General features: G+C 63.2%; 54 protein-coding genes (1 of these 54 only partly in view). 46 read left to right on the forward strand and 8 right to left on the reverse strand.

Annotated features, from left to right (window positions below):
• The 9 genes from M4J40_RS01630 to M4J40_RS01670 all read left to right on the forward strand — a co-directional run.
• Positions 1–875: the 3' portion of an FGGY family carbohydrate kinase gene (locus M4J40_RS01630; protein ID WP_251751555.1), read on the forward strand. The gene continues 619 nt to the left of window position 1, outside the view; only the last 875 of its 1494 coding nucleotides appear in the window; the start codon falls outside the window, past its left edge; the stop codon is at positions 873–875.
• Positions 876–899: 24 nt separating this feature from the next.
• A complete protein-coding gene (locus M4J40_RS01635; protein ID WP_251751557.1) occupies positions 900–1778 on the forward strand; it encodes an L-ribulose-5-phosphate 3-epimerase in 879 nt (292 codons plus the stop codon).
• 67 nt (positions 1779–1845) lie between these two features.
• Positions 1846–2574: an SDR family oxidoreductase gene (locus M4J40_RS01640; protein ID WP_251751558.1), complete on the forward strand. Its 729-nt coding sequence runs from the start codon at positions 1846–1848 to the stop codon at positions 2572–2574.
• Positions 2575–2728: 154 nt separating this feature from the next.
• Positions 2729–3151, forward strand: a complete 423-nt coding sequence (locus tag M4J40_RS01645) for an OsmC family protein (RefSeq protein ID WP_251751559.1) — start codon at positions 2729–2731, stop codon at positions 3149–3151.
• 271 nt (positions 3152–3422) lie between these two features.
• The gene (locus M4J40_RS01650) at positions 3423–4862 is read left to right on the forward strand and encodes an ABC transporter substrate-binding protein (RefSeq protein ID WP_251751647.1); all 1440 of its coding nucleotides are present in this window, start codon (positions 3423–3425) and stop codon (positions 4860–4862) included.
• Between the two features lie 113 nt (positions 4863–4975).
• The gene (locus M4J40_RS01655) at positions 4976–5938 is read left to right on the forward strand and encodes an ABC transporter permease (RefSeq protein WP_311134050.1); all 963 of its coding nucleotides are present in this window, start codon (positions 4976–4978) and stop codon (positions 5936–5938) included.
• On the forward strand, positions 5935–6786 hold the full coding sequence (locus tag M4J40_RS01660; RefSeq protein ID WP_251751560.1) for an ABC transporter permease: 852 nt from the start codon (positions 5935–5937) through the stop codon (positions 6784–6786). Before M4J40_RS01655 ends, M4J40_RS01660 begins: the two co-directional genes overlap by 4 nt.
• Positions 6786–7595, forward strand: a complete 810-nt coding sequence (locus M4J40_RS01665; RefSeq protein ID WP_251751561.1) for an ABC transporter ATP-binding protein — start codon at positions 6786–6788, stop codon at positions 7593–7595. Before M4J40_RS01660 ends, M4J40_RS01665 begins: the two co-directional genes overlap by 1 nt.
• Positions 7592–8344 (forward strand): ABC transporter ATP-binding protein, encoded by a 753-nt coding sequence (locus tag M4J40_RS01670; RefSeq protein ID WP_251751562.1) that lies wholly within the window; start codon positions 7592–7594, stop codon positions 8342–8344. Before M4J40_RS01665 ends, M4J40_RS01670 begins: the two co-directional genes overlap by 4 nt.
• Before the next feature lie 7 nt (positions 8345–8351).
• On the opposite strand, the gene M4J40_RS01675 is transcribed toward M4J40_RS01670, so the two are convergent.
• The 3 genes from M4J40_RS01675 to M4J40_RS01685 form a co-directional block, all read right to left on the reverse strand.
• Entirely contained in the window at positions 8352–9713 is a 1362-nt protein-coding gene (locus M4J40_RS01675; protein ID WP_251751563.1) for a sigma-54 dependent transcriptional regulator, read from the reverse strand.
• The gene (locus M4J40_RS01680) at positions 9710–11602 is read right to left on the reverse strand and encodes an ATP-binding protein (protein WP_251751564.1); all 1893 of its coding nucleotides are present in this window, start codon (positions 11600–11602) and stop codon (positions 9710–9712) included. Before M4J40_RS01680 ends, M4J40_RS01675 begins: the two co-directional genes overlap by 4 nt.
• Before the next feature lie 95 nt (positions 11603–11697).
• Positions 11698–13029, reverse strand: a complete 1332-nt coding sequence (locus tag M4J40_RS01685) for a 2-hydroxycarboxylate transporter family protein (protein ID WP_251751565.1) — start codon at positions 13027–13029, stop codon at positions 11698–11700.
• A gap of 505 nt (positions 13030–13534) precedes the next feature.
• Between M4J40_RS01685 and M4J40_RS01690 the strand changes: the two genes are divergently transcribed.
• The 6 genes from M4J40_RS01690 to M4J40_RS01715 all read left to right on the forward strand — a co-directional run bounded on the left by M4J40_RS01690 (position 13535) and on the right by M4J40_RS01715 (position 20641).
• Positions 13535–14587 (forward strand): sugar phosphate isomerase/epimerase, encoded by a 1053-nt coding sequence (locus M4J40_RS01690; protein ID WP_251751568.1) that lies wholly within the window; start codon positions 13535–13537, stop codon positions 14585–14587.
• A gap of 9 nt (positions 14588–14596) precedes the next feature.
• Positions 14597–15727, forward strand: coding sequence for a Gfo/Idh/MocA family protein (locus M4J40_RS01695; protein WP_251751569.1), 1131 nt, complete (start codon positions 14597–14599; stop codon positions 15725–15727).
• 108 nt (positions 15728–15835) lie between these two features.
• The gene (locus M4J40_RS01700) at positions 15836–16807 is read left to right on the forward strand and encodes a nucleoside hydrolase (RefSeq protein ID WP_251751571.1); all 972 of its coding nucleotides are present in this window, start codon (positions 15836–15838) and stop codon (positions 16805–16807) included.
• A 10-nt stretch (positions 16808–16817) separates the two neighbouring features.
• Positions 16818–18080, forward strand: coding sequence for a glycerate kinase (locus M4J40_RS01705; protein WP_251751573.1), 1263 nt, complete (start codon positions 16818–16820; stop codon positions 18078–18080).
• Positions 18081–18237: 157 nt separating this feature from the next.
• Positions 18238–19560, forward strand: coding sequence for a pilus assembly protein TadG-related protein (locus tag M4J40_RS01710; protein WP_251751574.1), 1323 nt, complete (start codon positions 18238–18240; stop codon positions 19558–19560).
• Between the two features lie 142 nt (positions 19561–19702).
• Entirely contained in the window at positions 19703–20641 is a 939-nt protein-coding gene (locus tag M4J40_RS01715) for a DUF4037 domain-containing protein (RefSeq protein ID WP_251751576.1), read from the forward strand.
• 49 nt (positions 20642–20690) lie between these two features.
• On the opposite strand, the gene M4J40_RS01720 is transcribed toward M4J40_RS01715, so the two are convergent.
• Positions 20691–21563 carry a sigma-70 family RNA polymerase sigma factor gene (locus M4J40_RS01720; RefSeq protein ID WP_311134046.1) on the reverse strand — a complete coding sequence of 291 codons (873 nt, stop codon included), beginning with the start codon at positions 21561–21563 and terminating at the stop codon, positions 20691–20693.
• A gap of 17 nt (positions 21564–21580) precedes the next feature.
• A complete protein-coding gene (locus M4J40_RS01725; RefSeq protein ID WP_251751578.1) occupies positions 21581–21901 on the reverse strand; it encodes an antibiotic biosynthesis monooxygenase family protein in 321 nt (106 codons plus the stop codon).
• Positions 21902–22414: 513 nt separating this feature from the next.
• Between M4J40_RS01725 and M4J40_RS01730 the strand changes: the two genes are divergently transcribed.
• From M4J40_RS01730 to M4J40_RS01790, 13 genes are all read left to right on the forward strand, one after another.
• Positions 22415–23710 carry a flagellar hook protein FlgE gene (locus M4J40_RS01730; protein ID WP_251751579.1) on the forward strand — a complete coding sequence of 432 codons (1296 nt, stop codon included), beginning with the start codon at positions 22415–22417 and terminating at the stop codon, positions 23708–23710.
• 26 nt (positions 23711–23736) lie between these two features.
• Positions 23737–25182: a flagellar hook-associated protein FlgK gene (flgK, locus tag M4J40_RS01735; RefSeq protein ID WP_251751580.1), complete on the forward strand. Its 1446-nt coding sequence runs from the start codon at positions 23737–23739 to the stop codon at positions 25180–25182.
• A 14-nt stretch (positions 25183–25196) separates the two neighbouring features.
• The gene (locus tag M4J40_RS01740) at positions 25197–26252 is read left to right on the forward strand and encodes a flagellar hook-associated family protein (protein WP_251751582.1); all 1056 of its coding nucleotides are present in this window, start codon (positions 25197–25199) and stop codon (positions 26250–26252) included.
• A 53-nt stretch (positions 26253–26305) separates the two neighbouring features.
• A complete protein-coding gene (gene flaF, locus M4J40_RS01745) occupies positions 26306–26653 on the forward strand; it encodes a flagellar biosynthesis regulator FlaF (protein WP_251751583.1) in 348 nt (115 codons plus the stop codon).
• Positions 26650–27057 (forward strand): flagellar biosynthesis repressor FlbT, encoded by a 408-nt coding sequence (flbT, locus tag M4J40_RS01750; protein WP_251751585.1) that lies wholly within the window; start codon positions 26650–26652, stop codon positions 27055–27057. The genes flaF and flbT overlap by 4 nt, the downstream gene beginning before the upstream one ends.
• A gap of 14 nt (positions 27058–27071) precedes the next feature.
• On the forward strand, positions 27072–27473 hold the full coding sequence (gene flgD, locus M4J40_RS01755; protein ID WP_251751587.1) for a flagellar hook assembly protein FlgD: 402 nt from the start codon (positions 27072–27074) through the stop codon (positions 27471–27473).
• The gene (fliQ, locus tag M4J40_RS01760; protein ID WP_100079153.1) at positions 27473–27739 is read left to right on the forward strand and encodes a flagellar biosynthesis protein FliQ; all 267 of its coding nucleotides are present in this window, start codon (positions 27473–27475) and stop codon (positions 27737–27739) included. Before flgD ends, fliQ begins: the two co-directional genes overlap by 1 nt.
• A 69-nt stretch (positions 27740–27808) precedes the next feature.
• Positions 27809–29902 (forward strand): flagellar biosynthesis protein FlhA, encoded by a 2094-nt coding sequence (gene flhA / locus M4J40_RS01765; RefSeq protein WP_251751589.1) that lies wholly within the window; start codon positions 27809–27811, stop codon positions 29900–29902.
• Complete coding sequence (locus M4J40_RS01770; RefSeq protein WP_251751591.1) at positions 29899–30651, forward strand: flagellar biosynthetic protein FliR; 753 nt, start codon at positions 29899–29901, stop codon at positions 30649–30651. The genes flhA and M4J40_RS01770 overlap by 4 nt, the downstream gene beginning before the upstream one ends.
• Before the next feature lie 29 nt (positions 30652–30680).
• A complete protein-coding gene (locus M4J40_RS01775) occupies positions 30681–31061 on the forward strand; it encodes a hypothetical protein (protein WP_251751592.1) in 381 nt (126 codons plus the stop codon).
• Positions 31062–31106: 45 nt separating this feature from the next.
• On the forward strand, positions 31107–31688 hold the full coding sequence (locus tag M4J40_RS01780; protein ID WP_251751594.1) for a rod-binding protein: 582 nt from the start codon (positions 31107–31109) through the stop codon (positions 31686–31688).
• Positions 31689–31715: 27 nt separating this feature from the next.
• Positions 31716–32177 (forward strand): flagellar protein FlgN, encoded by a 462-nt coding sequence (locus M4J40_RS01785; protein ID WP_251751596.1) that lies wholly within the window; start codon positions 31716–31718, stop codon positions 32175–32177.
• Positions 32174–32629 carry a hypothetical protein gene (locus tag M4J40_RS01790; RefSeq protein WP_251751597.1) on the forward strand — a complete coding sequence of 152 codons (456 nt, stop codon included), beginning with the start codon at positions 32174–32176 and terminating at the stop codon, positions 32627–32629. Before M4J40_RS01785 ends, M4J40_RS01790 begins: the two co-directional genes overlap by 4 nt.
• Before the next feature lie 86 nt (positions 32630–32715).
• Here M4J40_RS01790 and fliI read toward each other — a convergent pair whose 3' ends face one another.
• The 3 genes from fliI to M4J40_RS01805 are packed head-to-tail and all read right to left on the reverse strand — an operon-like array spanning position 32716 to position 35917.
• Positions 32716–34050 carry a flagellar protein export ATPase FliI gene (gene fliI / locus M4J40_RS01795; RefSeq protein ID WP_251751653.1) on the reverse strand — a complete coding sequence of 445 codons (1335 nt, stop codon included), beginning with the start codon at positions 34048–34050 and terminating at the stop codon, positions 32716–32718.
• 14 nt (positions 34051–34064) lie between these two features.
• The gene (flgF, locus tag M4J40_RS01800) at positions 34065–34790 is read right to left on the reverse strand and encodes a flagellar basal-body rod protein FlgF (protein WP_251751598.1); all 726 of its coding nucleotides are present in this window, start codon (positions 34788–34790) and stop codon (positions 34065–34067) included.
• Between the two features lie 2 nt (positions 34791–34792).
• Positions 34793–35917, reverse strand: a complete 1125-nt coding sequence (locus M4J40_RS01805) for a DUF1217 domain-containing protein (RefSeq protein WP_251751600.1) — start codon at positions 35915–35917, stop codon at positions 34793–34795.
• Between the two features lie 131 nt (positions 35918–36048).
• On the opposite strand from M4J40_RS01805, the gene motA reads away from it, so the two are divergent.
• The 18 genes from motA (at position 36049) to M4J40_RS01895 (ending at position 48988) form a co-directional block, all read left to right on the forward strand.
• Positions 36049–36951: a flagellar motor stator protein MotA gene (gene motA, locus M4J40_RS01810; RefSeq protein WP_251751602.1), complete on the forward strand. Its 903-nt coding sequence runs from the start codon at positions 36049–36051 to the stop codon at positions 36949–36951.
• Positions 36951–37883 (forward strand): flagellar motor switch protein FliM, encoded by a 933-nt coding sequence (locus M4J40_RS01815; RefSeq protein WP_251751604.1) that lies wholly within the window; start codon positions 36951–36953, stop codon positions 37881–37883. The genes motA and M4J40_RS01815 overlap by 1 nt, the downstream gene beginning before the upstream one ends.
• Positions 37864–38178 carry a hypothetical protein gene (locus tag M4J40_RS01820; protein ID WP_251751606.1) on the forward strand — a complete coding sequence of 105 codons (315 nt, stop codon included), beginning with the start codon at positions 37864–37866 and terminating at the stop codon, positions 38176–38178. The genes M4J40_RS01815 and M4J40_RS01820 overlap by 20 nt, the downstream gene beginning before the upstream one ends.
• A 41-nt stretch (positions 38179–38219) precedes the next feature.
• Positions 38220–38666 carry a flagellar motor switch protein FliN gene (gene fliN / locus M4J40_RS01825; protein WP_311134047.1) on the forward strand — a complete coding sequence of 149 codons (447 nt, stop codon included), beginning with the start codon at positions 38220–38222 and terminating at the stop codon, positions 38664–38666.
• A gap of 17 nt (positions 38667–38683) precedes the next feature.
• Positions 38684–39715: a flagellar motor switch protein FliG gene (locus M4J40_RS01830; protein WP_251751608.1), complete on the forward strand. Its 1032-nt coding sequence runs from the start codon at positions 38684–38686 to the stop codon at positions 39713–39715.
• Positions 39716–39723: 8 nt separating this feature from the next.
• Positions 39724–40824, forward strand: coding sequence for a flagellar biosynthesis protein FlhB (gene flhB / locus M4J40_RS01835; protein ID WP_251751609.1), 1101 nt, complete (start codon positions 39724–39726; stop codon positions 40822–40824).
• A complete protein-coding gene (locus tag M4J40_RS01840; protein ID WP_251751611.1) occupies positions 40821–41252 on the forward strand; it encodes a hypothetical protein in 432 nt (143 codons plus the stop codon). The genes flhB and M4J40_RS01840 overlap by 4 nt, the downstream gene beginning before the upstream one ends.
• Before the next feature lie 81 nt (positions 41253–41333).
• Positions 41334–41714 (forward strand): flagellar basal body rod protein FlgB, encoded by a 381-nt coding sequence (gene flgB / locus M4J40_RS01845; RefSeq protein WP_251726234.1) that lies wholly within the window; start codon positions 41334–41336, stop codon positions 41712–41714.
• A 4-nt stretch (positions 41715–41718) separates the two neighbouring features.
• Complete coding sequence (flgC, locus tag M4J40_RS01850) at positions 41719–42135, forward strand: flagellar basal body rod protein FlgC (RefSeq protein WP_251751612.1); 417 nt, start codon at positions 41719–41721, stop codon at positions 42133–42135.
• Positions 42135–42470, forward strand: a complete 336-nt coding sequence (locus M4J40_RS01855) for a flagellar hook-basal body complex protein FliE (RefSeq protein WP_251751614.1) — start codon at positions 42135–42137, stop codon at positions 42468–42470. The genes flgC and M4J40_RS01855 overlap by 1 nt, the downstream gene beginning before the upstream one ends.
• A 10-nt stretch (positions 42471–42480) precedes the next feature.
• Entirely contained in the window at positions 42481–43269 is a 789-nt protein-coding gene (gene flgG, locus M4J40_RS01860; RefSeq protein WP_251751616.1) for a flagellar basal-body rod protein FlgG, read from the forward strand.
• Positions 43270–43288: 19 nt separating this feature from the next.
• On the forward strand, positions 43289–43759 hold the full coding sequence (flgA, locus tag M4J40_RS01865; protein ID WP_251751618.1) for a flagellar basal body P-ring formation chaperone FlgA: 471 nt from the start codon (positions 43289–43291) through the stop codon (positions 43757–43759).
• A gap of 272 nt (positions 43760–44031) precedes the next feature.
• The gene (gene flgI / locus M4J40_RS01870) at positions 44032–45096 is read left to right on the forward strand and encodes a flagellar basal body P-ring protein FlgI (protein ID WP_251751657.1); all 1065 of its coding nucleotides are present in this window, start codon (positions 44032–44034) and stop codon (positions 45094–45096) included.
• Positions 45097–45181: 85 nt separating this feature from the next.
• Positions 45182–45748, forward strand: a complete 567-nt coding sequence (locus M4J40_RS01875) for a MotE family protein (RefSeq protein WP_251751620.1) — start codon at positions 45182–45184, stop codon at positions 45746–45748.
• Positions 45745–46428, forward strand: coding sequence for a flagellar basal body L-ring protein FlgH (locus tag M4J40_RS01880; protein WP_251751622.1), 684 nt, complete (start codon positions 45745–45747; stop codon positions 46426–46428). The genes M4J40_RS01875 and M4J40_RS01880 overlap by 4 nt, the downstream gene beginning before the upstream one ends.
• Before the next feature lie 8 nt (positions 46429–46436).
• Positions 46437–46961, forward strand: coding sequence for a flagellar basal body-associated FliL family protein (locus M4J40_RS01885; RefSeq protein WP_251751624.1), 525 nt, complete (start codon positions 46437–46439; stop codon positions 46959–46961).
• Positions 46958–47716, forward strand: coding sequence for a flagellar type III secretion system pore protein FliP (fliP, locus tag M4J40_RS01890; protein WP_405030706.1), 759 nt, complete (start codon positions 46958–46960; stop codon positions 47714–47716). The genes M4J40_RS01885 and fliP overlap by 4 nt, the downstream gene beginning before the upstream one ends.
• Positions 47717–47980: 264 nt before the next feature.
• A complete protein-coding gene (locus tag M4J40_RS01895; protein ID WP_251751626.1) occupies positions 47981–48988 on the forward strand; it encodes a flagellin in 1008 nt (335 codons plus the stop codon).
• Positions 48989–49138: the final 150 nt, after the last annotated feature.

A 49138-nucleotide genomic window follows, 5' to 3' on the forward strand; every position in this document is an offset into this window, starting at 1 on the left:
TGCCTCCGGTCGTCGGGTCGGAGGAGTGTGTTGCCGGCCTGAGCGCCAAGGCAGCCGAAGAGACTGGCCTCAAGGTGGGGACGCCGGTGTTCGGCGGCTTCTTCGACGTCGTGTCGGCGGCGGTCTGCGCAGGCCTTTCCGACCCGAGCTTCATCAACGTGGTGATGGGCACCTGGACCATCGTCACCTGGACCACCGACGGCATTCTGAAGCCAGAAGGCAATGCCTGGCCCTATATCTGGGGGCGCTATTGCATGCCGGATCGCTACTTCGTCCACGAGGGTAGCCCGACCTCGGCCGGCAATCTCGAGTGGTTCGTCCGGACGTTCCTCGGCGGCATGCCCGATTGCTACCGGCAGGCCGACCTGATGATCTCGGCACTGCCGAAGGCCGGTACCGACATCCAGTTCCTGCCTTACCTCTTTGCCTCGAACCTTGGCGACGACCTTTCGGCCGGTATTCATGGCCTCGCCAATGCTCACGGCCTCGGTCAGGTTCTTCAGGCGGTTTACGAAGGCATCTGCTTCTCCCAGCACGTCCACCTGGAGCGGATCGTAAAGCTATCGGGCCGCGACAAGACGTTGCGCCTTACCGGCGGTCCGACCCGCTCCAAGCCCTGGATGCAGATGGTCGCCGACATCTCGGAGATGCCGGTCGAAGTGATGCACGTGGAGCAATCCGGCTGCCTCGGCGCGGCCATCGCTGCCGCGGTTGGATCCGGTGTTCACAAGGGTTTCAAGGAGGCCATGGCCGCCATGTGCCCGTCGGGGGCGCTGATCGAGCCTGACGCCAAGAGCTTCCCTGCCTATCGCGAGAAGTACGCGGCTTTCCGCCGCCTGGCCGAAACGCTGTCCACCCTTCCGGCGGGACGCTGAGAGCACCAAGATCTGGAGGACGTCGTGACCCGAGAGGCGTTACCCAACCCGCTGGGTATCTACGAGAAGGCGCTGCCGAAGGACCTCGACTGGCCGGCGCGACTGGCGCTCGCCAAGGCCTTGGACTTCGATTTCGTCGAAATGTCGATCGACGAGACCGACGAGCGTATGACGCGCCTCAGCTGGTCGAAGACCGAGCGTGCCGCGTTTTGCTCGTCCGTGCGGGAGCTCGACGTTGTCGTGCCGAGCGTCTGCCTGTCGGCGCATCGCCGGTTCCCTTTCGGCAGCCGCGATGCCGCGACCCGCGTCAAGGCGCGGGACATCATGCGCAGAGCGATCGACCTCTGTGTCGATCTGGGTATCCGCACCATCCAGGTGGCCGGCTACGACGTCTATTACGAGGAAGCCGACGTCGGCACCAAGGAGCGGTTCATCGAAGGGCTGCAGTGGTCGGTTCGCGAGGCGGCCAAGGCGCAGGTGATGCTGGCGGTCGAGATCATGGACACCGCCTTCATCAACTCGATCACCCGTTGGCGAGAGTACGACCAGCTGATCCATTCGCCCTACTTCTGCGTCTACCCCGACCTCGGCAATCTGACGGCCTGGGGCAACGATGTCGACGCCGAACTCAGGGCAGGCATCGACCGCATCGTCGCCATTCACCTCAAGGACACGCGCAAGGTCACGGGCGACTACCCTGGCCAGTTCCGCGACGTGCCCTTCGGAGATGGATGCGTCGACTTCAAGGCCTGCTTCGCCACGCTGGCCGACCTTGGCTATCGCGGCCCCTTCCTGATGGAAATGTGGACCGAAAAATCCGACGAGCCGGTTGTGGAGATCGCAACGGCCCGGCGCTGGATGATCGAGCAGATGCGCCTTGGCGGCCTCCTCCAGGCCGCATGAGACAACTTGAGGAAACGTCCAACAAACAAAGTGAATGTCCGTCGGAGACGGACGAAAGGAGACTGAAATGGCTGTGAGTATCGAAGGTCAGGTTGCCGCCGTCACCGGCGGTGCGTCCGGCATCGGCCTGGCGTGCGCCAAGGCCATGGCAGAGGCCGGCGCCCGTGTCGCCGTCGTCGATCGCGACGAGGAAGGTCTCGCCAAGGCCTGCGCCGAGATCGGCGCCAACGCTTTCCCGGTTCGCATCGACCTCCTGGATCCCAAGAGCGTCGCAACGATGCTGCCGCAGATCCTCGACAAGGCCGGCAAGCTCGACATTCTGCATGCCAACGCTGGCGCCTATATCGGCGGCGATGCCGCCACTGGCGATCCCGACGCCTGGGACCGCATGCTGAACCTCAACATCAACGCTGCCTTCCGCACCGTTCACGCCGTTCTGCCCTACATGATCGAGCGCAAGCACGGCGACATTCTGATGACCAGCTCGGTGGCTGGTGTGGTGCCGGTGATGGTCGAGCCGATCTACACCGCTTCCAAGCATGCCGTTCAGGCCTTCGTTCACACTGTGCGGCGCCAGGTCGCCAAGCATGACGTGCGCGTCGGCGCGGTGCAGCCGGGCCCGGTGATTACCGCCCTGCTCAAGGACTGGGTCCCCGAACGGCTTGCCGCCCTGAAGGCTGCCGGTGGCCTGATCGAGCCCGAGGAAGTCGCCGACGCCGTCATGTTCATGCTGACGCGCCCGCGCAACGTCATCGTCCGCGATCTGGTGATCCTGCCGGCTCAGTTCGACATCTGATCCTCCCCAAGAAAAGGCACCTCCCCCACAAACTGACGGCGGCGCACTGGCAACGGTTCGCCGCCGCTTCTTGTTGGAACGATCGTTTCTCGCCACCGTTCGGCAATGCGGTTATCTTGAAAGGTGGGCGAAGGCCCCAAGAAAGGAGATTTCCATGTCGCAGGTAAAGGTCCGCCCGATGGGCGCCACCGCCAGTCTCGATCGCAATGGCCGCGGCGGCGTCATCGCCCGCTCGGGTGCCAGTCTGACGCTGGCGGGATCGCCGTCGATGGAGGGCTTCAATCCGCTGGAACTGCTGGACGCGTCGCTCGCCGGTTGCCTGGCATTGAGCGTCCGCATCGCAGCGCGCAATCTAGGGCTCAACGATCGGCTGGGCTCGGTCTCGGTGGAAGTGATCGGCGCCAAGGCCGCCGAGCCGCCGTCGCGCATTGCCCGCCAGACCTGCCGTTTTTCCATCGAGGGCGACTTCAACGATGCCGAGCGTCGATCCCTGATCGAGGAGGCGCATAAAGTCTGTACCATCGGCAACAGCTATCATGCGTCGATCGACATCTCCGACGGCGAGCCGCTCTCGTGAAATCGCACGAGGGGACTCGCCTTGTCTATGGAAGGCTATACGAGTAAATTCGTCCGACTATCGCCCATTTTGCGCAAACCTGTTTCCAGGTTGCCGGCTACTAGAGACGATTCCGACATTCTCATTTCCCATGCCTCGGCTAGACTGGTCGCCAACAAGGTCGGCCAGTCGGCCGTCATCCGTGGAGAGAAACATGACCGCCTTGCCCGCCCGCGCCAATCGAACCTCGCGTTCGATCCTGAAAGCCACAACGGCTGCCGTGCTGCTCCTCATGGGCGTCGCGCCCGTACTATCCGCCGAAGGCGGCCCCGACGCCACCATCAGCATCGGCTCGCTCTACGAGCCGCAGAACCTCGACAATACCGCAGGCGCGGGCCAGGGCATCAATGAAGCCTTCAATGGCAATGTCTACGAGGCGCTGTTCCGCCTCAACGACGATGGCTCGGTGTCGCCCAGCCTCGTCAAGGACTACACGGTGTCCGACGACGGCCTCACCTACACCTTCACGCTCCAGCCGGGCGTGACCTTCCACTCCGGCGATCCCCTGACGTCTGCCGACGTCAAGTGGTCGATCGAGCGCGTCACGTCGCCGGACAGCAAGAGCTCGCGCAAGAACTCGCTGAAGCCGATTGCTTCCATCGAGACGCCCGACGATGCAACCGTGGTGATCAAGCTGTCCTCGCGCTCGATCTCCCTGCCCTACAATCTCTCCTATGTCTGGGTAATCAACGACGCCGCCAAGGACCTGCAAACGGCTGAGGATGGCACGGGGCCCTACGCCCTCGACGGCTGGCAGCGCGGCTCGCAGCTCGCCGTCAAGCGCTTCGACAAGTATTGGGGAGCGAAGCCGGAGAATGGCGAGGTCGTCTTCAAGTACTTCACCGAGGCGACCGCCCTCAACAATGCACTGCTGACCGGCGCCGTCGACGTCATCACCTCGGTGCAGAGCCCGGACTCGCTGGCCCAGTTCAAGGACAATCCCGACTTCACCGTCGCCGAGGGCAAGTCGACCACCAAGCTTCTCCTGGCCTACAACGACCGCGTCGCCCCGTTCGACAACGTCAAGGTACGCAAGGCTCTGGCCCGCGCCGTCGATGACAAGAAGCTGTTGGAGGCGGTATGGGGCGAGTACGGCACCCTGATCGGCTCCTTCGTGCCGCCGACCGACCCCTGGTATGTCGATCTCACCCAGGTCGATGCCTACGACCCGGAAAGCGCCAAGGCGCTTCTCGCCGAGGCTGGCTACCCCGATGGATTCACCTTCACCATCGACACGCCCAACTACGATCCGCATCCGCTCGCCGCGCAGTTCCTGCAAGGTGAGCTCGCCAAGATCGGCGTCAAGGTGAACATCAACGTCATCACGGCCAACGAGTGGTACACCAAGATCTACAAGGCGCATGATTTCCAGGCGACCCTGCAGGAGCATGTGAACCACCGGGACATCGTGTTCTACGGCAATCCCGACTTCTACTGGGGATACAACAACCCCAAGGTCGTCGACCTGATCAAGGCGTCCGAAGAGGCCAAGACCGTTGACGAGCAGACCGAGAAGCTGAAGGAGGCGAACGTCCAGATCGCCGAGGACGCCGCCAGCAACTGGCTCTACCTCTACCCGCAGATCGTCGTGTCGAAGAAGTCGGTCAGCGGCTACCCCCTCAACGGCCTCAACTCGCAGTTCTTTGCCTACGGCATCAAGAAAGCGGATTGAGCTCTTTCAGAACGCGCGGAGCCCGCTGACGCGGCTTCGCCCCACCGCTCGACACCCGGCGCCGCCCGACCTAATCTCGGGCGGCGCTTGATGCTTTCCCAAAAGGTGCCGCCATTCTTGCCTATCTCGTCCGTCGGACGGCGATCCTCCTGGTATCGGTGCTGATCGCCGCCGCTGTCCTGTTCTTGCTGCTGCGCCTTCTGCCGGGTGATCCGGCCAACGCACTTGTCTCTGTGGGAGCCGATCCCGAACAGATCGAAGCCGCCCGTCGCCAGGTCGGATCCGACCTGCCGATCGCCGCGCAGTTCGTCCGTTACCTGGGCCAGCTCGGACGGTTCGACCTCGGAGCGTCGTTTGTATCCGGCGTGCCGGTGCTTCAGGAGATCGGTCGTCGCCTGACGCTGACACTGCCATTGACCGCCCTTGCCTTCACCTGCGCCATACTTTTCGCTGTGCCGCTCGGCATCCTGGCCGCCGTCAAACGCGACCGCTGGTACGGCACTGTTATCTCGGTGATTTCACAACTTGGCGTTGCCATTCCGGTGTTCTGGATCGGAATTCTCCTGGTCACCGCGTTCGCCGTGAAGCTGCGGCTCTTTCCGTCGGGTGGCTTTCCCACATCCGGCTGGCGCGACCCGCTCACGGCCCTGCATCAGCTTGCCTTGCCCATCCTCACCATCGCCCTGGTGATGTCCGCATCACTGATCCGCTACGTTCGCTCGGCAACGCTCGACGTCATCGGCTCCGACTATCTTCGAACGGCCCGGGCGCTAGGCGCCGACTATGGTGAAGCGCTCATTCGTCATGGCATTCGCAACGGCGCGGTGCCTGTCATCTCCATCCTCGGCATTGAGCTCGCTTCGACGTTGCTCGGCGCGGTCGTGGTGGAGCGCGTCTTCTCGTTGCCCGGCCTCGGCTCCATGCTGCTCAGCGGCATCGAGCAGCGCGACTATCCGAGCGTTCAGGGCGTTCTGTTCATTTCGACGCTCCTGGTGTTGCTGGTTGGCTTCGCCGCCGACCTCGTGCAGCGCCTGATCGACCCCCGCCTTCGCGGGCCAAGTGGAGACCGGTCATGACCGACGCGACGCCCGCTCTCGCTCCGGCTACCTCAACGCGGGTAACGCCAGCGTTTCTGGTCGGGGCGACGTTGGTCGGCCTTCATGTTGTCGTCGGACTGCTGACGCTCATCTGGACGCCCTACGATCCGACGGCAATGACAGGCGGCCGTCTCGCCCCACCGTCTCTTGCCCATTGGGCCGGGACCGACCGACTTGGCCGCGATCTGTTCACGGAAATCATGGTCGGCGCACGCATCGCGCTCTCCGTCGGCATCGGGGCCGTAGCGATCGCCTCGGCCATCGGCGTCACGGTCGGACTGCTGGCCGCCTTCGCGTCCCGCACCGTCGATGACGTGCTGGCTGCGACGCTCGACATCCTGATCGCCTTTCCGACCCTGCTCCTGGCGATGCTGATCGTGGCGGCGAGCGACGGCGCCAGCCTGGGGACCGCTATCCTCGCCATCGGCATCGCATCCTCGTCCATCGTCGCCCGCCTGACCCGCATTCTGGCGCGGCGCGTACTGGCCATGGACTACATCACGGCGGCCCGCGTGTCGGGAACCGGCTGGCTCGGCATTGTTCGCATTCATGTGCTGCCAAACATCTGGCCGACGCTGATTGTCAATTTTGCCTTGCAGTTTGGTCTTGCCGTCATTGCCGAGGCGTCGCTGTCCTATCTCGGGCTTGGCGCGCCCCCGCCGAATGCCTCCTGGGGGCGGCTTCTGCAGGAGGCCCAGGCCACCGTCTACACCGCTCCGTTCGGCGCCGTCGCGCCGGGCATAGCACTGGTGTCGCTGGTGATCGGTCTCAACCTTTTCGCCGATGGTCTCCGCGACGTCGCCGACCCAACCCGTCGGAGGCGTTGATGGGCAATCTCCTCACCATCGAGAACATGTCTATCCGACACACCGGCCGGCTGCTCGTCTCGGGCGTGTCTCTTTCCGTCACCGCTGGCGAACGCGTCGGTCTGATCGGCGAGAGTGGGTCGGGCAAGTCCTTGACGGCGCTTGCGGCCATCGGGCTGCTTCCCGAGGGAATGACGGCCGAAGGCTCGGTTCTGCTCGCCGACCGCCAGGTCATTGGCGCTGCCGACCGCGACGTGGTTGGCCTGAGGGGGACCGCCGTCGCAACCATCTTCCAGGAGCCGCTGACCGCCCTTGATCCACTGATGCGGATTGGCGATCAGATTGCCGAGGTACTGCGCCGCCGTGCCCGCCGAGATGGACGATCGGTCTCCCGCGCCGACGTTGCCACCGAGGTATCGGCGCTGATGGCGCGCGTCGCCCTGCCCGATCCGGTGCGTCTTGCCCGCGCCTACCCGCATGAGATGTCGGGTGGTCAGCGTCAGCGGGCGGCCATCGCCATGGCGCTCGCCTGCCGACCCAGCCTTCTCATTGCCGACGAGCCGACAACGGCCCTCGATGTCACGACACAGGCCGAGGTGCTGAGGCTCCTCGAAACGCTTGTGCGCGAGGAAAACATGGGGCTCCTGTTCATCAGCCACGACCTGCCGGTGGTGGGCACAGCCGTCGATCGCGTGCTGGTCCTTCGGGCTGGCGAACTGGTCGAGGAAGGACCGGTCGCCGAAGTGTTCGGTCGACCGCGCCACCCCTATACCGTCGGCCTTGTCGAAGCGGCGCGTGCCTTCGACCAAGCCATAGGAGCGGCGCTATGAGCCTCGTCGACCTTACCGCCGTGTCCTTCGCCTATGGACGTGGCCGCACCGTGCTCGATGGCATCGATCTTCGCATCGAGGCCGGTCGAAACCTGGGCATCGTCGGCGAGAGCGGATCGGGCAAGACCACCATGCTCCGCCTGTTGCTCGGTCTGGCTCGCCCCTCCTCCGGTCAGGTGAGCTTTCGCGGCGCGCCGCTCGATCCGGGCGACCGTTCGTTCATGCGAGGCTTCCGCCGGGCCGTCCAGGCCGTATTCCAGGATCCCTATTCATCGCTCGATCCGCGCCAGAAGATCGCCGACATCATCGCCGAGCCCCTGCGGTCGTTGAAAATAGCCACCGATGTCGAAGCCGCTGTCACCGAGGCCCTCGCCTCGGTCGATCTGCCGCTCGACGCCGCCAGCCGCTATCCGCATGAGTTTTCCGGCGGCCAGCGTCAGCGCATCGCCATCGCTCGCGCCATCGTCTCGCAACCCGAGTTGGTGCTGGCCGACGAAGTTGTGAGCGCACTCGACCTCACGACGCGCATCCGCATTGTCGAGCTTCTGAAGGCCTTGTCGGCAAAGACGACGCTGGTGCTAGTCTCGCACGACATCGGCTTCGTGGCTCTCCTCTGCCAGGATCTCGTCATCCTGGAAAAGGGCCGCATCGTCGAACAGGGGGCGGCTCGCGACATCCTGTCGGCGCCACAGCATCCCTACACGCAACGCCTCCTCGAGAGCACGCCGCGCCTGCCCGAGTTCGCCTGACATTGGGCTATTGCGCGTCTCGGTCGCCATCGACGAGCCCGAGGCGCGTCATCTTGTCGTAGAGTGTCGACTTCGGAACTCGCAGCGCCTGGGCGGTCGGCCCGAGGCTGCCACCACTTCGGCCGAGCGCGTCGATGATCATCGCCCGCTCGAACGCCGCCACGGCCTCGTTCAAAGACAGCGGCTCCGTTGTGGGAGCCTCGGCAAACGGCGGGAATCCAGCTTCTATGCCAAGGACGCAGCGGTCGGCAACATTCCTGAGCTCACGCACATTACCCGGCCAGTCGTAGGCCATCAGCGTGCGTAGGCGAGTGTCGTCGAGTGCTGGCGCCGGCCGACCATGCACCACGCTGGCCTGTTCGGCGAAATGGGCGAACAGCAGCGGGATATCCTCGCGCCGATCCCGAAGTGCCGGCAGCGCAAGCGATGCCACGGCGAGCCGGTAGTAGAGGTCGGACCGGAAGCGCCCTTCGGTCGACATCTTGCCAAGGTCGCCCTTGACGGCCGCGACGATGCGGCAGTCGACGGGAACGGATGTGTTGGAACCAAGCCGTTCCAGCGTTCGCTCCTGCAGGACACGCAGGAGCTTGATCTGCACGCTGACTGGCGTGGTCTCGACCTCATCGAGAAACAGAGTGCCGCCGCTCGCATGCTCGATCTTGCCGATGCGGCGCTTGGTGGCTCCGGTGAAAGCGCCGGCCTCGTGGCCGAACAGCTCGCTTTCGACCAGATGCTCTGGCAAGCCACCGCAGTTGATCGCCACGAAATGGCCTTTACGGCGAGGACTCTCGTCATGCAGACAGCGCGCCACCAGTTCCTTGCCGGTGCCGGTGTCGCCGCTGATCAGCACCGAGGCATTGGTGCTGGCGATATCGGCGATAACCCGGCGCAGCTTCACCATTGCCGGAGAACGGCCGATGATACGCCCCTCCAGACGACCGCCGTCAGTGAGTTTGTGGCGGAGGCGGCGGACTTCAAGCGCCAGCGCCCTTTTCTCACGCGCCCGGCGGACCACGTCGACCAGATGCTCCGGAGAAAACGGCTTCTCTATGAAATCGTAGGCGCCCGAGCGCATCGCCTGAACGGCGAGCGAGACGTCTCCATGGCCGGTGATCAGAATGACGGGCAAGTCGACGTCGGCCGCCTGCATATCCTTGAGGAGCGACAGGCCATCACGGCCGGGTAGACGCACGTCGGAGACGATGACGCCCGGCCGCGCCTCGGCAATCCGCCGCAACGCCTCCTCGACCGATCCTGTGCCAATGGTCGCCATTCCGTCCAATTGAAGCGCCTGCTCGCAACCGAGCAGTACGTCGGGGTCATCCTCGACAATCAAAACCCGAAGGTCGTCGATCGTAGCCTTCGTCATGTCGCCTCCCTGGCGCCCATTGGAACGGTCATCGAGAACACGGCGCCCCGCCCCTCCGCGTTGGAGGCGACAAGCTCGCCGCCGAAATCGCGAATGATGCCCGCCGAGATCGTCAGGCCCAGACCGAGGCCAACACCGGGCGCCTTGGTGGTGAAGAAGGGCTCGAACATGTGGGCGAGCCGTTCGGGCGGCAGGCCCGGTCCGCTGTCGCGGATATCGATGCGGGCAAAGTCGCCCTCGCGACGGGCGGAGAGAACGATGCGCTGGTCCTCTTCGCCCTCCATCGCATCGACGGCATTGCCGATCAGGTTGAGCAACACCTGTTCGAAGCGGTTGGCGTCGCACCAGAGTTCGATATCGCCACCGTCGATATCCATCGTCACCGCCACGCCTCCGCGCGTCAGGCGATGATTGAGCAGGAACAGAACGTCGTCAATGAGCTTGCGCAAGCCGATGCGCTGCGGTTCGCCAGACGACTTGCGGGCAAACGTCTTGAGTTCGCCGGTCAAGTGGCCCATGCGCTCGACAAGTGGCCGGACGCGTTCGAGATTGCTGCGGACGGTGCCGAGCTCGCCACGCTCCAGGAACTTCACGGCATTTCCCGACAGCGTCACCAGGGCGGCAAGCGGCTGATTGAGCTCATGGGCGATGCCGGCCGAAAGCTGGCCTAGGCTTGCCAGCTTGCTGGCCTGCACGAGGCCAGACTGGGCATCGCGGAGTGTGCGCTCCGCGCGCTCGCGATCCTCTACCTCACGCCGCAGTTTTTCGTTGGTGGCCGACAGCGCCGCTGTCCGATCCGCCACCTCGCTTTCGAGGTGGTCATGGGCCTGTTGCAGCGCCGAACGCGCCGCCAGGATCTCGCGGAGGTGCCGCCGCCGTTGGCGGTAGACCGCAAGAAGGCCCAGACACAGAAGGCTTCCGAGACCGGCGAGCGCCGCCCAAAGACGAGCGAGATCGTCCATCTCAGAGAGATCGGTGAACACCGTCAACGTCCAGGGCGTCTCGGGCATTGCCCGGCTCTCGGCGAGAAAAAGCCCCTCCGTCGAGAAGCTGCTGTCCGATCTGCTCACACCCGGCAGGCGAACGATGCGGGTGCCACCGTCGAGATCGCGCAAGGTGGCGAGGCCGATCGGCGTGAGCGGCCGGTCGTTATACTGCTGGGCCTCGGCGATCTCCCGCCGGGCCTTGTCGTCGAGCGCCACCAGCGTTCCGTATTTCCAGGCGGGCACCGACGACAGCACGACGACCCCATGCTCGTCACTGAGAATGGCCGGGGACTCCGCCGAGGCCCAGGAACGTTCGAGCTGTTCGAGGCTGACCTTGGCAACGCTGAAGCCCAGCGTGTCCTTGCCTCGAGCAATCGCCGTCGCCAGGAAATAGCCGGGTTGTCGATTGGTGGTCCCAATGCCGTAAAAGCGCGTTACCCGGCCGACGTCGGCATTCTGATAGTACGGACGATAGGAAAGGTCGCGGCCGACGAAGCTGTCCCACTTGTTCCAGTTGCTGGAGGCGATCACGCGGCCTGTCTTGTCGAGCAGAAACACATCGAGCGTGCCGATGCGGTCGTTGAGCGCCTCGAGATAGCTGTCGGCGCGATAGCGCTGCATTGAATCCTTGGGATCGTCGAGCAGCGCGAGAATGGTGCCGTCGAGCGCCATCACATAAGGATAGCTTGCGTATTTGCCGATCTCCCGTTCGAAACTCGCCGCATAGAGATCGAGGCGGTGACCGGCGCTCGCGCGCGTCGCCGACAGCGACAACTCGAAGACGACGCGGTAGGCAACGAAAGCCACGATGGCCGCGATGGCAAGGGCGCCAGCCAACGGCAGGATCGCCGCGAGACGAAACTGCCGGCGTTTCGGCGCGATGCTGTCGGCTTCCTCGGCCAAGATGGCTCCTCCCGCCGGCTTTCCGTGTATCACCGATAGCGCATGGCCGTCCGGCGGGAAAGCCGGACGGCCAGCGCGTGTCGACAAGCCCTGGATCAGCCGAAGATCTTCAGGAGGAAGACCGCCAGAACCACCATGGCAGCGCCGCCGATGCGAGTGGAGATCTGGGCGAAGGGCATCAGGCCCATGCGGTTCGATGCCGAGAGGATGGCGACATCGCCGGTGCCGCCGAGGCCCGAATGACAGCAGGTAACGATGGCCGCCTCGACTTCGTACATCTTGAGCAGCTTGCCGATGAGCCAGCCCGACGACACCATGGCCAGGACCGTGGCGGCACAGATGGCGAAGTAGGCCGGCGTGAAGGCGGCGATCAGATCGTTCCAGGGAACGTAGAGGGTGCCAAGGCCGACCAGCAGCGGGAAGGTCATGTTGGTGGTCATGAACTTGTACATCTGGTGAGCGCCGGTCTCCATCCGCTCGGGAATGAGCTTGGACACCTTGAGCAGCGCCGCGCCGATGATCATCAGGATCGGGCCGGGAATGCCGGTGAACGGCGACAGGAAGGCGCCGAGGATGAACATGGTGCAGGCCAGAAGGAGGCCGGCGCCCATCAGCGGCAGCTCGATCTTCTTCTCCACGGCCATCTCCTTCAGGAGCTCGTTGTCGTCGCCGGTCCGGACCAGAAGGCCGTTGCCGGAATACTGCGACTTCTTCTCGCCGATGCGCTTGAGAATGCCGGAGGAGATGATGGCCACCACATTGCCGATCAGGGCGGCCGGGATCAGCGAGGCGATCAGTTCCGGCTGCGCCGTGCCTAGAATCTCGGAATAGGCAAGCGATAGCGGCAGGATGCCCTCGCCAATGCCACCGGCGATGATCGGCATGACGATGAAGAAGAAGGTGTGCTTGAACTCATAGCCGAAAGCCATGCCCACGAGACCGCCGACCACGACCGCGGCCATCGTACCGACGGCAAGCGGCACGAACATCTTGAGGAAGCCCTGGATCAGCACCTTGCGGTTCATGCCCAGCATCGAACCGGTCACCAGGCAGGCGATGTAGAGGTAGAGGAAGTTCGACGTCTTCATCACCGCCTTGATGGCGTCCGACGTCGCCGGGTTCATGACGTGATAGCCAAGCATGGCCGAAGGCACGAACAGGCAGAGAATGGCTGAGCCGCCGATGCTCTTCAGATAGGGAATGCGACCGCCGATTTCGCCGAGCAGGAAGCCCAGTACCATGATGGCGGCAAAGCCGCCGATCATGTCGGCCGGCAGCTTGCCGATCACCGAGGCGCCGAAGACGACGCCGGCAATGGCGAGATAGAGCGGAAGCGGCACCGGGCCGACCTTGTAGGCGGCGACGCGCGAGAAAAGGCTGCTGCCCGTCTCCGCCGCGATCGCGTCGTTCTGCGTGATGTCCGTCATGTTCGTTCCTCCTGCCCGGCGCACATCGGTGCGCCGCGGGCCTTTCTCTGGGACTGTCCGGCCATCCGGTATCTCCGGCGCCGAAGCGGCTTCGGTCCGAGACTTGCGACCTCCAAAGGCTCGCAATCGCCAACCGATATGCCCCGACCCTCCGTCCTCGTTCCCTCCTCGGAAGGCGGCCGTCGCATGCCGATTGAATGGCATCAGGCGTGCCAACCGGAGATGCTGGCTAAGCGGTTGTTTTATCGATTTAATTTTTCGAGGGAGCGAACGACTGGTCCGGGTTTCCGGACGCGGGCTTTCGGCAGCCGTCCGGAAATCCGCACGATCCGGAGGAGCTTTTGTAAGTGATAACACTGATTTTGTTGATGATTTTGCCGGGCTCTCCGTCGCGAAGTCGATCCGAGCCCGCTCAGGGGACTTACCTCGCCTTGAAACGATATGTAAGCTGGCTCAAACCGCCGGACGGACGGATCGGCTCCGTCTCGGAAACAAGGGAACCGCCATGAAGACGATCAAGGGACCGGGCATTTTCCTGGCGCAGTTCGTGGGTGGAGCACCGCCTTTCGATAGCCTCGACGCGTTGGCGCGCTGGGCAGCCGGACTCGGTTACGTCGGGTTGCAACTGCCGACCACCGCCGGCCTGTTCGACCTCGAGAAGGCCGCCACCTCGCAAACCTATGCTGACGAGTTGAAAGGCCGCCTTGCCGAGGCCGGTGTGGAGATAACGGAGCTCTCAACCCATATCCAGGGGCAGCTCATCGCGGTTCATCCTGCCTATGACGAGTTGTTCGACGGCTTTGCCTCGGAAGCGGTCAGAGGAAACCCCTCCGCCCGCACCGAGTGGGCGACGCGCGAAGTGATGCTGGCCGCCGAAGCATCGCGCCGGCTCGGCCTTGCAGCCCATGCCACCTTTTCAGGGGCGCTCGCCTGGCCCTTCATCTACCCCTGGCCGCAGCGGCCGGGCGGTCTCGTTGAGGAAGCGTTCGCGGAACTGGGGCGGCGCTGGAAGCCGATCCTCGATGCCTATGACGAGGCCGGAGTCGACGTCTGCTTCGAGCTGCACCCGGGAGAGGATCTTCATGACGGAGCGACCTTCGAGCGCTTCCTGTCGGAGGTCGGCCATCATCCTCGCGCCAACATCCTTTACGACCCCTCGCATTTCGTCTTGCAAGCGCTGGACTATCTCGCCTTCCTGGACATCTACCACGAGCGAGTCAGGGCCTTCCACGTCAAGGACGCCGAGCTCAATCCATCGGGGAGGTCGGGCGTCTATGGCGGCTATCAGTCCTGGATCGACCGACCAGGTCGCTTCCGTTCGCTGGGCGACGGTCAGGTCGATTTCAAAGCCATCTTCTCCAAGATGGCTCAATACGACTTTCCCGGCTGGGCGGTGCTCGAATGGGAATGCGCCCTGAAGCATCCCGAGGATGGCGCCTCCGAAGGGGCGCCCTTCATCAAGGATCACATCATTCGCGTCACCGAACATGCCTTCGATGATTTTGCCCAAAGTGGCGCCGACGCCGCGACAAACCGCAGGCTGCTTGGCATTGGTTGAGGACAGGACATGAGCAAGACCCGCATCAAACTCGGCATGGTCGGCGGTGGCGCCACCGCCTTCATCGGAGCGGTGCACCGCATCGCCATGCGCATGGACGACCGGTTCGAGCTGGTCGCCGGAGCCCTTGACGTCGATGTCGAGCGTGGTCGCGTCTTCGCCGAAACGCTTGGCATCGCGCCCGAACGTACCTACGCCACATATCAGGAGCTGATCGACAAGGAAGCGCGGCGTCCCGACCGCGTCGACGCGGTCGTGATCGTCACACCGAACTTCCTTCATTTCCCCATCGCCAAGGCGGCGCTGGAGGCCGGCTTCGACGTGATCTGCGAGAAGCCGATGACGACGACGCTGGCCGATGCGAAAGCCCTTGCAGCTCTGGTTCAATCTACCGGTCGTCGCTTCTTCCTGACCCACACCTACACCGGCTATCCGATGGTGCGACAGGCGCGAGAGATGATCGCCGCCGGGGAGATCGGCAAGCTTCGGCGTGTGGAGGTCGAGTATCTGCAGGACTGGCTGGCCGCGCCGGTCGAGAACACCGGCGCCGAGGGCGCCGTATGGCGGACCGACCCCAAGAAGGCCGGCGCCGGTGGCGCCATCGGCGATGTCGGCACCCACGCCTGGAACCTCGCCGCCTTCGTCTGCGGCGAAGAGCCGACCCATATTCTGGCCGAGCTCAGTACGCTGGTTGAGGGGCGCCGGGTCGATGACGACGCGGCCATTCTGATGCGCTACGCCTCGGGCGCCAAGGGCTCGATCCTGGCCAGCCAGGTGCTCCCCGGCAACGGCAACAACGTGTCGTTTCGCATTTACGGCGACAAGGCCGGCCTCGAATGGTGGCAGGAAAAGCCGGAGGAACTGTGGTTTACCCGGCTCGGCGAGCCGCGCCAGATGATCCGCCGCAACGGAGCCGGCGCAACAGGCGCAGCCATTGCCGGCAGCCGCGTGCCGGCCGCCCATCCGGAAGGCTACCTTGAGGCGTTCGCCAATCTCTACCGCGACGCCGCAGACCTCCTTTCCGGGGAAACGACCGCCACCATGGTGCCATCGGCCCGCGACGGCGTCAGCGGCTCGAAGTTCGTCGAAGCCTGCCTGAAATCCAATGCTGCCGGCAACATCTGGACAGAGGTCGACTGAACATCGTTGTCCAGTCAACTGTTGCGACATAAGCAGGGTCAGCCCGAGCGATCCTGTTGAGATCAACTTGATTGGCGGGCATTTGAGGTTGCGCCAAAAGGAACAGCAATGGCCGATACGGAGAAAAATCTCGTCATCTTCGACACGGATCCGGGGATCGACGACGCCATGGCGCTCTTGTTCCTGAAGGCTCAACCCAGTCTGAAGCTCGCCGCCGTCACCACTGTGTTCGGTAATGCCGAAACCGAGGTCACCACCCGTAACGCCCTCTACCTCACGCAGCGCTTCGGCATCGACGTGCCGGTCTACGCTGGAGCGACCCGCCCATTGACCATCGAGCGCGGGCCGGCACCGGCGTTCATTCACGGTGAGGATGGGCTTGGGGATGTCGGGGCAACCCAAAGCTTCGCGGTTCGACCGGCCGAGGGGCACGCGGCCGACCGGATGGTGGAGATCATCAAGGCCAATCCCGGACGGGTGACCATTCTGGCCGTTGCACCACTGACCAATCTCGCCCTCGCCCTTGACCGCGATCCCGGCATTGCTTCGCTGGTGAAGGACGTGGTGATCATGGGCGGCGCCTTCGCCTGGGGCGGCAGACGCGGTAATGCGACGCCTGTTGCCGAAGCCAACGTCCACAATGACCCGCATGCCGCCGACAGGGTGTTCACGGCGGATTGGCCCGTGACCGCCATTGGCCTTGATGTGACCAGCCACTGCGTGGCGACCCATGACGACGCGGCCCAGTTGGCGTCCGGCGGCGAGGCAGGCCGCTTCCTGTGGGACATCTCTCGCGGTTATGAGGACCTCTACCGCCGTCGTAATCAGGTGGATGGCTGTTGCCTGCACGACGTGGCCGCCGCCGCCTATCTGGTTGCGCCGGAACTGTTTGCGTTGCGCTCGGGAGCTGTGCGTGTCGTGACCGAGGGCATCGCCATCGGGCAGTCCATCCAGAAGCTCGACGGGCATATCTTCGGCCCCAGCGCTTGGGATGGGCATTCCTCGAAGCTGGTCGCCGGCGAGGCGGATTACGCAGGAATCGTCGAGGCTTACAAGACCGCCATCCGCTCGCTCGGTTGAGGAGATACCCATGACGCCGGATCCAAGCACCCTCCTCCGTTCCATGTTCGTCGCGGCTATCGCCGCCGCCCAACCGGATCGCTGCGTTCCTCCCTTCCTGCCGCCTCGCCCGAAGGGCCGGCTGATCGTTCTTGGGGCCGGCAAGGCATCGGCGGCCATGGCGCGCGCCGTGGAACAGAACTGGGATGGGCCGATCGAAGGATTGGTGGTGACGCGGTACGGCTATGCCGTTCCCACCGAGCGCATTGAGATCGTCGAGGCGGCCCACCCGGTTCCCGACGCCGCCGGCCTTGAGGCGGCTAGACGCATTCGCGACATTGCCGCAAGCGCCGGTCCGGACGACACGGTGCTCTGCCTGATCTCCGGGGGCGGATCCTCGCTGCTTGCATTGCCGCTTGACGGGATCAGCCTCGACGACAAGCAGGCGATCAACCGGGCTCTGCTTGCCTCCGGTGCCCCCATCTCGGAAATGAACTGCGTGCGACGTCATCTTTCGGCGGTGAAAGGGGGGCGTCTCGCCGCCCTCGCCCACCCGGCAAAGGTGGTGACGTTGCTGATTTCCGACGTACCCGGCGACAATCCCATCGACATCGCCTCCGGCCCGACCATCGGCGATCCGACGACCTCCGCCGACGCTCTCGCCATAGTCCGGCGCTATCGCATAGCCCTCCCCCCCGCAGCGGAGGCCTTGCTCGCGAGCGGTGGCAGCGAGACCGTAAAGCCGGATGATTCACGTCTTTCGGGCAACGAGACGCACATCGTCGCTGCGCCCCAGGCCTCATTGGAAGCGGCCGCCATCGTCGCTCGAGACGCCGGCTTTGCCGTGCATATCCTCAGCGACGCCATCGAAGGCGAGGCACGTGATGTCGGTGCGGTTCTGAGCGGGGTTGCCGCACAGGTCGCCCGTCGCGGCCAGCCTTTCACGGCGCCTTGCGTACTGCTGTCGGGCGGTGAAACGACCGTGACCCTGCGGGGCAAGGGACGCGGTGGTCGCAATGTGGAGTTCCTCCTTTCGCTCGGGCTGCATCTGCGCAATTGCCAGAACATCTGGGCGCTTGCCGGCGATACCGATGGCGTCGACGGCGTCGAGGAGATTGCAGGTGCAATCCTGACGCCCGACAGCCTTTCCCGGGCATGGGCTCTCGGCATGAATCCGCAAGCAGCCCTGGACAATAACGATGGTCATGGCTTTTTCGGTTCACTCGGCGACGCGGTCGTCACCGGTCCGACACTGACCAATGTCAACGATTTTCGTGCCATCTTGATCGCCTGAGGTGTTGGTCCACCTAATTTTGATTGTATGACCGGGGCTTTAGCGAAAATTTCATCTGCCTGAGCGCAAAGTGAAGAGCGGCGCGTGCAGGCGAACGGACTGCGCACCGCCGCCAACTGCCTGAGGGTTCGCCCTGCCGAAAGCGGAGTGTTCGGTAATGCGCTCGGATGAGATCGGCATCGCAGACAGACACGTACGGCGCGTTTTGAGACAAGCGCGGATCGACAGATCCGGAGCCGTCAGTGTTATCTTTGCCTTGGTTATCCTGCCCCTCATGATCGCGGTCGGTGCAGCGGTCGATTATGCGATCGCAGCCAGGACCAGGGATATGCTGCAGGCTGCCGCCGATGCCGCCGCAGTCGGAGCGATATCCATGAGTTCCAGCGCTGTGAAGCAAGTCATTGCAAGCGGTGCGTCGGGGGAAATCAAGGTGGCGGAGAGCGACGCGCTGAAGATTGCTCAAGCAAATTTCAGCGGATCGAAATTTTCAAATATCACCTCATCACAAATATCGGTACAATATACGAATAATACGTTCAACTCAGACGTAAGTCTGACATCGGAAGTTCCAACCTATTTTGTTCGTATTTTTGGTGTCGATACCGTAACGGTTTCCGTGCGAGCCACCGCGCAGAACAAACCAATCTATTACTACAATTTCTATGTTCTGATCGACAACAGCCCGTCCATGGGGCTCGGCGCCACGGCGGCCGATATTTCCGCCCTCGAGGCTGTGAACGGCGGATGTGCCTTCGCCTGCCACATCACAGGGGCAAGCTATGACACATATGCCTTGGCCCAAAAGCAGGGCATCACCTTGCGTTACAAGGTGGTGTCGAGAGCCGTACAGTCGATGATAACCAATGCCGCTGCAAGCCAGCTGGTATCGAACCAGTACAAGATGGCGGTCTATTCCCTTGGTGCGGATGCGAAGACCACCAAGCTGACGCAGGTCGCCGGCCTGTCGTCATCTCTCGCGTCCGTCGCCTCCGCGGCGGCCAACGTCGATCTTATGACGATCCCGTACCAGAACTACAACAACGATCAACAAACCGATCTTCTAGCCGCGCTGAACGGCATCAGAAGCATCATGGGCGTGAGTGGCAGCGGACTGTCGGCGAACGATCCGATCAAGGTGCTGTTTCTCATCAGCGATGGCGTGGAGGACGCGGAGCGTCCGAAGAACTGTCGGGAGAAGCTGAACGGCAATCGATGCCAGCAACCACTCGACACAACGCCCTGCGTCTCAATCAAGGCGAACGACGTCAGACTCGCCAGCCTCTACACCACCTATCAGAAGATCCCGAGCAACACTTGGTACACAACCTGGATCGCACCTTTCCAAACGAGGATCGCGACCAACATGAAGGCCTGCGCCTCCGATGGCCTTTATGCCGAAGTACCGCCGTCTGGCGACGTCAGCGCCGTTCTGACTCAGTTGTTCGCCAACGTGGTGAGCGAAACGCACCTTACTCATTGAGGCCCCGATGAAAGGCTTGGAGCTATCGAGATTGTTCTACCGGGAGGTTGTCCGCCCCTGGTTGGACGAGGCTTTTCCGAGCCTCAGGCATGATGCGGGCATGTTCGGATACGGCTCCGAGCTTCTTGGTTTCGATGATGATATGTCGCGCGATCACAACTGGGGGCCGCGCGTCCAGCTGGTGGTGACCGGGGCCGATTTCGCTTCTCATGCCGAGGCTATTGTCGACGGCTTCGACGCGGTCAAGCCCGCGAGCTTTCTCGGCGAACCCATTGGTTACCGCTCGCGTCCCCACCCGCCCATTGTGGCGAACGACGCTCTTGGCCGTCCGGAGCACGGCGTCGAGGTCTTCACGGCCGGAGGAATACTGAGAACGCGGCTGGCTCTGGATCCGACTGTTCCACTCGACGCCCTGATCTGGCTGTCCATGCCCGAGCAACGGCTGCTGGAACTGACGGCCGGAGAGATTTTTCACGATGGTCTCGGGGACCTCTCACGCCTGCGGCAAACCTTTTCCGACTGTCCGCGCGACGTCAGTCTCTACAAACTGGCTGCCCAGTGGCGCCGCATCGCCGACGAGCAGGCCTTTGTCGGACGAGCCGGCCATGTCGGCGACGATCTCGGCTCACGCGTCATCGCCTCGCGGCTCGCGCATGACGTCATGCGCATAGGATTCCTTCTGGAACGGCAATACTCGCCTTATCCTAAATGGTTTGGCTCGGCTTTCGCCCGCTTGTCCGCAGCCAAGGCGCTGACACCGCTGCTCAACGCGGCGATCGCGGCTGACACATGGGAGAGCCGGCAAGCCCATCTGGCGCAGGCCTATCTCGCCGTCGCCAAAATGCATGAACCGGCCGGTTTCCCACTCTCCGTCACGCCCAGGATCGGCCCTTACTTCAATCGTCCGTTCCTGACGATCAACGCCGAGGAGATCTGCGCCGGGCTGGCCGCCGCGATCTCAGACCCACTCCTGCACGGACGGGCAGTCATCGGTTCGATAGATCAGATTACCGACGCCACGCCGTTGATCGAAGCACCGGAGCGCGCGCAGCAGGTGATCTCGGTCCTGCATCGGACTTGACCGGCTTCAGCCGAAACAAGCCCTCCATGGCCAGAGGCGGCGTCATCCATCACTGGGGGCGGATATCTGACACATGCCGTAGTTTGTCGGGGTTACGGGTCACGTAGATGGCTGTAATCCGCTCTTCGACGACATTCAAAGCTGTCGTTTGCAAGGTGCTGCCCGCCTCGATCGTGACGAACCCGGGCAAGCCATCGATGATCGCATAGCGGACGATCTGTGATGGCTGGATGGCGAAGTCGCGAGCCATCTCGACATGCCGGGCCAGCACTGCTTCGAGGCCGACCAGAGGCGCAAGCGAAGCGACAATCCTGCCGCCACCATCGGCAATCGCCACCACGTCTTCGGCCAGAAGCGTGCGAAGAGCGGTCATGTCCCCACATCGCGACGCGGTGAAGAATGCCCGTGCCAACTCAAGCCCACGATCCTTGTCGACGGCAAAACGGGGACGGGCTTCCTGGATATGGGCTCGCGCCCGGCTCGCCAGCTTTCGGCAAGCCGAGACCTCGCGTCCGACGATGTCGGCCACCTGATCAAAGGGCATTCCGAAGATGTCGTGCAGTAGAAATGCCGCTCGCTCCAATGGCGAAAGCCGTTCCAAGGCGATCATCAAGGGCAAGGTGATATCGTCGGCCTGATCGTGGTCTTCCGGGTCGAAGATCGGTTCGGGCAACCAGGGGCCGACATAGGACTCGCGTCGACGCCGGGCCGATTGCAGCTCGTTCAAGCAGAGCCTCGTAACGATCCTGCGCAGAAAGGCCGCTGGCTCGCGCACCGTCTGGTGATCGGCGGCAAGCCAGCGAATAGCCGTCTCCTGAACGATGTCCTCCGCCTCGGCGACCGATCCCAGCATGCGATAGGCGATCCGGATCAGGCTGGGGCGCATGTTCGACAAGATGCGCTCGGGAGACTCGTCGTTCACGATGAAATCGCTCTTCTTCAACTGTCCGAGTGAACCGAATCCACCTTGTAGAGCGCGGGCGAGACGGACTTTGCCAGCGCGGAAAGCCGCATCAGGAGCTCTTTGGATTCAGGCTTCTTCATGAACGATTCAAAGTGTTCCTTCGAAGCCCATTGCGCGTAGTTTACCACCTTCGTTCCGTCGAGACTGCTGTGCACGCTGACCGATACGAACCCCGGTTCGTTTCGGATCGCACTTTCGGTGACCTCAGACAGCAGTCGGGCGAGACCTGCCTGATTTGCCGGTTCGACCTCGTAGAGGTTTATCAGTGTCACTCCTTGGGTCTCAGTGTCGATCATTGCGATTGTTCCGCAGGGCATCGTCATCTCCTGTGCGAGTGTTGCACATGTCATGACAGGGCAACCGAGCGGAATGTGACATTCCCCATCTCCGGAATGCCGAGTGCCAGGCTTTTCTTGGGTTCTGGTCCGGGGCTGCATCTTTCTTTCGTTTTCGACCTGAATCGAGCCGACTTTCAAATCAATCAAAGGTTGTAATTTACGTAGATATCCGGACGGACGAGAAATATGCGCCAGTTCGGTACACATTCGAGGCGGAATGATCACCAATACGGCCTCAGACGCCTTGGCTGACCCGAATGCCGTGAACGCCGCCTCAACGCCCTAGGTATATTTGACAGGCTCGACAGCGATCTCGAATATCGTGTTAACGCCAGCTATACTGGCAGAAGAGGCTGAAATAACGTTTAGTTTGATAGCGTTTTACTTCCAATTTTAGCTTTCAAACCACAAGCCTCGCGCAAGGGTGGCGGTGTTTCCTGCAAGCAATGACAGTGCTTCAGGAGATCAGCGATGAGTCTTTACGGTGTCTTGCGCAGCGGCGTTTCCGGAATGAACGCCCAGGGCGGCCGGTTGGCCACCACCGCCGACAACATCGCCAACGCCAATACCGTCGGCTACAAGCGCGCCTCTACTGAGTTCTCTTCAATGGTGATCGGCAACAGTCGCTCGGGCGCTTATCAGCCGGCCGGCGTCACCACCCAGACGCGCTATGCCATCGGTGAGGCCGGCTCTTATCTTTCGACGACAAGCGGCCTGGACCTCGCCGTGACGGGCTCCGGCTTCTTCGTCGTGCAGGATGCCGGCGGCACCCCCTACCTCACCCGCGCCGGCTCCTTCGTGAAGCAGACCGATGGCACACTGAAGAATACCGGCGGCTTCACTCTGCTTGGATACGATTTGTCGGCCGGCACCCCTTCCCCGTCAGCCAACAGCCTGACGGGGCTGGTTGAGGTCAACGTCAATGCACTTGGCATGACTGCCTCGCCGACGACCAGCGGCTATATCACCGCGACGCTCAACTCCAACGCTACCGACGTGACCACCACCACGCCACCGGGCGCGCCGGCCAGCGCCAATACAGCTGCCTCCGTCTATACCAACAAGACCTCGATGACGACCTACGACAACCTTGGCAACGAGGTGATGCTCGACGTCTATTTCACCAAGACAGGCTCCAACCAGTGGGAATACGCGGTCTTCGATCGAGCGGGCGCCACCTCCGGCGGCTTCCCTTATTCCGCCACGGGCACGCCAGCCGTCGGGCCGCTTCTCGACTCCGGCACCCTCACCTTCGATGCCACAAACGGCAAGCTGACGGCGCCGGTCATCGCGTCCTTCTCCGTTCCCAACAACGGCTCGTCGCAGACCATGACGCTCGACCTCTCAGGCATGACACAGCTCGGCACCGAGGAGTTCAATCCGACCGGCGACACCGACGGCAATGCGGCCCAGGCGGTCGAGAGCATCGAGATCAGCGACAAGGGCATCGTCTACGCCATCTTCGGTGACGGCACCCGCAAGGCCACCTTCCAGATCCCGCTTGCCAACGTGCCGAGCCCGGACAACCTGACGCCGATCGCTGGTAACGCCTATGCCATCTCGATGGACTCGGGCGATCCGAGCGTCGGCTTCGCCGGCTCATCGAGCTTCGGCGTCATCAAGTCCTGGTCGGTGGAGCAGTCCAACGCCGACATGGCCAGCGAGCTGACGTCCATGATCGAGGCGCAGCGCGGCTACACCGCCAACTCCAAGGTCTTCCAGACCGGCTCCGACCTGCTCGACGTTCTCGTCAACCTGAAGCGCTGACCTCCAACCACTGGCGGATTCCTCCAATGTCCCTCTCGATGGCCCTCAACGTCGCCAACTCCTCTCTGCAGACCTCCGGCGTGCAGACGGCGACGACGTCGCGCAACATCGCCGCCGGCAAGGAGGCGTCCTACTCCCGCAAGTCGACCATGGTCATCACCGGCGCCGGCGGGACAGTCCAGGTGGTATCGATCCAGCGCGCGACCGACGCCGCGCTCTACAAGACCATGCTGAAGGCCACCTCGGCCTCGGCAACGCAGGATGCACTGCTCGACGGCCTGACGAAGATGTCCCAGACCATCGGCGATCCGGAGCTCGACCAGAGCCCGGCCGCCAGGTTGGGAGACCTCAACAACAAGCTCCAGCAATATGCCGCCAACCCGAGCAACACCATTCTCGCCCAAGCGGTGCAGAGCTCGGCCACCACGCTGGTGAACACGCTCAATCAGGCGACGACGACGGTACAGGCCACCCGAGCCCTCGCCGACGCCGACATGGCGTCGTCCGTTCAGCGTATCAACGACCTGCTCGCCAAGATCGATACCCTCAACACAAGCATCGTCCACGGCACCGTGACGGGGGCTGACGTCACCGACAATCTCGACAGCCGCGACAACCTCATCTCCCAGCTCTCCGAAGAGATCGGCATTTCCGTGGTGGCGCGCGACAACAACGATGTCGCCATCTACACCGACGGCGGCGTTGCCCTGTTCGAGACCCATCCGCGCGAGGTCACCTTTCAGGCGACCAATGTTTTCAGCGCTTCCACCATCGGCAATGCGGTCTACGTTGACGGTGTGGCCGTGGTCGGTGGGCCGTCGTCGATGCCCAGCACAAGCGGTCGCCTTGCCGGCCTTGCCACCTTGCGCGACGATGTGGGCGTCACCTACCAGAGCCAACTCGACGAAATCGCCCGCGGCTTGATCGAAGCGTTCACGGAAAGCGACCCGGCTGGCATCGGGCCTGATGTTCCGGGACTGTTTACCTGGCCGGCTGGCTCCATACCGGCCAGCGCGACCATCGAGACCGGCCTTGCCGGACTCATCATGGTCAATCCGGCCATCGACCCGACCACAGGCGGAAGCCTCGATCTGATCCGGGATGGCATCACCTACGACTACAACACGACCGACGAAGCCGGTTTCACCGAGCGGCTGAACGCGATGGTCACCGAGTTTGGCGAGGCGCGTGTTTTCGATCCGAACTCCGGAGCCGATCCCACCAACACGCTCTCCGACTACGCAGCTTCCTCGGCGAGCTGGCTCGAGTTCAACCGGCAGCAAGTCGATACCTCCGCGACCTACCAGTCGACCATGCTGCAGCGCGCTTCCGAAGCGCTGTCCAACACCACCGGCGTCAATCTCGACGACGAGCTGTCCAAGCAGCTCGAGATCGAACGCACTTACGCGGCGTCCGCCAAGCTCATCGCGGCGGTCGACCAAATGCTTCAGGACCTGCTCAACGCCGTCTGAGAGAGGAGTGAGACATGAAAACCACCTACATCTCGACCCAGGCGGCGTCCACTGCGTCCCGCCTTTCCATCCTCAAGATGCAGACCGAACTTGCCAAGAACACCAAGGAGCTGAGCTCGGGCCGCTGGGCCGATGTCGGTCTGGAGCTTGGGAACAGGACTGGACGCACCATCTCGCTGCGCCAGGACTACCAACGGCTCGACGCCATCTGCGATACCAACGGCTTGGTTGCCTCACGTCTCGACACAAGTCAGGCGGCGCTCGACGGCGTGCTGAAGAACGCCCAGGATTTCGCGGCCTCGCTGATCGCCGTTCGTTCCGGCAAGGTGGGCGCTGAGGTGGTTGCCGACGATGCCAAGAACAATCTGCAGTCGCTGATCGCCTCGCTCAACACGTCGATCAATGGCGAGTACCTGTTCGCCGGCATCAACACTGACGTTCGCCCGGTCACCGACTACTACGCGACGCCGACCTCCCCCACAAAGACCGCCTTCGATACCGCGCTTGCCACCTATTGCACCGGCGTCGGCGCCGCCAGTCCCGCCGATCTCACGGCCAGCGATCTGGAGACATTCATCGACGCCAATCTCACCGGCATGTTCGACGCCGCCAGCTGGTCGGCTCCGACCACCGGCTGGTCGTCCGCTTCCGGCCAGAACGTCAAGAGCCGGATCTCGACCTCCGAACTGATCGAGACCTCGGCCAACGCCAACGAGCCCGCCTTCCGCGAGCTGGCCATGGCCTACACGATGATCAGCGAACTCGCCGATGCCGGCCTTTCCGAGAAGACCTATCAGACCCTCATCGACAAGACCGCTCAAGTCATCGGCGAGGCTACGGTCGATCTGACTGTCGTCAAGGCTCGCCTCGGTACCGCACAGGAGCGGCTGAGCAATGCCAATGGCCGCATCAAGGCGCAGATGGATATCCTCAATCGCAACATCAACGATTTCGAACGGGTCGATCCGATCGAGGCGCAGACGCGCATTTCCGCGCTGGAAACCCAGCTCGACATGGCGTTCGCCCTGACCGGCCGCATGCAGCAGCTCAGCCTGCTCAATTATCTCTGATCCATCCCGGTCCACCGGGGCAGCTTGTCTCACGTCAACCCGCAGGGTGTTTCATGCATCAGTTTTCCTACGCCGACATTGTCGGCGACGCCGTCAACCTCGCGCGTCAGCACGAGGCCGAGGCCATGGACCATGCCGTCGAACTGCTCGAACGGGCCAAGCTCAAGGGCAGCCGATCGCGGGAAGCCACCGACGCCATCCTCTATCTCCGCCGTCTCTGGAGCTATCTCATCGAGGACCTGGCCAGCCCTGACAACGATCTGCCGGACAGACTGCGCGCCGACCTGATCTCGATCGGTCTGTGGATCATCAAGGAAGCGGAACAGATCCGCCGCAACGAGTCCGAGAACTTCGACGGACTGATCGAGATCAACGGCATCATCAGGGCGGGTCTCGCATGAGCAGTCGTTCGATGCACATCGGTCTCCGCGCCCGCGAGCGCCTCTACATCAACGGTGCGGTGATCCGAGTCGACCGCAAGGTATCCATCGAGCTTCTGAACGACGTTAGCTTCCTGCTCGAAGCCCACGTCATGCAGCCCGAGGAGACGACCACGCCGCTGCGTCAACTCTACTTCGCAGTTCAGATGATCATGATCGACGGAGCCGACAACCGCAGCGCTCGCTCGATCGCCGCCGGCCTGATCGCCTCGCTCGACCGGACGCTGATCAACCCGGACATTCGCATCGGCCTGCGGGCCGTGGAGGCTCAGCTCGCCGCCGAGCGTCCCTTCGACGCCCTCAAGACGATCCGCTCGCTCTTTCCGGTCGAGGCCGGCGTGCTGGGCGGACTCATCGCCGCCTGACCAGGAGATGCACCATGCAAGTCAACACCGCAAGCAGCCAAAGCACGGGCTCGTCCCAGGCGGCAAAAACGTCAGGTCAGGGCAGCTCCCTCGATTATGACTCCTTCCTGAAGCTGTTCATGGCCGAGATGAAGAACCAGGATCCGACGGCCCCGACAAGCTCGACGGAATACATCGCGCAGTTCGCCACCTTCTCGCAGGTCGAACAGTCGATGCAGACCAACACCAAGCTCGACGGCCTCTTGTCCTCGCTCGCCCTGTCGCAGGCCGACGGCATCATCGGTCGAACCTTGACCTCCGAGGATGGCAGCGTTTCCGGCAAGGTCACCGCGGTCCGCATCGTCAACGGCGGCGCCCTCGCCGACCTCGACAGCGGAAAGTCCGTGGTGCTCGGCCCCGGCGTGATCATCACCTGATGAACGAGTTCGACGCTCTCGACCTGGTCCGCGATGCCATATGGACCATCATCATCGGCTCAGGACCCGCGGTTCTGGCCGCCATGACGGTGGGCGTTGTCATCGCGCTCCTGCAGGCACTGACGCAGGTGCAGGAGATCACGCTGACCTTCATTCCGAAGATCGTCGCCATCCTGCTGACCATCGTCGCCACCGGCCCGTTCATCGGAGCCCAGATCTACGCCTTCACGGAAATCGTCTACGGACGGATCGAAAGCGGCTTCTAGAGAGCCTCGACGCGTCAGCTCGAGTTGTCGCTTTCGCCTTGGTCCCGGATGCAATCAGGAGCGCACCGCATGTCGAACCTCAGCCTGTCGCCCTCTGCCGGCGCCAAGAGCGCATCCGGCAAACGCGATATCGGCTTCGCCATCGGCATCGTCGCCATCCTGGCCGTGCTGTTCCTGCCGATTCCACCGGTCCTGATCGACACCGGCCTCGCGTTCTCCATAGCACTATCGGTCCTCATCCTGATGGTGGCGTTGTGGATCCAGCGGCCACTCGATTTCTCCTCCTTTCCCACCGTTCTCCTGATCGCCACTTTGCTGCGCCTCGCCCTCAACGTGGCGACGACGCGACAGATCCTGTCGGGTGGCCATGTCGGCGACGGTGCTGCCGGTCACATCATCCAGGGTTTCTCGCGCCTGGTGATGAGCGGCGACTTCGTCATCGGCCTCGTCATCTTCGCCATCCTGATCATCGTCAACTTCGTGGTCATCACCAAAGGCGCCACCCGCATCGCCGAGGTGGGGGCCCGCTTCACCCTGGACGCCATCCCCGGCAAGCAGATGGCCATCGACGCCGATCTGTCGGCCGGCCTGATCACCGACAAGGAAGCCCAGCTACGCCGTCGCGAACTCGAGGAGGAAAGCACCTTCTTCGGCTCGATGGACGGCGCGTCGAAGTTCGTGCGCGGCGACGCCATCGCCGGCATCATCATCACCGCCGTCAACATCTTTGGTGGCATCGTCATCGGCTCCACGCGTCACGGCCTGCCGGTGTCGGAAGCGGCCGATGCCTTCGTCAAGCTCGCCGTCGGCGACGGTCTGGTCACTCAGATTCCCGCTCTGATCGTCTCTCTGGCCGCCGGCCTTCTGGTGTCCAAGGGCGGCACGCGTGGTTCGGCCGAACAGGCGGTCATGGGACAGTTGGGCGGCTATCCCCGCGCCCTTCTCGTCGCCGCCTGCCTCCTGGCGGGCCTGTCGCTGGTGCCCGGCCTGCCCCTTCTTCCCTTCCTCGTTCCGGCCGCCCTGATGGGCTTCGTCGCCCGGTCGATCCCCAAGCGCCGCGCCGAGCGCGCCGCCGCCGAGGCCGCCGAGAAGACCCGTGTCGAACAGGAGACCAAGTCCGAGGCCAAGGACTCGGTTAAGGAGCAGCTCCGTACCAACGAGATCGAACTCTGCCTGGGCAAGCAGATTGCTGCGCGCATGATGAACAACCACGGAGAACTGGCCCACCGCGTCGGCAAGATGCGCCGCAAGTTCGCCCAGCAGTACGGCTTCGTCGTTCCGGACATCAAGCTCGGCGACAGCGTCGCCATGCCGCAGAAGGAATACCGCATCAAGATCCATGGCACCGTCATTGCCGCCCAGGAGGTGAGACTCGGCGAGGTGATGGTGATCACTGGCGACACGGCCGGTCCGGATGTGCCGGGCGACGAGACGCGCGAGCCCGCCTTCGGCATGAAGGCCATGTGGGTGTCGCAGGATTACGCGAACGAGGTGACGCGTGAAGGGTACACGCCGATCGACAGCATGTCGGTGATGCTGACCCATCTTTCGGAAGTGTTGCGCAACAACCTGCCGCAGCTCCTATCCTACAAGGACATGCGCATCCTGATCGATCGCCTCGACCCCGAATACAAACGCCTCGTCGACGACATTTGCCCGTCGCAGATCTCCTTCTCCGGTTTGCAGGCAGTGCTGAAGCTCTTGCTGGCCGAGCGCGTGTCGATCCGCAACCTCCATCTCATTCTAGAGGCGGTCGCTGAAATCGCGCCGCATGTCCGCCGCGCCGAGCAGATTGCCGAACATGTCCGCATGCGCATCGCCCAGCAGATCTGCGGGGACCTCGCCGATGGCGGTACGCTCAAGGTATTGCGCCTCGGTAACCGATGGGACCTGACGTTCCACCAGGGACTGAAGCGCGATGGCAAGGGCGACGTCATCGAGTTCGACATCGATCCCCGTCTGGTCGAGCAGTTCGGTACCGAGGTATCGGAAGCGGTTCGCAGCCGCATGTCGCAGGGGCATAGCTTCGCAGTGGTTACTGCGCCCGAAGCGCGCCCCTATGTGAGGCTCATCGTCGAGCGCTTGTTCCCGTCGTTGCCGGTGTTGAGCCACGTCGAGATTGCGCGCGGCGTCGAAGTGGAAGCGCTCGGAACCATCTCATGATCGGCTTCGGCTCGAACACCGTTCTGGCCGTTTGCCTGCTGTTCTGCCGGATTGGCGGCGTGCTGATGCTGATGGTCGGCGTATCGAGTACGCGCGTGCCGACACAGGTCCGCCTGTTCCTTGCAGTAGGCCTGACGCTTGCCGTGGCGCCAATGCTGATCGACCAGGCTTCTGCCGCCATAACCGACGAGGCCCCGGTGACCCTCCTGCGCCTGATCGTCGCCGAGACCTTCACCGGCCTCTTCATAGGATTTCTCGGTCGACTGTTCTTCCTGGCCCTGCAGATGCTGTCGCATGCCATGGCGATGACCGTCGGCTTCTCCATGCCTGGCGCGGCGGTCGAGGATCAGGAGGCCCTGCCGGCCATGACGACCCTCGTCATGCTGACGGCGACGCTGATGTTCTTCCTGACCGACCAGCATGCGAAGGTGTTGGAAGCGGTCATCGCTTCCTACAAGGTGCTTCCGGTTGCCGGCGTCTTCGACCCGCAGGGCAGCCTTATCGAAGTGACCGACACGCTTTCCGCCGCCTTTTGGCTGGCCCTGCGTCTTGCGAGCCCTTTCATCATCTATGGTCTGGTGATCAACTTCACGCTCGGCCTCGTCAACAAGATGACGCCGTCGATCCCGGTCTACTTCATCTCGATGCCCTTCGTTCTGTTTGGGGGGCTGATGCTGTTCTACTTCACCGCCGTCGAGTTCCAACAACTCTTCGTGCTGGGCTTTTCAAACTGGCTAGCCTCCCAATGACTTCGCCCGACAGAAAACGCCTCGAGTCCATGCATCGCATCGCCGGGCTTCGCCGACAACTCAAGCAGATCGAGGAGTTGCGCCTTGCCCGCGTGATGCACGAGGAGGCCGAGATCGACGAGAAATGCACGGCGCTGATTACCGCCCTCAACGACGACAGTCCCCTGCATGGGCTATTCGCCGGCCACATGGCCGGGCGTCTCAAGCGCCTTACCGAGCGTCGCATGCTGCTCGAGCCTTTGAAGGCACAGCAGATCGCCGCCGTGATGACGGAGGCACGACACACGCGCTTTGCCGAGACGATGATCGATCGCCTGGAGTGCGATGTCGCGGCCGAGGACGAGAAGCAACAGCTCGAAAGCCTCGTGGAAGGGGCTCTCGCGCGACGCCGTCACGCCAGCCTCGCTTAAGCTCGGCTGGCTAATCTTCTTTTGCAACGTTTCCGGAGGACGCTGATGGCCATCTCTCCCCCGTCGGATATCATACTCGACGTCGCCCGAGCCGCCGACCCTGAGCGGCTCAAGGTGGCAACCGCCAAGCTGGACCGGCTTGCGGACACCGCTGGCACCGCCTTCGCCGACCTGATGCCCGCCGTGTCCGAGGCCGGCGGCGCGCTTGTCGCGCTGGCTGACGCCACGCCGACAGTCGATCCTTCACCATCGGCGCCGTTCGATCTTCATCGCGCACGCCTGCGTCTCCAGAACGAGACGGCAATGGCAGGCCGCGTGGATGGAGCAATGGCCGTAGGCGGCGATCGCCAGTCCAGAGCGCTTGAGAGCTTTGAAGCAATGGTGCTGAGCACCTTCATTGGCTCGATGCTGCCCGAGGGGGCAGAGGCTGTCTATGGCTCCGGTACGGCCGGAGACGTCTGGAAGTCCATGTTGTCCGAACAACTCGGCAGCCAGATGGCCAAGGCCGGCGGCATCGGCATCGCCGATCGCCTTGCTGCCGGGCATGTCGCCAATCTCAACTCGGGCGCGGCTGGCCCCTCGCCTCTTCGTCTTGCCGCCCTTCTCTCAACCGTCCCACGTATCTGACGTCCGACCTAATTTCGGAGTTTTCTGATGGACGAACCGCTCGCCGTCGCCACCACCCCATTCGACTCCGGCGCCTCGACCGCGCTATCCGCAGCCCTCGATACCTGGAGCGATCCCGACGGCAGCACGCCGATCGAGATTCTTGCCCTCCTCAAGGCCATCGCCCGCCTCGAACAAGTGGTGGATCAGGAGACGCAATCTCTGAGAGCGGGTGAGACTCCCGCCTTCGAGGACCTCAACTACCGCAAGAGCCATGGGCTTCTTGAGCTCACGCGCGCCATGCGTCTCGTTGACCCACTCAGCATCGGCGACGACCTTCGCGACCGGCTCGAAAGCTTCCGCGACCAACTCGAACGCAACAGAATGCTGCTCAAGACCCACCTCGAAGCCACGCGCGAAATATCGGCCATCCTGACGGCGGCCATCAGCGACGCCGAGTCCGACGGCACCTACTCGCCGCCACAGCGCCTTTGGACGCGACCGCAATGAGCCGGCTCTTTTTCACGGGGCTCTGGGTCTGCGTGGTCACGCTCCTGTCGGCCTATAGCGCCGCATGGTGGCTGGTGAACGGAAGCCTGGCCAAGCCTACGGATGAGCCAACCTGGGAAGGACTTCAATACGTCAAGACCGAGCCCATCAATGTTCCGATGATCCGTGACGGCAGACTGATGGGCTACAGTGTCCTGGAGCTGGTGTTCACCGCGGACAGTACCCGTCTCAAGGAAGCGCCGGTACCGCCGGAGCTGTTCGTCACCGACGAGGCGTTCCGGGTGATCTACGGCGATGACAGCATCGATCTCGACCACATCCAGCGATACGATCTCAAGGCATTCGCCGATGGCATCCGCCAGAAGGTCAACGTGCGTTTGAAGAACGACGTCGTACAGGATGTGCTGGTCGATCAGATCAGCTACTTCTCGCGAGATGCCATGAAGCAGTGATCCCCAACCTCCCGCGCCAGACTCCAAAAGGCGGCCTCCATTTCGGAAGGCCGCCTTTTTTGTGGGACGAGGCGATGAACCGCCGATCAACTCGTAGCCGGTGTCGGTGCTGGCTGCATCTTCTCGGCTAGTTCGCGGAAGGCATCCTGGCTCAGCGGATCCGTTGGGTTCTGGCGGAGGCCATCATAGATGAGCGGCACCAGCGATACCGCCTGATCGAGTTCGGGGTCCTGGCCGGCCTGATAGCCGCCCATCAGACGAAGGTCGCGCGTATCCTCGAAGCGGGCGATCAAGCTCCTGAGGCGGAGAACGAGATCCCGCTCCTCGCGGCTCCAGACATGCTGGGCAAGACGGGAAATCGAGGCCAACACGTTGACGGCCGGATAGCGGCCCTGATCGGCAATGGCACGGTCGAGCACGATATGCCCGTCGAGAGTTCCGCGGATGTTGTCAGCCACCGGATCGTTATGGTCATCACCGTCGACAAGAACGGCGAACACGCCGGTGATCGAACCGCCGCCCTCCTCGCCTGGGCCCGCCCGTTCCAGAAGCTCCGGCAGGCTGGTGAAGACGCTGGGCGCGTAACCACGCGCCACGGCCGGCTCGCCGGCGGCGAGCGCCACGTCACGGGCTGCATGGGCATAGCGGGTTACCGAGTCCACGATCAGAAGAACCTGCTCGCCGCGATCGCGGAAGTATTCGGCAACCGCCATGGCGGTGCGTGGCGCCAACCGGCGCATCATCGGGCTCTCGTCGCCGGTCGCTACGACCGTCACCGAGCGGGCGCGATTGTCGCCTAGGGAGTCGTCGAGAAACTCGCGCACCTCTCGGCCACGTTCGCCAACCAGGGCGATGACAACGGTATCGAAGGCACGTGAGCGGGCGATCATCGAAAGCGTCGTCGACTTGCCAACGCCGGAGCCGGCGAAAATGCCGATGCGCTGGCCGGCACATATCGGCGTGAAGAGATCGAAGGCGCGCACACCGGTTCGGATTGGTTCCGTGACGCGAGCACGGCGAAGCGCGTTGGGAGGACGGCCATCCACAGGCACGGCGACGATGCCCGGCATCAATGGACCAAGCCCATCGACCGGCGCGGCCATTGCGTCGATGACGCGCCCTTTCCATGAAGGGTGCGGGGCCAGCACCACCGGTCCGGCATGCCAGGCGGCGGCCCCGAGGCCGGCGTCAAGACGCGGCGCGAAAGGTTTGACGGTCACCCCGTCGCCGTCGATCCGCAGCACCTCGGCAAGGCTCGCTCCGTCCGCAGCGGCGATCTCGATCCGGTCGCCCAGGCGAACGTGGCGTGAAAGCCCCCGGAGGCGAAAAGCATCGGGGGCGACTTCCGACACTCGACCACCAACGCGGACGTAGCCGAGTTCATGGGCGGCCGTCGCAACGCGATCTGCGAGGTCCTCGATCTTGATGGAGTTCGTCACGTGACCTGCCCGAGCCGTTTGATGGCATCCTGCATCGACTGCTCCGACTTGTTCGATGCGGCGGTAACCTGCTCGAAGGCTCGCGTCACCTCGATGAGGCGCGTCATTTCCAGCACGGGATTGACGTTCGCCTCCTCCACGAAGCCTTGCGCGACGCCCTGCCCCACGAAATCGACCACGGGAACGGCCGGAAGGTCTGGAATGACGCCCGAGTTGGTGCCACGCGCCAGCTTCGCCTCGTCGGGAATGGAAAATAGGCCGAGGGCGCCGATCGCCCGGCCACTCTGGGAGATCATGCCGTCCCGACTGATCGAGAGGCGCCCGGCATCCGGATCGATCAGGATCGAGGCTCCGCCCGGATCGAGAATTGGGTTGCCGGCGACGGTCTGCAGGACGCCGTCGGCGGAGACCTGCAGGCGACCGTCCCGCGTGTAGACGTTGCCGGTCGGGGTTTGAACCGCCAGCCAGCCATCGCCATCCACGGCGACGTCGAGATCATTGCCGGTCTCGCGCAGGCCGCCTTTGTCGCGTGAGATGAAGGTCTGGCCAGTCGAGGAATAGGCGACTGGATCGGTGCCGGCTCGCGAGAGATAAGTGTCGAACTTCACTTCGTCGGCGCGATAGGCTGCGGTCGAAAGGTTGGCGACATTACTGGCTAGGGTATCGAGCCGATTAGCCAACGCCACCTGTGCCGACAGCGAGACGTAAAGGGAGCTCTGCACGATCAAAGGCCTCCAAGCTTCAGCCCTTGCAGGCTCATCAATGTATCGGCGCTCATCACCGCGTTGCTTTGGCCGGTGATCAGCGCGGCGACGGATGTCGTCGCTGTGCTGCTGGGATTTGCGGCCTCCCACATGGCGGTAAAGCGGGTCAGGAACTTCTTGAGCTCTTCGGGCTTGGAAAGGCTTTCGATGTCGATCCGGCTCTCGAAATACTTCGCCTGGACGTCAATGTCGGCATTGCCGGTTTGCGTGGACAATCCGAGCACCGTCTGCGCCACCTTCAGAAGCGCAGGGTCGGCGAGGATGCTGTAGGCCGACGTAATGGTCGGTGCCTTGCGCTCGAAATAGAGGGCAAGGCGCACGCCCTCGTTTTCCTTGCCGGCTTGAGCCTCGATCGTCTGTCGAAGATAGCTCGAGATGGTGGTTTCCGCCTGTTCGCTCGTCTGGACCCGGATGGTCCCATCCGCTGAGAAGTTGAAGGCAGCGGCGAGCTCCCGCCACGCCGAGTTGGTCTGGCGGGCGGCGTAGCTGTCAGTATCGTTGGGGTCGGAAGTGAGGATACGCCTGAGGAACGTCTTGGCGCTCGCCGCCGTGCCTGGCGGTTCGACGCCGAAGGCAGTCATGGCGTAGCCGACGAGACTGTCGTCGGCCAGAAAATCGTCGACCGTCTTCACGTTGGGCAGGGTCTGCTCGTAGGCCATTGTGCCAAACTTGATCAGCGTTTCAGTGTCGCCCTGCTCGGCGGCCTTCTCGGCATATCTCGTCTTGATGTCCGAGAGCGCATCCGGGCTTTGCGCCGACGACTTCAGGAAGGAAAAGGCCTTGGCGAACTCCTGGTAGCGCTTGTCGACGAGCTTGTTGGCAAAACTCTTGGAGTCCGAGAGATCGCTCTCCAGAACCTTGCGCATGAACGCCTTGGCATAAGTCATGTCCTCGAGGCCGTAGGCCTTCATGGCGTAGGAGTAGAGGCGATGATCGTCGAAGAACTCCTCAAGGCTGCTCACCTTGCCGATGTTCTCCCTGTAATACTCGGTGGCCCGCTTGACGTCCGGCTGAGCCGACGTCCGCGTGAGCGTCGCCGTCATGTCGCGCGTGATCATCTGGTAGCTCAGCGGTGTCGACAGCATGGCTCTTCTCCTTGTCTTGCTCTGAGAGATGCATGGCGAACCTTGCTCGTGGCTGGCGAAAGCCTCCCAAGCCTCGCACAAGCCTCGCCGCCTAGACCCAACGACAGACAACCACGAGAAGGAGCAGGGACTTGGGTAGTTTGATCGGCTTCATTATCGCGATCGGCTCCTTGCTCGGCGGCTACGCGGCGCTTGGCGGGCATCTCACCGTGCTGTGGCAGCCGTGGGAGTTCGTGATCATCGGCGGTACCGCCCTGGGCATCTTCATCGTCGGCAACACGATGCGGACGGTGCGCGACACCGGTCGGGGCGTTGTTGACGCGGTGTTGGGCAACATCCCCCGGCGCGAGCACTACCTTGGTGTGCTCGAGGTTCTCTATGCCTTGATGCGCGAGCTGAGATCCAAAGGGCGAAGCGACGTCGAAAAGCACATCGAGGATCCGGAGAACTCCGACATTTTTCGCAAGGTTCCCTTTGTCGCCAAAGACAAGGAAATGCGCGCCTTCATCTGCGATTACTTCCGCCTGATCATCGTCGGAAATGCTCGTCCGCACGAGGTCGAACAGCTGATGGACGAAGAGATCCAGACCATCGCCCACGAGCGGCTGATGCCCTATCTCGCCCTGGGCGCCATCGCCGAAGCGTTGCCGGCGCTCGGCATCGTCGCCGCCGTGCTCGGCGTCATCAAGGCGATGGGCGCCATCGATCAGTCACCGCAAATACTCGGGGCGCTGATCGGCGCCGCGCTGGTCGGAACCTTCGGCGGCATTTTCCTCTCCTACGGCGTGGTGGCGCCGATCGCCGGCAAGATCAAGGTGACACGCGAACGACAGCTCGCCCCCTACATCCTGATCAAGCAGACCCTGATCGCTTCCATGAACGGCGCCGTACCGCAGATCGCCCTCGAATACGGACGCAAGACCATCCCCGCTCATCAGCGCCCGACCATCGACGATGTCGAGGACGAAGTGATTTCCTCGCCCGTTCCGGCCACGGCCAAGGCGAGTGAGCCCGCCCAGCGGAGTGCCGCCTGATGGCCAGCCTGCATACCGCCACCCGCCCGGTATCCGACAAGCTTCTCGATGCGAGCGGTATTTCCGTCGACCGCATTCCGATGCTGCACGTGGCCTTCGATCGTCTGGCGACTCACTGCGCCGACAGTCTCCGCCAGATGTCGTCTTCCCCGGCCTACTTCTCGCTATCCAACATCGCGCCGTCGCGCATTGACGACGTCCTTGACGACTATGAAGCCAACGCCATCGCCGGCGTCTTCCACGTGCCGGCCTGGGACTCGCGCATTCTCGTCGGCTTCGATCGGGATTTTGTGTTCTCGATGGTCGAGGTGTTGTTTGGCGCCGACGGCAGCGAACCGCCGATCGATGTCGAGCGCCCATTCTCCAACATCGAGATCAACATAGCGCAGGCGATTTTCGAGCGCATGGCCAAGGTGTTGCCTCTGGCTTTCGGCGCTCCCCACGACACCACCTTCAAGTTCGAGCGCATCGAAACCCGCATGGATTTCGCGATCATCGGACGGCGCAACAGCCAGGCACTGGTCGCCAAGTTCCTGCTGCAAGCGCTCAACCGGGGCGGCGAGATGTTCGTCATCCTGCCGCAGTCGGTTCTGAACCCGGTACGCGAAACTCTGGCCAACACAATGGCCGGCGAGGCGGCGCCACGCGATCCGCGTTGGGCCCGCCAGATCCAGAGCGAGGTGCAGCGCACCGAGATGCGCGTCGACGCCATCCTCGAGGAGCGGTTCATCGACCTGTCCGACGTTTCCAACTTCGAGGTTGGGCAGGTCATCGAGCTGCAGGCGACGCCACGCAGCCGCGTCAAGCTGACCTGTCGCGGCGAGCCGCTCTTCTGGTGCCAGCTCGGCCAGAGCAACGGTGTCTACACCATCAAGATCGACGAACACGTCGATGCCGATCAGGAGTTCCTCAATGACATCCTTTCTCGTTGAAAGCATCTTGCTGGTCGCTCTGATCGGCACCATCGCCGGCCTGCTCGTTTTTCGTCGCGAGCTGCGCGAGCTCAAGTCCAACCAGGCGACCTATGCCAACTCGCTCGACGAGACCGGCGTCGCTCTGATGACGGTCGGCAACGCTATCCGCGAAATCAACATGCAGGGCCTCACGACGTTGCAGAACCTGATCGTCGAGATCGAGCGGGCAAGGACCATGCTCGACGAGCTTGAGAAAGCAGCTGGCCTTGCCCCGACCGAGCCGATGAGAAGCGGCGCGCGCGCCGGTCGCTGATCGATCGCCCACCCCGTCCCCTTCAGGAAAAGGACAGCCCCATGGCCCGCAGTTCCAAGACCCAACGCGACATCGACGAGATCATGGCCGAGATGGACGGCCCCGCCGCTCCGACGCCTGCCGCCGATGTGCTTGAAGCGGTGGCCGTCGAGACGATCGTCGACAACGGCGCCGAGGACGAGTCCCGAGAAGAAACGGGCCCCAGCGTCGAGGACGCTTTTGGCACGGTGCGCAACCTCGAGGCGGTGATGCGGATCCCCGTCACCATTCAGGTCGTTCTCGGCTCGGCGATCATGCCGGTCGCCAACCTGATGAAGCTTAGGCGCGGATCGGCCATTCCGCTCGACCATCGCGTTGGCGAGCCTGTCGACGTCGTGGTCAACGGCCGCACCGTCGCTCGTGGCGAGGTGGTGGTGGTTGAAGACGATACCTCTCGCTTCGGCATCTCGCTCACCGAGATCGTCGGCGGCAACGCCTCCAACGCCTGAACAGCGGACGGGAGATCATGGCAGCCACGGCTTCGGCGAAAAAGAACAAGAGCGAGCGCCCGCTCCAGGGCCCCGACAAGGCGGCGGTGCTGTTGCTGGCGCTCGGCCAGCCACTGTCCGGTCGGCTGCTCTCCCACTTCGACACCGGCGAGATCAAGCAGGTCACCCGCTCGATCGCGGACCTCGGCGCCGTGTCGGCCAAGCAGATCTCCGACATCGTCGAGGAGTTCGCTACCCGGTTCACCGGCGGAAACCTGCTCGGCACCGTCAGCGACGTCGAGAAGATGCTGACGGGCATCCTGCCGCCCGATCAGGTGTCGGATATCATGTCGGACGTGCTTGGCTACGCCAACCGCTCCATCTGGGATCGGATCTCCTCCGTTTCCGAGGCGATCTTCGCCAACTATCTCCAGAAGGAGCACCCGCAGACGGCCGCGCTCATCCTTTCCAAGGTGCGCCCGACCTTCGCCGCCCGCACAATGAGCCACCTGCCGCAGCCGCTGCGCCACGAACTCATGCGCCGCATGCTGAACCTCAAGCCGATCGTCGAGGACACCGTCGCTATTGCCGAGCGGACGCTGCATGAGGACTTCATGCTGAACTTCTCGCGCAACATGGGCGCCGACACGCACGCTCGCATGGCCGACATCCTCAACAAGATGGAGCGGCACGACATGGAAGACGCGCTCGAAGGCATCAAGAAGGTGAAGCCGGAGTCGGCGGAGATGCTGAAAGGCCTGCTATTCACCTTCGATGACATCATCAATCTGGCTCCGCGTGCGCGCCAGGCGATCTTCGACCAGATCCCGACCGAACGGGTGGTCCTCGCCCTCAAGGGCACCGAACTCGACTTCCGCGATGCCATCCTGTCGTCTCTGGCCACACGCGCTCGCCGCATCGTCGAGAACGAGCTGGCCACCAGCGAGCCTTCTCCGCAACGCGATGTGCTCGAGGCACGCCGGGTGATCGCCGACCTCGCTCTCGACATGGCCGGTCGCGGCGAAATCGAGCTCAACTCCGATCAGGATGACGACACCTACATACGCTGAGGTGCGTCATGAGCGACGAGCCGGATCAAGACAGCAAAACCGAGGAAGCAACCCCCAAGAAGACCCAGGACGCCATCGAGAAAGGCAATATCGCCCAGTCGCGCGAACTGCCCATGCTGTTCTCGCTCGGCGCCATGCTGATCGTCATGGTCTGGGTGATCGGCAGCGGAGCCGGCCGGCTGGCTGGAACCCTGCGCGGCTTCCTCGACAACCCCGGAGACGTCCGCCTTGAACAGGGCCAGGATGCCGTTCTGCTGCTCGACGCCATCGGTCTCGAAATGGGCCGCTTTCTGGTGCCGACCATCATCATCTTCGCGGTGGCCGGGCTCGCCGGTTCATTTGTGCAGAATGTTCCACAGGTGGTGGTCGACCGTATCAAGCCCGAACTCAGCCGCCTGTCGATCGCCAAGGGATGGAAGCGTCTCTTCGGCGTTCAAAGCCTCGTCGAGTTCGGCAAGGCGCTCTTCAAGTTCGGCGCCACGGCCCTCGTCGTGTCGATCATCCTCAAAACCGAACAGCATCGGATGGTGAACGCCATGTTCTCCGACCCCGGCACCCTGGTCGACTCCACGGTCGGCATCGCCATCCACCTGCTCTCAGCAGTCTGTATCGCCACCGTGCTTCTTGTGGCAGCCGACCTCATTTGGGCTCGCATCCAGTGGCGGCGCAACCTGCGCATGACCAAGCAGGAAGTGAAGGACGAGTTCAAGAACACCGAGGGCGATCCGCTCGTCAAGGCGCGCATGCGCTCGCTGGCGCGCGATCGCATCCGCCATCGCATGATGGCGAGCGTCCCCCAGGCGACCCTGGTTCTTGCCAACCCGACCCACTATGCCATCGCGCTGCGCTACGTCTACGAGGAGGGCGGCGCGCCTGTGGTGCTCGCCAAGGGGCAGGACCTTGTCGCCCTGAAAATCCGCGAGATTGCCGAACAGAACGGAATCCCGGTCGTTGAGGATAAATTGCTAACCAGGGCCATGTACGGTAAGGTGGAACTCGACCAGATGATCCCCGTCGAGTTCTATCGGGCGGTGGCAGAAATCATCTATCTGCTTCAGGCTCGATCGACTGACAGTAACCTGCCTGCCATCATCAACGGCCACCTATGACGGATACGCGTAACGACCACCGCTCCATCGCCCGCGAGAAGGCGATAGCCGAAGGCGTGAAGGACGTCGCGGCCGAGTTGCGCCTGATCGACATCGTCAATCTGGTCGTCTACATCCAGCTTGAGAAGCATGGCAACCTCGACGATCTCGTTGCGTCCTCGGTCGAGCTCTATTTCAAGCCTGATACGCTTCGCTACGGCTGGCGCGCCGCCGTCGATACCGATTGGTCCGGCCCGACCACCGTGACGCTCGACATGGAGTTCCAGAACCAGGGCGTAACCGTGTTCTTCAGCCTGATCCTGGGGCCACTGAACGCCGGCGTCGAGATCCACTACTTCGCCGTCTCCGGCTCTTCCGGCGATCCGGAGGAAAACACGCGCCGCCTCATCGACGCGATCGCCGACGCGCGCCTCGTTCCGATTGGCTGACAAGTCGGGCTCGGTCGACGAGACCAGCCTCGGGCAAGATTTCATCTCCATGATCCCTCTCGAACCTTCGGAGGGATCGCCTTGCAGCCCATCCATCTATTCTCCATCGCCTCCCGGCAAGCCGACTGGCTGTCCGTCCGCCAGGCGACCATCGCTCAGAACGTGGCCAACGCCGATACGCCGAAGTATCGCGCGGTCGATGTCGAACCCTTCGGCGACGTTCTCTCCCAGACCCGGCTCCAGCTTGCCGCGACCAATCCCGCGCATATGGCGCCCAGTGGTCTCGATGCGGCCACTGCCGATGTCCGACGCGAGGATGCCTGGGAAATAACCCATTCCGGTAATTCGGTCAGTCTCGAGCAGGAGATGATCAAGGCCGGCGACATCCACACCAGCTTCTCCCTCAACCGCAGCATCGTTGCCGCCTTCGGCCGCATGCTGACTTCCGCCGTGAAGGGGTGACCCGATGGACCAGCTCGCAGCCGCCCTCAGAATCTCCGGATCAGGCATGCAGGCCCAGTCGACACGCATGCGCATCGTCTCGGAAAACCTCGCCAACGCCCAGTCGACCGGCAGGACGCCTGGTTCCGATCCTTATCGCCGCAAGACGGTGACATTCGCCGAGGAAATGGACCGCGCCATGGGAGCCCCGATGGTCATGGTCAAGGATATCGGCGCCGACAGGAGCCCGTTCGAGGTGCGTCACGATCCAGGCAACCCCGCGGCCGATGCCGATGGCAACGTCAAGATGCCCAACGTCAACGTGCTCATCGAGCTCAGCGACCTGCGCCAGGCCAACCGGTCCTATTCGGCCAACGTCGAGGCGATCACACAGGCCCGCTCGATGCTGACGATGAACATCGATCTCCTGAGGAACTCGTGATGCTGAACCCCATCTCCGCGCTCGATTTCAACATCGATCGACTGTCGCCGCCGACCGCCGCGCCCGCCGTTCGTGCCCACGCGCCGACTGAATCCGCCGCCTCGGCAGTCGCCAAACCGGTCGATTTCATGGACGTGCTTGCCGAAGTCTCCGGCTCGGCCATTTCCGACCTGAGGGCGGGCGAAGCCGCCTCGATCGCCGGCATGGAAGGCAAGATGAGCGTTCAGCAGGTCGTCGAGGCGGTGATGTCCGCCGAGAAGTCACTGCAGACCGCCCTCGCCGTCCGCGACAAGGTCGTCTCCGCCTATCAGGAAATCGGCCGCATGGCCATTTGAGGAGCCCACGATGAAAGCGCTCGCCATCGCCGCCACCGGAATGACCGCCCAGCAGCTCAACGTCGAGGTCATCGCCCACAACATCGCCAACATCAACACGACCGCGTTCAAGCGTTCGCGCGCCGAGTTCACCGACCTGCTCTACCAGACGCAGCGCATGCAGGGCGTACCCAACCAGGGCGGCCAGTCGGTCATCCCCGAAGGCGTCCGGCAGGGTCTGGGCGTTCGCGCCGCCGCCATCCGCAACCTGCATCTGCAGGGCGGCATGACGCTTACCGGCAACACCTACGACATGGCGATCGACGGTCGCGGCTGGTTCCAGGTCGACGGACCGAACGGCGAGACGCTCTACACGCGGGCCGGCGCCTTCAACAAGAATGCCGACGGCCAGCTTGTCACGCTTGATGGCTACGCGGTGCAGCCGGCAATCATCGTGCCGACGGACGCCACCGACCTGACGGTCAACGAGTCCGGCGAGATCTTCGCCACCGTTCCCGGACAGGCGGCGCCTCAGTCGCTTGGTCAGCTTTCGCTCGCCAACTTCACCAACGACGTCGGCCTCGAACCGATCGGCGGCAACCTCTATCGCGAGACGCTCGCCTCCGGCACGCCGGTCGCCGGCATTCCGACCGACCCCGGCTTCGGCAAGATCCGGCAGAAGTATCTGGAGGCGTCCAATGTCGATCCGGTATCCGAGATCACCGAGCTCATCTCAGCCCAGCGTGCCTACGAGATGAACTCCAAGGTCATTCAGGCGGCCGACTCGATGGCCGGTACCGTCTCGAACGGGCTGCGCTGACGCCGGAAAGGCCGTTCCCATGAAACGCCTGCTGCTCATCGCCGCCATTGCCTTCCTCGCGGCCGGTTTCCTCGCTCTCCGGCCGGCCGGGGCCCAGATGGTGTCGACGTTGCCGGTGCCCGGCATCACCATCTACCCCGGCGATCCGATCACCGATGACATGCTGACCGAACGCCGTTTCCGTCTGACGCGTGCGTCGCTGGAAGCGGTTGTCGCCGGCCGCGAAATGCTGGTCGGAAAGGTCGCGCGGCGTACCCTGCTTCCAGGACAGCCGATCACCGTCAACGCGGTCGAGAACGCAAAGGTGGTGCGGCGAGGCGTCCCCGTGCGTCTCGTGTTCGTCGAAGGGGGGCTGACCATCATCACCTACGCCGAGCCGATGCAGTCGGGTAGCGTCGGTGAGGTGATCCGCGTGCGCAACACCGAGTCCGGCACCGTCATCGTTGGCGTCGTCCAGCCCGACGGCAGTATCGTCGTAGGAAAGAGCTGATGCGCATCCTTATCGCCGGCCTTGCCGCCGGGTTCGTTGCCCTCCAGCCGGCCGCCGCTTGGGACGGTTCGAGGATGCCGATCACCCTCGACCCTCAGACCGGCGAGGTCGTCAGCGTCGTCGATGGATCCATGCCCTTCGCCTCGCAGGGGGGGCAGACGTTGCTGGCCGCCGACATGGCGCCCAACCTCTCCCTGCCGCCGCCTCCCACCGTCGCACCCGTCATGTCGCGGACGGGGCCGGAACCAAAGGCGCCGACCACGCCGGACACCATGGTGCATTCCCTGTCGCCGGGGGATGTGCGCATCAAAGACATCGCCTCCATCGAGGGTGTCCGCGAGAACCAGCTTGTCGGTTATGGCCTCGTCGTCGGCCTCCAGGGCACCGGTGACACCTTGCGCAATGCCGCGTTTTCCGAGCAGTCGCTCCAGTCGATGCTGGAACGCCTCGGCATCAACGTTCGCGATAGCGCTCTTCGAACGCGCAACATCGCCGCAGTCATCGCCACCGCCGAACTCCCGGCCTTCGCGGGCGCAGGATCCCGAATCGACGTCAACGTCGCCTCGCTCGGGGACGCCAGTTCGCTGCAGGGTGGCACCCTGATCATAACCCAGCTCGCCGGTGCCGATGGCGAGGTCTACGCCGTGGCGCAAGGACCGATCGCCGTCACCGGCTACAGCGCCGCCGGCATGGCCGAAAGCGTTCAGAAGGGGACGCCAACCGCCGGACGCATTCCGAACGGCGCGTTGATCGAGCGCGAGCTTCAGACCAATCTCGACGGTCTCGGTGCACTGACCTTCAAGTTGCGCAACCCCGACTTCCGCACCGCCATCCGCATCACCGATGCGATCAACACATATAGCCGACGTCGCTACGGCGCGCCGGTGGCCGAGGAACGCGACTATCGTACCGTCGCCCTGATCAAGCCGCGCGGCATGTCGGCCGCCCGCTTCATCGCCGAAATCGAGGGACTTCCGGTCCGACCGGATACGCCAGCCCGCGTCGTCATCGACGAGCGCTCGGGAACGGTGGTGATGGGGGCGGACGTGCGCATATCGACAGTGGCCATCACCCACGGCAATCTCAGCATCCGCGTCAGCGAAGCGCCCGTCGCCTCGCAGCCCGCCCCCTTCTCGGACGGCGAAACGGTGGTGCTTCCGCGCACCTTGGTCGACGCCAGCGAGAGTGGCGGCAACCTGGCCATCATCGGCGGCACTGACCTTCAGACGCTGGTTCGCGGCCTCAACCAGATCGGCCTCAAACCGACAGGTGTCATCGCCATCGTTCAGGCCATGAAGACCGCTGGCGCGCTCCAGGCCGATCTCGTGGTGCAATGAACGTCTCGTTTCAGGCGATCAGCCCCGCGCAAGTCTGCGGTGCGAACCTGCCGGACATGAAATCAACGACTGAAGGGGTTTCGGCATGACGTCGATCCGACGATGCCTTCTGTCTCGCCTGTTCACGGCGGTCATGGTGGTTCAGCTTTGCCCGGGCGTGACTGTGGCGGCGGAAACGGAGGCGAAGACCGTATCGCCAGTCGAGACCGCAGCCACCAGCCACTCCGGACTCGAAATGCGGGCGCTGACCGAAGAGGCACGCCAGTATTGCGTCAATATCCGCGACGTTGCCGCGGACGCCCGCTACGCCTGGCAAAAGTCAACTCTGGAGGCCCTCGACAAGCGCGTTGCCGAGCGGATCGCCGCACTCGAGGAGAAGCGGGCCGAGTACGAAAGCTGGCTCAAGAAACGCGAGGACTTCCTCGCCGCCGCTCGCGACGACGTCGTGGCCATCTACGCCAAGATGCGTCCGGAGGCAGCGGCCAGTCAGCTCACCGTTCTCAACGAAGAGATGGCCGCCGCCGTACTGGCGCGGCTCAACGCACGCTCTTCCAGCGCAATTCTCAACGAAATGGATCCCGCCCGCGCCTCGCAACTCGCCAGCGCGCTCGCCGGCATGACCGAACTGTCCGCCAAAGGAGAACTCCCTTGAAGCGTGTGCTGCTTCTCATCGCCGGCCTGTCGCTCGTCGGCTGCAACACGTCCTCCGATCTCAATACGGAACCGACCATGTCGCAAGTCGGCGCGGCGCTGCCCCTCAACGCGCTAACGCCGTCTCCCTCGATGTTCCGGGACTCCAACTCCACCTACGTTCATGGAGGCGAAGGGCTGTTCCGCGACTCCCGCGCCCATCAGGTCGGCGACGTCCTGACCGTCCTGATCCAGATGAACGACAAGGCCGCCCTGGACAACTCGTCGGAACGCTCTCGCGTTTCCAGTGCGGGTTTCGGCGCCGGTTTTGGCTTCTCGGTGGCCGGCGAAGGGTCCAAAGCCAGCCTCGACGGCAACGTCAACTCCTCCACTCGCTCGAAGGGGGCTGGCGCCGTGGAGCGCTCCGAGGCGATCAAGGTCACTTTGGCGGCAGTGGTCACCAGCGTATTGCCCAACGGAAATCTGATCATCTCCGGCTCGCAGGAAATGCGCGTCAACTATGAGATGAGGGTGGTCAACATCCAGGGCATCGTTCGCCAGCGCGACATCTCGGGCAACAACGTGGTGCCTTACGAGAAGATCGCCGAAGCGCGCATCTCTTACGGCGGCCGAGGCCGGCTGACCGAAGTCCAGCAACCGGGCGTGCTCCACCAGCTTTACGATCGCGTAGCTCCTTTCTGAGAGGCAGCATGGCCAAGCTCCCGCTTCCCGGCGTCCGAGACGTGGCGCCCTCCGAAACCGAGGCAGAGGTGCGTCGACCGACGCCGCCCGAACGAGGAGGGGTGTTGAAACCGGCATTCTTCCTGACGGTTCTGGCTATCGCCGCCGGTCTTGGCCTTGGCGTCCATCTCGTCCGCTATGCGCAGATCGCCGACGCCGGCCAGCAACAGGAAGCCAGTGCTGGTGGCGAACGCGATCCCCTGACCTCTCGCCTCTATCGCCTGAAGCCGATCGTGACCAATCTGACCGAGCCCGCCGATGTCTGGCTCCGTCTCGACGCCGCGATCGTCTTCGAAGACGAAATGCCCAACTCGGACATCGTCTCGGCGGAAATATCGGAGGATCTCCTCGCCTTCCTGAAGACGCTGAGGGTCGAGCAGCTCGAGGGGGCCACTCAACTTCAGCACCTTCGCGAAGACCTGCGGGATCGGGTCGCCATTCGCTCGGGCGGAGACGTGCGCGACCTCATAATAGAAAGTCTGGTCGTCCAGTGAAAAAAGCCCTGTTCGCCATCCTTCTGCTGATCGCCACGAGCGCGCCCGCCCTCGCCCAGATTCCGGCCCTTGGCAGTGGCATCCCGGACCTCGGCTCTCTGATTCCCGCCGGCGAGGGATCAGCCTCCGGCCGCATCGTCCAGCTGGTGGCGCTTCTGACGGTTCTGTCGGTGGCGCCGGGCCTGCTCATCATGGTGACGAGCTTCACGCGCATCGTCGTCGCCCTGTCCTTTCTGAGATCCGGCATCGGCCTGCAGACGACGCCGGCCAACCTCATCCTGATCAGCCTCGCACTGTTCATGACCTTCTATGTCATGGCGCCAACGTTCGATCGGGCCTGGAACGATGGCGTGCTGCCGCTGACCCGCAACGAGATCTCCGAAGAGGTTGCCTTCGAGAAGATCTCCGATCCGTTTCGCGACTTCATGGCCCAGCGCGTCCGCGACAAGGACCTGAAGCTTTTCGACGACCTTGCCGCCGAGCATCTCGGTATCAAGACGGAGACTGGCGCGACGCCGCTACGCGTCCTTATTCCGGCCTTTATGATTTCGGAGTTGCGGCGGGGGTTCGAGATCGGATTCCTGATTGCCCTGCCCTTTCTGGTCATCGACATGATCGTGGCGACGCTCACGATGTCGATGGGTATGATGATGCTGCCCCCGACCGTGCTGTCGCTACCCTTCAAGGTACTGTTCTTCGTTCTGATCGACGGTTGGAACATGCTGGTCGGCGGCCTGGTACGCTCCTTCTTTTAGCGATCTCAACTTTACCGAAGGAAGCCCGTTCCCTTGCCGGAGCGGGCTTTTTTCATTCCCTATTGCCGGAGAAAGGGCGAAAACCAGCGCCAAATCAGGCCATTTCGACGCGTCAGCTTCGCGCAAGCCTCATCGGACAATCTAGGGCCATGGCAGGTTGGATCGCTCAGCGAACCAAGAGGGTCCAAGGGCATGATGCCGCTCCTGCCATACCGGTGAAAACCCGGAATGTCCCATCTCACTCATCCAAAGGGACATACGAAAATGGCCAGCCTTCTGACCAATGCTGCGGCAATGACCGCCCTCCAGACCCTCGCGTCCACCAACAAGGCGCTCGACGGTACGCAGAACCGCATTTCCACGGGCTTGCGCATCTCGACGGCTTCCGATGGTGCTGCCTACTGGTCGATCGCCACCACCATGCGCTCCGACAACAAGTCTCTGTCTGCCGTGCAGGACAGCCTTGGCCTCGGCGCCGCCACGGTGGACGTGCAGTACACCGCCCTCGAAGCCACCGTCAAAGAGCTCACCGAGATCGGCAAGCTGCTCGTCAGCGCCAAGACCCCGGGCGTCAACCGCGGCCAGATCCAGGAAGACATCAAGGCCCGTCTCGGCCAGATGAACTCCATCGCCTCGTCGTCAGTGTTCAACAGCGAGAACTGGCTGGCGGTCGACTCGAGCGGCAGCTTCAACAAGGACAAGTCGGTCGTCGCCGCCTTCTCGCGCGTCGGCGATGCGATCACCATCGAGACGATCAAGGTCGACGTCAACGAGATCAAGCTCTACGACGCCAACACGGCAGCTGCCCTTCCGACGCCTGCGACGGCGCCCACCGCCGTTGCGGATGGCGTGGTTCAGATGGATGGCAGGGGTCTCTTTGACACCGAATGGCAGGTCTTCAGCGACAAGCTCGCCACGCCGGCCGCCGTCTCGCTGTCGATCAAGGACCTCGACATTTCGGCCCTCACCGACTCCGCCGATGACCAGGCGACGCTGTCGTCCTACATCGAGATCGTCGATGCCGCCCTCAGCAAGCTGACCGACGGCGCCTCGAACCTTGGTGCCGTCAAGAACCGCATCGACACGCAGAAGGACTTCGTCCAGGCGCTGACCGATGCCATCGGTCGTGGCATCGGCCAGCTTGTCGACGCCGACATGAACGCGGAATCGACCCGCCTCCAGGCTCTGCAGACCCAGCAGCAGCTCGGCATTCAGGCGCTGTCGATCGCCAACTCCAACAGCCAGAACATCCTGTCGCTGTTCCGCGGCTAAGCGAACACCACCCGCTTCAGCCGTCTGGAAGCCACGCCCCTCGGGGCGTGGCTTTTTTTATCAAAAGAAAACCTCCACCTATGGTGGAGGATTGGATGGGTTCTACACAGTATAAAAGAAACCTCCGTGCTTGGGCCACGCAGTGGGTCA

Origin of the sequence: Pleomorphomonas sp. JP5 (genome assembly GCF_023721815.1) — a bacterium.
In the GTDB taxonomy this organism is placed as follows: Bacteria; Pseudomonadota; Alphaproteobacteria; order Rhizobiales; family Pleomorphomonadaceae; genus Pleomorphomonas.

Bases quoted from the DNA above. Each gene is read 5' to 3' on its own strand.
- M4J40_RS01640 (WP_251751558.1), top strand. From the start codon at position 1,846: ATGGCTGTGAGTATCGAAGGTCAGGTTGCCGCCGTCACCGGCGGTGCG.
- M4J40_RS01645 (WP_251751559.1), top strand. From the start codon at position 2,729: ATGTCGCAGGTAAAGGTCCGCCCGATGGGCGCCACCGCCAGTCTCGAT.
- M4J40_RS01650 (WP_251751647.1), top strand. From the start codon at position 3,423: ATGGGCGTCGCGCCCGTACTATCCGCCGAAGGCGGCCCCGACGCCACC.
- M4J40_RS01660 (WP_251751560.1), top strand. From the start codon at position 5,935: ATGACCGACGCGACGCCCGCTCTCGCTCCGGCTACCTCAACGCGGGTA.
- M4J40_RS01665 (WP_251751561.1), top strand. From the start codon at position 6,786: ATGGGCAATCTCCTCACCATCGAGAACATGTCTATCCGACACACCGGC.
- M4J40_RS01670 (WP_251751562.1), top strand. From the start codon at position 7,592: ATGAGCCTCGTCGACCTTACCGCCGTGTCCTTCGCCTATGGACGTGGC.
- M4J40_RS01675 (WP_251751563.1), bottom strand. From the start codon at position 9,713: ATGACGAAGGCTACGATCGACGACCTTCGGGTTTTGATTGTCGAGGAT.
- M4J40_RS01685 (WP_251751565.1), bottom strand. From the start codon at position 13,029: ATGACGGACATCACGCAGAACGACGCGATCGCGGCGGAGACGGGCAGC.
- M4J40_RS01690 (WP_251751568.1), top strand. From the start codon at position 13,535: ATGAAGACGATCAAGGGACCGGGCATTTTCCTGGCGCAGTTCGTGGGT.
- M4J40_RS01695 (WP_251751569.1), top strand. From the start codon at position 14,597: ATGAGCAAGACCCGCATCAAACTCGGCATGGTCGGCGGTGGCGCCACC.
- M4J40_RS01700 (WP_251751571.1), top strand. From the start codon at position 15,836: ATGGCCGATACGGAGAAAAATCTCGTCATCTTCGACACGGATCCGGGG.
- M4J40_RS01705 (WP_251751573.1), top strand. From the start codon at position 16,818: ATGACGCCGGATCCAAGCACCCTCCTCCGTTCCATGTTCGTCGCGGCT.
- M4J40_RS01710 (WP_251751574.1), top strand. From the start codon at position 18,238: ATGCGCTCGGATGAGATCGGCATCGCAGACAGACACGTACGGCGCGTT.
- M4J40_RS01715 (WP_251751576.1), top strand. From the start codon at position 19,703: ATGTCGCGCGATCACAACTGGGGGCCGCGCGTCCAGCTGGTGGTGACC.
- M4J40_RS01725 (WP_251751578.1), bottom strand. From the start codon at position 21,901: ATGATCGACACTGAGACCCAAGGAGTGACACTGATAAACCTCTACGAG.
- M4J40_RS01730 (WP_251751579.1), top strand. From the start codon at position 22,415: ATGAGTCTTTACGGTGTCTTGCGCAGCGGCGTTTCCGGAATGAACGCC.
- flgK (WP_251751580.1), top strand. From the start codon at position 23,737: ATGTCCCTCTCGATGGCCCTCAACGTCGCCAACTCCTCTCTGCAGACC.
- M4J40_RS01740 (WP_251751582.1), top strand. From the start codon at position 25,197: ATGAAAACCACCTACATCTCGACCCAGGCGGCGTCCACTGCGTCCCGC.
- flaF (WP_251751583.1), top strand. From the start codon at position 26,306: ATGCATCAGTTTTCCTACGCCGACATTGTCGGCGACGCCGTCAACCTC.
- flbT (WP_251751585.1), top strand. From the start codon at position 26,650: ATGAGCAGTCGTTCGATGCACATCGGTCTCCGCGCCCGCGAGCGCCTC.
- flgD (WP_251751587.1), top strand. From the start codon at position 27,072: ATGCAAGTCAACACCGCAAGCAGCCAAAGCACGGGCTCGTCCCAGGCG.
- fliQ (WP_100079153.1), top strand. From the start codon at position 27,473: ATGAACGAGTTCGACGCTCTCGACCTGGTCCGCGATGCCATATGGACC.
- flhA (WP_251751589.1), top strand. From the start codon at position 27,809: ATGTCGAACCTCAGCCTGTCGCCCTCTGCCGGCGCCAAGAGCGCATCC.
- M4J40_RS01770 (WP_251751591.1), top strand. From the start codon at position 29,899: ATGATCGGCTTCGGCTCGAACACCGTTCTGGCCGTTTGCCTGCTGTTC.
- M4J40_RS01775 (WP_251751592.1), top strand. From the start codon at position 30,681: ATGCATCGCATCGCCGGGCTTCGCCGACAACTCAAGCAGATCGAGGAG.
- M4J40_RS01780 (WP_251751594.1), top strand. From the start codon at position 31,107: ATGGCCATCTCTCCCCCGTCGGATATCATACTCGACGTCGCCCGAGCC.
- M4J40_RS01785 (WP_251751596.1), top strand. From the start codon at position 31,716: ATGGACGAACCGCTCGCCGTCGCCACCACCCCATTCGACTCCGGCGCC.
- M4J40_RS01790 (WP_251751597.1), top strand. From the start codon at position 32,174: ATGAGCCGGCTCTTTTTCACGGGGCTCTGGGTCTGCGTGGTCACGCTC.
- M4J40_RS01805 (WP_251751600.1), bottom strand. From the start codon at position 35,917: ATGCTGTCGACACCGCTGAGCTACCAGATGATCACGCGCGACATGACG.
- M4J40_RS01815 (WP_251751604.1), top strand. From the start codon at position 36,951: ATGGCCAGCCTGCATACCGCCACCCGCCCGGTATCCGACAAGCTTCTC.
- M4J40_RS01820 (WP_251751606.1), top strand. From the start codon at position 37,864: ATGACATCCTTTCTCGTTGAAAGCATCTTGCTGGTCGCTCTGATCGGC.
- fliN (WP_311134047.1), top strand. From the start codon at position 38,220: ATGGCCCGCAGTTCCAAGACCCAACGCGACATCGACGAGATCATGGCC.
- M4J40_RS01830 (WP_251751608.1), top strand. From the start codon at position 38,684: ATGGCAGCCACGGCTTCGGCGAAAAAGAACAAGAGCGAGCGCCCGCTC.
- flhB (WP_251751609.1), top strand. From the start codon at position 39,724: ATGAGCGACGAGCCGGATCAAGACAGCAAAACCGAGGAAGCAACCCCC.
- M4J40_RS01840 (WP_251751611.1), top strand. From the start codon at position 40,821: ATGACGGATACGCGTAACGACCACCGCTCCATCGCCCGCGAGAAGGCG.
- flgC (WP_251751612.1), top strand. From the start codon at position 41,719: ATGGACCAGCTCGCAGCCGCCCTCAGAATCTCCGGATCAGGCATGCAG.
- M4J40_RS01855 (WP_251751614.1), top strand. From the start codon at position 42,135: ATGCTGAACCCCATCTCCGCGCTCGATTTCAACATCGATCGACTGTCG.
- flgG (WP_251751616.1), top strand. From the start codon at position 42,481: ATGAAAGCGCTCGCCATCGCCGCCACCGGAATGACCGCCCAGCAGCTC.
- flgA (WP_251751618.1), top strand. From the start codon at position 43,289: ATGAAACGCCTGCTGCTCATCGCCGCCATTGCCTTCCTCGCGGCCGGT.
- flgI (WP_251751657.1), top strand. From the start codon at position 44,032: ATGGTGCATTCCCTGTCGCCGGGGGATGTGCGCATCAAAGACATCGCC.
- M4J40_RS01875 (WP_251751620.1), top strand. From the start codon at position 45,182: ATGACGTCGATCCGACGATGCCTTCTGTCTCGCCTGTTCACGGCGGTC.
- M4J40_RS01885 (WP_251751624.1), top strand. From the start codon at position 46,437: ATGGCCAAGCTCCCGCTTCCCGGCGTCCGAGACGTGGCGCCCTCCGAA.
- M4J40_RS01895 (WP_251751626.1), top strand. From the start codon at position 47,981: ATGGCCAGCCTTCTGACCAATGCTGCGGCAATGACCGCCCTCCAGACC.